Source organism: Heliomarina baculiformis (genome assembly GCF_019966545.1).
Lineage (GTDB): Bacteria > Pseudomonadota > Alphaproteobacteria > Rhodobacterales > Rhodobacteraceae > Heliomarina > Heliomarina baculiformis.
This window is the reverse complement of the sequence record NZ_JAIMIC010000017.1, coordinates 1-57,236: the sequence shown is the minus strand read 5'-3', so window position 1 is coordinate 57,236 and position 57,236 is coordinate 1. Positions and strand designations below refer to the sequence as shown.

Sequence of the window (57,236 nt, the reverse complement as noted above, 5' to 3'; positions counted from 1 at the left end):
GCGCCCCCTCTTCTTGACACCGCAGCTCCGGCTCAGTCCGACCGCGCGATACTGCGCATCATCATGCGGTGCATCAGTCCCGGGGCCGCGCGGTTGAGCTTCCATGCCAGCCACGCAACCCGCCCGACCGGAATCGTCGTGCGCCCGCGGCCCAGGCCACGCATGATTTGGGCGGCGGCCGCGTCGGGTGACATGTAGTCGACCCCGTCGGTGGCCGAACCCGGGCGCGCGATGCCGTCGGCAGTGGCTTCGTCACGACCGGGGTTGGTGGCGACGAAGGAGGGGGCCGCGATTTGTACCGACACACCGTATTGTTCTTCCTCGGCGCGCAGGCATTTGAAGAAGCCTTCCATCGCGTGTTTTGACCCTGCATAGGCCGCGCGGCGGTAGAGTGGCGCAAAGCCTGCGACCGATGAAATCGCAAGATGCGTGCCCCGGCTTTGCCGCAGCGCGGGCTGGAAGGCCTGCGCCATCGCGCAGGCGGCGAAGTAATTCACCTCGAAGACGTGACGATGGGTTGCTTCGCTCAGTGTCTCGACCGGTCCGATCTGGGTAATACCCGCATTGTAGATGACGAGATCAATCCGGGGTGCGCTTTTCAGAACCTGCGCGAAACAGGTCTCGCGCGCGGAGGGATCGGTCAGGTCGCATTGATGGATTTGCATATCCGCTTGTTCTTCCATCCCCTCGAAACGCCGGTCGATCAGGTGCAGCGCCCATCCCTTTGCGCGGAGCGCGGCTGCCAGCGCCTGGCCCAGCCCGCCGCCGCCGCCCGAGATCACGGCGACCGGGGTGGTTTCGCTTGCGCCGCTCATGACTGTGCTTCGCTGCGCCAGAACTCGAAGACCTCGGCGCTGGTCTTCTCGGGGATATAGCCGAAATCGCTTTTGAGCGCGCTGTTGTCGAGCACCGGGCGGTATTGCAGGAAACGCACCTGCTCGGGTCCGTAGCGGCTCAGCTGCAGGGGATGTGCTACGGCCAGCGCGCCCTGCAACAGCCATGCCGGCAGGCGCAACACCGGCCTGCCGAGACGGGCCGCCAGATCGGGAATACTCAGCGCGCCGTCGCCCGCCACGTTATAGATCCCGGCCGGACCGTCGGTGGCCGCCCGGATCAGGATGCGCGCCAGATCCCTGGTCCAGATGAAGACAAAGGGGCTGTCGCTGCCCGTAACCGCCAGAAGGCGCTTTTTGCGGAACAGCGCGGTGATCTGGTTGTCTGTCCCGCGTCCCAGCACCGTGCCGACGCGCAGGATCACCTGTTCGAGGGCCGGATGGCTGAGGCGGGCCTCTGCCATCATCTCCTCGACCTGGCGCTTGTGATCGGCATAGGGAAACTCCGGATTGCCGCGCAGCGGGTCGCTTTCGCGCAGGGGAATGGGATTGTCCGCGTGATAGCCATAGGCCGCGCCCGAGGAGGTGACGACAAGCCGCCGCACGCCGGTGTCCTGTGCCGCGCGCAGGATATTGCGGCTGCCCAGCACATCGACGCGATAGGCCAGATCGCGCCCCATGCCGGGGGCGGGCGTCACGATCGAGGCCAAGTGCACGACCACCTCGGGGCGGGTCTCGGCCAGAACCCGTGCCGGGTCTTCTCCCGTCACGTCGAGGCGATAAAAGGCGACCCCGGCGGGCAGATCGTCAGCGGGCGCCAGATCGGTGGCGATGACCTCATGTGCGCCGTCTGCGGCGAGGTCGGCGACCAGGGCCCGGCCGATCATGCCGCTTGCGCCTGTAATCAGGATCCGGCTCATCTTGCAGCCTCCGTTCGTGACATGACATAGGCCATCGCCGCCCCTGAAATCGCGTGCCAGATCCCCCAGAAGGCCGCGACGATGGCGGTGCCGCCCAAGCCGCCGAAAAAGGCAAAGATCAGCACCAGCCCAAGCCCGGAATTCTGGATGCCCGTCTCGATGGTGACGGCGCGCCGGTCATAGGCCGAGAGCCGGGCAAGCCATGCCACGCTCCAGCCGCCGGAGAAGGCCAGCGCGTTATGCAGCACGACAAGCCCGAGAATGGTGCCCGCGAAGCTTAGGAAATAGCCCCAGTTCGCGGCCAGCGCGAGCAGGATGAACGCGACGAAAATCGCCATCGATACCCATTGCAGCGGCCGACGGATACGCCGGGTGATCCCGGGGTGGCGCAGGTTCAGCGTCACCCCCGCCACCAGCGGCAGCAAAAGCATCAACCCGACGGTCACCGCCACCATGACCGGATCGACATGGGTTTCGCGCAGGATTTCCCGGGTGGGAGGGTAGAGCCCGCCCCAGAAGGCGATATTGACCGGTGTCAGAAAGACCGCCGCTACGGTCGCCACCGCCGTCATCGACACGGAAAGTGCCGTGTTACCGCCCGCGCGATGGGTGATGAAATTCGAGATATTTCCCCCGGGGCAGGCCGCGACAAGGATCAGCCCGAGCGCGATCGAGGGCTGCGGCTCTAGCGCCCAGACCAGCGCGAAGGTCAGCACCGGCAGCACTACGAATTGCGCGCCCAGCCCCGCCAGCAGGGGTTTCGGGTTCAGCCGCAGCGCCGCGAAATCCGAAGGCTTCAGGTCGATCGCGATGGAAAACATCACGATCGCCAGAACCGCGTTCAGAAGGTGGAGCGTGGCCGGGCTGAAATTCAGAACGACCGCGTCGATGCCGGTCATAAGGCAACCTTGCGCGCGGCCTTGGGCACAGGCTCTTTGGCTGTCGGATCGCTTTTCTTCAGCCGCTTGATCCAGCCGGTGACGGCCCGCCGATAGGTTGCCTTGTCCACGTAATAGGCCATGCGCGCGAGCTTGAGATAGGCCGTGCCCCCGGTCGCCCGTGTAAAGCCGCCCGCCTTTTCAGACCGAAGCGCCTGCGCCTCGGGCGTGCCCGCCCGCAGCCCGGCGATATAGCGCGCCACCATCTCGGCCTGCTCATGGCGCCCCTGCCAGCCCAGTCCCGAGGCTTCGACCATGCCCAGAACAAAGAGATCGTCGCGCTCGGGATGCATCGCGTTGAGATAAAGATGCGGCGCATCGCCCTGCCAATTCAGCAGCGCAGGATCGATGAAGGGGTAGTGCAGCTTGTAGCCGGTGGCGGCGAGGATCATGTCATAGTCGGCATGGGTGCCGTCCTTGAAATGCACCGTCTTGCCGCAGAGCCGCGCGATATCGGGGCGGACCGTCAGATCGCCGTGCCCGGCATGGAACAGCACCTGCGAATTCACCACCGGATGGCTTTCGTAGAGTTTGTAATCCGGTTTCGGGAAACCGTATTTCTGCGCATCGCCCACGAACCATCTCAGCAGGGTGCCATCGACGATCCGCTTCAGCGCCATCGGCAGCCGGACCGCGCCGCCAAGCGTGTCGGCGGGCTTGCCGAATATGTATTTCGGCACAAAGTAATAGCCCCGCCGCATCGAGAGATCGCAGCTCTGGCCGTGATGGATCGCATCCACCGCGATGTCGCAGCCCGAATTGCCCGCCCCGACCACCAGCACCCGCTTGTCCCGGAACTGTTTGGCCGAGCGGTATTGCGAGGAATGGATCAGCTCGCCCGAGAAGTTGCCCGAAAAGGCGGGCATATTGGGTTCGGACAGCGTGCCATTCGCGATCAGGACCCCGTCGAAAACCGTCTCATGCGTGCCATCGGCGTCGCGCCAGGCAACCCGCCAGCCCTCACCGGAATCGCCAAGCGGGGTGGTCGCGGTCACCTCGGCGTCAAAGATATAGTCGCGGCGCAGATCGTAGTGATCGGCGAAATCACGGAAATAGCGCGCCATTTCGCGATGGCTGGGGTATTCGGCGACCTCGTCGCGCATCGGGAAATCGGTAAATTCGGTCATCGTCTTGGACGAGATCAGATGCGCGCTTTCATACATCGTCGAGCGCGGCGCGGTGATGTCCCACAACCCGCCGACATCCGAATGCAATTCGAACCCCTGAAAGGCGATCCCCTGCTCCCGCAGCACCTTGGCCGCGGCCAGCCCCATCGGGCCGGCACCGATAAGGGCTAATTTGCCCCGCGTGTCCTGCATGATATTCCTCCTCGGCATCCCTGAAAGGATGCGTCTCGCTATATTGAACAAACGTACAAACTAAGGCAAGATGATTTTATGAACACCGAAGAACCCCAGCGAAAACAACGCCAGAGGGCCCCGTCCAAGCGGGCGCTGGCCAGCCGCGCGCGGATTCTGGATTCGGCGGAGCGGGTGTTTGCGCGGGGGGGATTCGACGGGGCCACGATGCGCGATATCGCCGCCGAGGCGGCTGTGCCCGTGGGTCTGGTTAGCCATCACGGCGGCACCAAGGAAGAGCTTTTTGCCGAGGTCGTGGCCCGGCGCGCCGGTGAGCTGAGCGCCGCGCGTCTTGAGGCGCTGGCCGAGGCCCGGGCCGTCGCGGCGCCGGATACGGCGGCCCTGCTGCGGGCTTTCATCGGCCCCTATGTCGCCCGCGCCGAGGCCGGGGAAACACAATGGCTTGCCTATGCGCGGCTGGTGGCGCTGGTCTCGTCCGAGCCGCGCTGGCAGGCGCTGGCGCAGGAATATTTCGACCCGACCGCGCGCCGGTTCGTCGCCGAGCTGGGGCAGCTTTACCCGCAGGCGGAAACGGCGGCGGTGGCGGAATGCTTTATCTATGCCATCTCGGCGATGCTTGCGCTTTTGACCTCGCGCTGGCGGATCGCCGCGTTGAGCGACGGTCAGGAAGGCGGAGATATCGACGGGCTGATCGCCTTCTGCGCCGCCGGTGTGGCGGCGCGGCTCTCTTTGTAGCGCCCCATATTCACCGACTGTTCGGGAGGCGAGGTCAGGAGCCTCCGGCGGGGATATTTTAAGAACCCAAAGAAGCAGGGAACTCCCAATCCTCTTCTTTGGGTTAAAAATATCCCGGGGGAGTCGCCCGTCAGGGCGGCGGGGGCAGCGCCCCCTTCAACGCTTCAATTCCGCGCATAAACATCTTCATAACGGATGATATCGTCTTCGCCGAGATAGCTGCCGGTCTGGACCTCGATCAGGACCATCGGCACCTTGCCGGGGTTTTCCATGCGGTGCACGGCACCCAGCGGAATATAGACGGACTGGTTCTCGGTGACGAGTTTCACCTCTTCGTCGATGGTGACCTTGGCGGTGCCTTCGACCACGATCCAGTGTTCCGAGCGGTGATGGTGGCTTTGCAGGCTCAGCGCCGCGCCGGGGTGGACCACGATGCGTTTGACCTGGAACCGTTTGCCGATCACGAGGCTTTCGAACCAGCCCCACGGGCGGTGATCCTTGGGAAAGCTTTCAGCCTGCTTGGCCTGTTTTTCCTTCAGCGCGGCCACGGCTTTCTTCACGTCCTGCGCGCGGGAGGCATCGGCGACAAGCACCGCGTCGGGCATGGCCACGGTGATGATGTTCTTCAGCCCGATGCCGACGACTTCGAGCCGCTCGTCTTCCGAGCGCAGCAGGGAATTGTCGCAGTCGATCGCCGTCGCGGCCCCGGAGAGCGCCACGCCGCGCGCGTCCTGCTCGGTTTCGCGCCAGACCGCGTCCCAGCCGCCAAGGTCGGACCAGCCGGCGGCAAAGGGCACGACCGAGAGGTTATCGGCCCGTTCCATCACCGCGTAGTCGATCGAGATATCATTGGCCCCGGCCCAGCTGTCCGGGTCGAGCCGCAGAAAACCCAGGTCGTGCTTGCCATGATCCACCGCCGCCTGCACCGGGGCGATCAGTTCGGGCGCATGGTTGCGGAAAGCCTCGATGATGGTCTTGACCGAGAACAGGAAGATTCCGGCGTTCCAGAGATAGATGCCCTCGGCGACCATTTCCTCGGCCCGCGCCGCATCGGGTTTCTCGACAAAACGGTTCAGCTTCAGCGGGCGGGCGGCGAAATCGCCCGGATCCTCGGCCAGTTCCAGATAGCCATAGCCGGTTTCCGCATGGGTCGGCTTGATCCCGAAGGTCACGAGCTGCCCCGCCCGGGCCGCTTCGGCCCCGGCCTCGACCGCCGCGCGGAAGGCCGCCGCATCGGGCACCACGTGATCCGAAGGCGCGACCAGCATCAACCCGTCGGGGTCGCTCTTGTCGAGCCAGAGCGCCGCGGCCAGCACGGCGGGGGCGGTATTGCGCCCCTCGGGTTCGATCAGGATCGCGCCGGGATCGATCCCCGCCTCGGCCAGCTGTTCGGTCACGATGAAGCGGAAATCGGCATTGGTCAGCACCAGCGGCGCGGCAAAGCCCGCACCCGAGAGCCGTTCGGCCGAGGCCTGGAACAGGGTGGTTTCCCCCACCAGCGGTACGAATTGCTTGGGGTAGGATTTACGCGACAGCGGCCAGAGCCGTGTTCCCGAGCCACCGCAGAGAAGAATGGGCGTGATCATCTGGTCTGTCTCCTGCCTCGGAACCCTGATGCCTATGTCTTCCCCGGAAATACCTGCAAGATCAACAGTTGCAAGCCCGCCGACCGGGCCCGGCAGAGATTGACGCCCCCCGGTGTTCCGGGGTCACAGGCGCAAGGGCCGTGATGGAGATGACGCGCTTTCTGCCGCCGGGACGAGAGAGTTGCCGTCAAAATTGTTGGTAAATGTTAGTATTCGAAAAATAGTTGTGAAGCACCGTGTTACGGGAAGCTCCATAACCTCAGACGATTGTGAAACTTTCACTCGTATAAAAAAGCAGAGGAAGAGGAGCCCTGACAAGAGCAGGAGGCTCTATGTGCACAGAGCCTCCTGCCGAGATAGAGAACACCTCTGAAACTCCAATAAGATACTGAATTAATGAAAAAATGTTGCGTTTTGCAACAAGTTGCCGCTTGCACGTTATTACGCTACCGATTGATGAAAGCGGGATTTTTCGCAACATGTGAGAGGCTGACAACAACATGATCGAGGCTGAGGAAACATCGACAGAATGGCTTGGCGCGTTCGGCCTCAATCCACGGCAACGTCAATTCGTGCTGACCTACCTCAAAAAGCCCAACGCAACCCGGGCTGCTTTGGAAATAGGCTACAAACATCCGAATGTTCAGGGACCTCGCTTGTTAAAGCATGACAAGGTGGCCAGAGCCCTTACCGCCGGACGCAAGAAGCTCGAAAGCGTAACGATGCTCGATGCCCAAAAAATCGTAAAGCAGTGGTCGGCCTTGGCGATGGCAGATGTGACTGAGCTGGTTCAACATGTTCACCGGGCCTGCCGCTATTGTCATGGAACCAATCACCAGTTCCAATGGCGCAGCGCACGTGAATATGACGCCGAATTGACGCGCGTTGCCTGCGAGCTGTTTCCTGATGACAAAGCACTGGAAAACCGCGATCTGGTTCTTGCTGGCAATCATGTTGACCCGCGTCTTCCATCAAAAACTGGTGGCTTTGGCTTTCGCGCGAACCTTGATCCGCACCCCAATTGCCCCGAATGCGGAGGATACGGTGTCGAGAAGGTAGAAATAGCTGATACGCGCCTGCTCAGCCCTGCGGCACGGCTTTTACTCGACGGTATTCAGGAAACCCCACAGGGGAAAAAGCTTCGTATACGCAGCCGGGACAAAGCCTTGATGAATCTGGCCAGACATTTAGGCCTGTTCGACCATAAAAAGCCCGCCGACCGGGAAAGGGAAATCCTGCAGGAAACGGCAGAACGGATCATGGCGAATGCCACTACGGTTCCGGTCGTTCGCCATTAGATGCATCGCGCAATAAACGCGCCAGCCCCTACTTCGCCCGCAGCGTCTTTTCGTCCTGCTTGAGGAACCAGGCGTAGGTTTCTCGGATACCGTCCTCGAGGGAGATCCCCGCCTCCCAGCCCAGCCGGGCGAGGCGCGAGACGTCCATCAGCTTGCGCGGGGCGCCGTCGGGTTTGGTCGCGTCGAACACCAGCTCGCCCTTGAACCCGGTGACCCGGGCCACGGTTTCAGCCAATTCGCGGATGGTGACATCCACGCCCGAGCCGACGTTGATATGGGAGAGCATCAGTTCGGTCTCGCGCTGGTAGGTGCCGACATCGAGCCCCATCACGAAGAGCGAGGCCTCGGCCATGTCGTCCACATGCAGGAATTCGCGCATCGGTTTGCCCGAGCCCCAGACCGTGACCTGCGCGGTCCCGTCCTGCGCGGCCGCATGAAAGCGGCGGATCAGCGCGGGCAGCACATGGGAATTCTCGGGGTGGAAATTGTCGCCGGGGCCATAGAGGTTCGTCGGCATGACCGAGCGGTAATCGGTGCCATATTGCCGGTTATAGCTTTCGCAGAGCTTGATCCCGGCGATCTTGGCAATCGCATAGGGTTCGTTGGTGGGCTCGAGCGGCCCGGTCAGCAGGGCGCTCTCGGCCATCGGCTGCTCGGCGTCGCGCGGATAGATGCAGGAGGACCCGAGCTGCAAAAGCCGCGTGACCCCGGCCTCGAAGGCCTGATGGATCACGTTGCATTCCATCATCAGGTTTTCATAGATGAACTGGGCCGGGTAGGTGTTGTTGGCCACGATCCCGCCCACCTTGGCCGCCGCCAGGATCACCTGGTCGGGCTGCTCGGTCATCATGAATTCGCGCACCGCGTTCTGATCGGTCAGATCCAGCTCGGCACTGGTACGGGTCAGGAGCTCGATATCCTCCCCGCTGGCCTGACGCGCCTGCAACCGGCGCAGGATCGCCCCGCCCACCATGCCGCGATGTCCGGCGATATAGATTTTCATCGTCTTACCCTTCATGTGAAACCGGCAGCTCCAGCCCGTGCTCTTTCAGCAGCGCATGGCGTTTTGCCGTCCTCAGGTCTTCGGCGACCATTTCGGCGCACATTTCCTGCGCGGTGATCCGGGGCGTCCAGCCCAACAGCTTTTTCGCCTTGGCCGGATCGCCCAGCAGGGTCTCGACCTCGGCAGGGCGGAAGTAACGCGGGTCGATCCGCATCACCACATCGCCGACTTTCAGCGCCGGGGCCATGTCACCTGTGATCCCGGCGACGGTGGCGACCTCGTCCACACCCTCGCCGGAGAAGTCGAGCGATATGCCCAGTTCCGCAGCGGTCCAGGTGATGAACGCGCGCACCGAATATTGCACACCGGTGGCGATGACGAAATCCTCGGGCTGGTCCTGTTGCAGCATCATCCACTGCATCCGCACGTAGTCCTTTGCATGGCCCCAGTCGCGCAAGCTGTCGATATTGCCCATGTAGAGACAGGGCTCTAACCCTTGCGCGATATTCGCAAGGCCGCGGGTGATCTTGCGGGTGACGAATGTCTCGCCGCGGCGCGGGCTCTCGTGATTGAACAGGATGCCGTTGCAGGCATACATGTCATAGGCCTCGCGGTAGTTCACCGTGATCCAGTAGGCATACATCTTGGCCACCGCGTAAGGCGAGCGCGGGTGGAACGGCGTGGTCTCGGTCTGCGGGATTTCCTGCACCTTGCCGTAAAGCTCGGAGGTCGAGGCCTGGTAGAACCGGGTCTTTTTATCCAGCCCGAGGAAACGGATTGCCTCGAGCAGGCGCAGCGTGCCGGTGGCATCCACGTCGGCGGTATATTCCGGCGCCTCGAAACTGACCGCCACATGGGATTGCGCGCCAAGGTTATAGACCTCGTCCGGGGACACTTCGGAGAGGATCCGGGTCAGGTTCGAAGTATCGGTCAGATCGCCGTAATGCAGCTTGAGCTGGGCGTGGTTCGAATGCGGATCCTCGTAGATATGATCGATCCGCTGGGTGTTGAACGACGAGGCCCGGCGCTTGATCCCGTGCACCTCGTAGCCCTTTTCGAGCAGGAATTCGGCAAGGTAGGATCCGTCCTGCCCGGTGATGCCGGTGATAAGCGCCTTTTTGGTCATGGCTGCGTCGCTCCGATTGCGGAAGTTCCCCCGTGCGGGGAGCCTCAGGTGAATGTCACCGATACCTGATCTCCGAGGGCGGCAAAACCAACTTGATCGCCGGGCGTTACCGCAACGGCGGGGTTCAGCCCGCCCGTCGCGATCCACTGGCCCGGCAAAACGGGCAGACCATAGCGTCGGGCAAGCATCAGGAACTCCCGCGCGGCTCCCAGCGGGCCGCCTTTGACATCCGTGCTGCGCCCTGTGACGGGCGCGCCGCCATTATGGGTGAATGTCGAGGTGAATGGGGTCTCGAGCGCCGAGGCGTCAAACTCCCGGACCGCCCCGATCCACAAGGCCCCGGCCCCGGCACGATCGCAGATCTGCCCGGCCAGCCGGGTCTTGACCGCCTCTGGCAGCACGCTCGCCGGGATTTCGAACCCCAGCCCCATGCGGGCGAAACCATCGCCGTCGGGATCCGCGATCTCAAGCATGATCTCGGGCTCGGCGAGGGGGGCGCAGAGACCGTTCAGCGACAGCTCCGCCGTATCGACATAAACCTCCCCGGGGGCGAGCGGCCCGAAGAACACCTCGGCATTGCCGAACACCTTTTGCGACCAGGGGTTGGCGCCCCCGATCTTCCAGGCCGCCACCTCTTGCAGCTGGGACGCGGCAATTTCGTAGGCCGTCTCAAGCGCCTCGGGCAGATCTTCTGTTTGCAGCTCCGCAACCTGACCTTTTGCCCGTGCTGCCTGAAGTGCTGATATTATGCCGCTCACCTCGTTCACCCCTGTCTCTTCCTGCGCTGACGCCTGCTCCAAGTTGCGTCTTTAGTCGGGCAAGTACCGGGTAATTACAACCGCTCTCCGGCTTTTTCCCACGCCCGGTTTTACTGCCACAACGAGCGCTTATGGCAATCCGGCAACCCAAGGGGGATCTCAACTTGCGTGGCAGCGACGCAGGTGTATAACGGCGGCGCTACGCCGTCCGCTGCCAGCATCCCCGGCAGCAAAGGCACAGCAGACGAGCAAGAAAATCACCGACGGGGCCCTCTTCGGAAAGGTGCCGCGCAACAGGAAAGACAATGCCATGTCCCTCAGGGCCGCAATCATCGGGTATGGCAAGATGGGTCAGATCCGGCATCGCGCCATGGAACGTCATGGCGGTTTCGAGGTGGTCGCCGCCTGTGACACCCATACGGATTTCGATGCGGGCATCCCGCTGATGACCGACCCGGCAAAGGTCTATGATTACGACCCGGACGTGATCTTTTGCTGTGTCCCGAACATGATGATCCCGGACACGGTGTGTGAAGCCCTGTCACGCGGCAAGCATGTGTTTTCGGAAAAGCCGCCGGGGCGCAATTCGGCCGATGTGCGCCGGATGCAGGAGGCCGAAGCCACCCATCCCGAGCTGGTCTTGAAATTCGGCTTCAACCATCGTTTCCATGACGCCATCGAAAGCGCGCTGCAACTGATCGAAGGCGGCACGATGGGCGATCTCTATTTCATGCGCGGCGTCTATGGCAAAGCCGGCGGCGCGGATTACGCCAAGAACTGGCGCAACGATCCCGAGCAATCGGGCGGCGGTATCCTGATCGATCAGGGCATCCACATGCTGGACCTGTTTTTGATGTTCGCCGACCGGTTCACCGATGTGCAATCCTTTGTGCAGCGCAAGTTCTGGACCGATGTGCCGGTCGAGGACAATGCCTTTGCGCTGATGAAGAACCCCAAGGGCGTGGTGGCGTCGCTGCATTCCTCGGCCACCCAGTGGCAGCACCGCTTCACGCTGGAACTCTATACCCATGGCGGGTTCATCTCGGTCAACGGGATCCTGTCGGCCTCGGGCACCTACGGCACCGAGGTGCTGAACGTGGCGCTGAACCGGCTCGACAAGGATGGCAACCCGATCCCCAACCCGGAATCCCAGGAAATCCGGTTCACCGAGGATCGCTCCTGGGACAAGGAAATCGCCGAATTCCACGCCGCGGTGACCAAGGGCACCCCGATCCGCTGCGGCACCTCGCAACAGGCGCTCGACGTGATGTCGCTGGTCGAGCAGATCTATGCCGCCGATGCGGACTGGTCTTCGGGGCTGGCCGCCCGCTCTGTCAAAGCCGTCTGAGGGGGCGATTATGTATACACCGGTTTTCATCGACGACCTGCCCGATGTGTCGTCGATCTCCAATCGCAAATCCGAACTCTACCGGCTGACCCGGGCGCGGGCGCTGGCCGATCTGCTTTTGGACGAGACCGCGAACTGGCAGGAACGCGCCTGCCCCGGCTGCGGTCAGGACCGTTCGCAAAGCGGCAATTTCAGCCAGGCGATGGTGCCCTTTCACCGCTGCAGCCACTGCAATACGATCTATGCCGCCCGGGTGCCCGATCAGGCCCGGCTCGAGGCGCTGCGCACCCGATTGCTGGCTGAAGCCGGCAATACCGAAACGAGCGCCGCCGCCGGTTCCCGGCGCGAATTCGAATTCGTCTCGATCCTGAACTGGATCCGGCTGACCGAGGCGCGCACCGCCACCAGCGCCGGGGGGCTGCTGCCCCATGTGCTCGATTACCGCTTTTGTTCCGAAAGCCCGGCCTGGCCCGGGGCCGTCGAGCGGCTGGGCAAGAACCGCGACTGGCGTTTCATGCCGCTGGACGCCAAGGCTGCGGCTGGCAATTTTGCCGATCTGCGCGACCAATTGCAGGCCAACCCGCCCGAGGCCGTGCTGCTGAACACGGAAATGGACCGTGTCGCCGATCCGGCCGGGCTGTTGCGGGTGATCCGCGCCAATGCGCCGCGCGGCACGCTGGTCTTTGTTGCCACCTCCTGCGCCGACGGGCTGGAATATGAAATTCTGGGCGCTGACTCTCCCAGCTTCGTGCCGCTCGACCGGCTCAACATCTTTTCGGTTAAAGGCTTTGAGACTCTGGCCCGTGAACTGGGCTATGAACCACTTGAAATCTCGACTCCCGGGCGGCTCGATGCGGTCATTCTGCAGCGCTATTTCACCGAGATCGAAAACGCCGACGTGCCGTTCTGGTCCGGTTTCTTCCGCGAGGCCGACAAGGACCGGTTGCGGGACCTGCAAATTCTTCTTCAGCGCAGCCTTCGCTCTGGCGTCATGCGCTTTGTTCTCAAAACCTAACGGACAGGCATTCCAATGGCTTCTCTTTTCCCGGTCACCCCTTTCGACAGCTGCGGCGATTTTGCATCCGCCTATTTCGAGCAGCTGACCGCCGCCGCCAAGGGCTGCGACATGAGCGCATTGGACCGGATCGCCGAAATGGTGCGCGAAACCATCGCCTCGGACAATTTCATCTATATCTGCGGCAATGGCGGCTCGGCCGGGATCGCCAACCACTCGCTCTGCGATTTCCTGAAATGCGTGCGCACCGATACGGAATTGATGCCGCGGGTGATGTCGCTGGCTGCCCATACCGAGATGAACTCGGCGCTGGCCAATGACATCTCTTACGACGAGGTCTTCGCCTATCAGCTCGCCTCGATGGGCCGCCCCGGCGATCTGGTCTGGACGGTGAGCTCTTCGGGCAATTCGCCCAATGTGGTGCGCGCCCTCGAAGTGGCAAAGGAAAAGGGAATGCGCTCGGTCTCCTTTACCGGCTTCACCGGCGGCCGGTCGCGCGAGCTGGCCGATGTGAACGCCCATGTGGACGCCCATAACTATGGTGTGATCGAAGACATCCACATGAGCTTTATCCATATCATCACCCAGTATCTGCGTCTCAGCCACATGGATCACGGGCTTCTGGGCGACCGGAAGTTCTGATCTTGCCAGCCGCAAGCGACACTCTTCATCGCGGGCTTGTTGCCCTGCTGGAGCGGATCGCCGCCGAGGTGTTTTCAGAGTCTTTCGACGTCGAGGCCAAAGGCGAAAGCGGGCTCGATTTCGTCACCACGATCGATCTGGCGGTACAGGCGCGTCTGGAAACCGAACTGGCGGCGCTGCTGCCCGGATCGGACGTGGTGGGCGAGGAAGGCTTTGCCAGTCTGGGCACAACTGATCGCCCGGTCTGGCTGGTCGATCCGCTGGACGGGACGGTGAATTTCGTGGCCGGCCTGCCCTGTTATGCCATCGCCGTGGTCCTGTTAGAGGCGGGTAAACCGGTGCTCGCCGCGGTCCATGACATCGCCCAGGGCGACAGCTACTCCGCCATCGCCGGGGGCGGCGCCTTTCTGAACGGCGCCCCGCTGGTGCCGCGCCCCCATGCGGCCCGGCTGGCGGTGCTGAGTTCGGGCCTGCTGAGCGATCTCGCCGCGCAAAGCCCCGATACGCTGGTGCGGTTCATGGGCGATTTCAAACTGCGCAACCTCGGCAGCCAGGCCCTGCATCTCTGCCACGCGGCGGCGGGCCACGTCAGCCTTGTCGCCAGCCGCGAGGCCAAGGGCTGGGACGATCTGGCCGGGGCGCTGATTGCCCGCGAAGCCGGGCTGACATATGGCCATTATGGCACGGATGCCCCCGAAATTGGCGCCGATCAGCACTCACTCTGTGCGCCCGCCGCGCTATTCGACACTTACGCCACAGAATTCTCCCGCTCGATCGCGCCGTAAGGCATGATCGTAGCAGGGCCTAGAAAGGACCGTAGACAATGAAAACCGTCGCCATGATCCCGGCCCGCATGGGCAGCCAGCGTCTCAAGAAAAAGAACCTCGCCCCCCTGGCCGGGCAACCGCTGATCACCCATGCCATCGACAAATGCCGCGCCGCCGGCTGTTTCGATGCGATTTATATAAACTCGGAAAACGCCGAATTCGGGCAATTCGCCGACGGCGAGAGCGTGAAATTCTACCAGCGCCCCGAAGAGCTCGGCAATTCCGTCGCCACCTCTGAGCAGTTCGTCTACGACTTTCTCAAGAACGTCGAATGCGACCTGCTGGTGCAGGTCCATTCCATCGCCCCCCTGCTCAGCGCCGAAGAGGTCAAATCCTTTTCCGAAGCCTTTATCGCCTCGGACGCGGATGTGATGCTGTCCTGTATCGAGGACCAGATCGAGGTTGCCTATCAGGATCAGCCGGTGAACTTCACCTTTGCCGAAAAGACCAATTCGCAGGACCTGAAACCGGTGCAGCGCGTGACATGGTCAATCACCGGCTGGCGCGCGAAACCCTATATCGACGCGGTCGAATCCGGCAGCATCGGAACCTATAACGGCAAGATCGCCTTTTACCCGGTGGATGCGATTTCAGGCCATGTGATCAAGACGCAGACCGATCTCGACATCGCCGAGGCGCTGCTCTCGGTTCTGGGCAAGGGAGCCCCCACATGAGCACGGTTCTTGTCTCGAACATCATGATGATCAACGAGCGCGACCGCTTTGACGCGCTGCTGCGCGAAAAAGGCGTCACGCCGATCTGGCCCGAGGTCAACCAGTTCATGGATGCGGACCAGTGCCTGTCTTACGCGGGCGAGGTCGATGGCTGGCTGGCCGGTGACGACAAGATCACCCGCGACGTGCTGAAGGCTTTTCTGCCCCGGCTCAAGGTGATTTCGAAATGGGGCACGGGTATCGACTCCATCGATCTGGAGGCGGCGAAAGAGCTGGGCGTGCCGATCTGCAATTCGCCCGGCGCCTTCCGCGACGCGGTCAGCGAATATGCCATCGGCTTGTTGCTCGCAGCTACCCGCCGTCTCGCCCGTACCGACCGCACGATCCGCGCCGGCGGCTGGCCCAAGGGGCGGTTCCCGGGCATGGCCGGGCGCACGATGGGCGTAATCGGCTATGGGGCCATCGGTCAGGGGGTCGGACAGCGCGCCCGCGGTCTTGGCATGGAGGTCATCGCCCATGACCCCTATATGCAGACAGCCCCGGACGGCATCGAGATGGTCTCTTTTGAAACCCTGCTGGAACGGGCCGATGTGATTACGCTCTGCTGCAACCAGACGCCTGAGAATTTCCACTTGCTGAACGCCGAAACGCTGGGCCGCGCCCGCGACGGGGTGATCCTGTGCAACGTGGCGCGCGGCGGGCTGATCGACGAGGCGGCGCTGATCGCGGCGCTCGAGTCGGGCAAGGTCGGCGCGGCAGCACTGGATGTGTTCGAAACAGAGCCGCTGCCGCAAGACCATCCGCTGATGGGGTTCGAAAATGTCGCCCTGTCGAGCCATAACGCCAACAGCACGATCGAGGCGATCGAATACGTGCATGCCAATACGCTCGACAACCTGTTCAGGCATCTTGATGGGTGATCACATGCAGGGTCATGGCATCAGGTTTCGTTTGCAGGGGTATGTACCGGATTTCGGCGCCTCTGTCCTCAATGCCTTCGATCTGCCGGTCTGGAAACAGGCCACTTCCCTTGTCGCTTTTGGTGTCGAGCTTTTCGTGCGTGAGGGCGCTGTCAATGTCAGCCTGCGCCACGTTTCTCCCGACGGGGCGGAACAGGAGATTGCGCGGCTCACCTGTTTCGACCCCGGTTCGGCCTTCAGCCCACCGATTTTCCTGGCCGATCAGCCTGAGGGCGTCATCCTGCCCGTCGTGGAAAGCGCGTCGGAAGGCGCCGAATACGATATCTATTTTGGCACGAACGAGCCACCTCTGACCCCCTATAGTGCCACCGCGTTCATACTGGATGCAGAAGGCCAAGGCATCGCCGGGGCCTTACAGGCCTTTCGTGATTATCGGCAAGAACACAGAGCGCAGAGCACGGCCCGAAGTGCCCACCTGATCGTGGTAGACCAGAATAATCAGGCGGACCCGGCGATGATCCAGGACGCCGTTTCAGAGCCTGAAACAGACTCTGAAACGGGTGAATACAAGCCGGTTACGCTGTTACCCAATGATCGTACCGGTGCCAAAGGACCGGGGCGGGGACTTTACGAAATCGGCTATGGAAAACTGGCGGAGCGCGGCTTTACCCATTTCTGCCTGCTTCATGATGCACAGGCTCTCCACCCGGAAATGTTGGCCCGAACAGCGGCGCTGCACGCTTTTCTGCGACCGGGCTTCTACCTGGGCGCACCGGTTTACTCTTCCGCCGCCACCCCGACAGAGGCTCAATGTCATTACATTGGCCAGCCTCTGCCTGACGGCGAAAACCTCGCTCCAACCGATCTGACAGCTTTCCTGCGCGCCGAGCGTATCCGGCACCGGGCAGGACCGCATTGGCTGGGCATCGATACCCGCGACATGCATCGCTACGGTCTCCCCTACCCTCTGTCCGGGCGCGATGCGGCCCGTGAATATGATGACAGGCTGAACGCGAACGGGCTACGTGCGATCCTCCCCCTGTCACTCTGGAGCATGCCCTCCGGCCCCGTGGATCGTACCGCAAAGATACAGCGGCCAAACCGGCCCGAGCAGACCACCATCGCCTATTGGGGGCAGTTGGCAGTAGACCAGCCATCACGGCTCTGGCCGGGCCGGGCTCAAAATGCGCTTCGTCAGCAGTACGAGACCGCGGCGCTGCATCTCAAGGCTGAGAACGGGCTGCGTTCCCAGGGATACGAACTGGCAAAGCAGATTCACCGGCTTGAATCCCAACTTGCCCATAATAACCTGCTGGATCCGGCCCGGGTGCAGGCGGATCAGGATCGCGCCAACCGGGTGATGCTGAGCCTGCTTCGGAACCGCCATGCGGGGCAGCGCGCGGTCATCATCGGGAATGGCCCGAGCCTGAAGATCCCTGATCTCGACCGCCTGCGCGGCGAAATCACCTTTGCCTCCAACAAGATCTATCTCGCCTATGGCGATACCGACTGGCGACCGACCTACTACTCTGTCGAAGACCATCTGGTGTTGCTCAACAACCGCGACGCGATCGCGGCATTGAAGGACAGCTTCAAGATATTCCCCGCCAGTATGCGCGATTTCGGCTATCACGAAGCGGATACGGTATTTGCCCCCTTCCTGCCGCCAAAATCCTTTGAAGAGCCCTTGTCAGACCCTGATTTCCCTGAGTTCAGCACGGATCTCAGCCATGGCATCTGTTGGGGGTCCACCATCGTCTACAGCCAGATCCAGATGGCTGTACATATGGGCTGCACTGAAATCGTGCTGATCGGCATAGATCACAGCTATGCGCTGCCCAGCGTCAAGCAGGGGAACTACTACCTGCACGAAGGCGAAGAAAACCATTTTCACCCGGAATATCGCAGCCCCGGAGAAAAATGGCACCAACCCAATCTGGAGGTGCTCGAGGTGTCATATGCCCGTGCCCGTGACATTTGCGCAGCGCGTGGCATAAACGTGGTGAACGCGTCGCGAAAGACCGCGCTCGACGTCTTTGAACGCGCTGATTTTGACAAGCTCTTTCCATCGGAGACCCCATAATGACAGTCTCTACCTACGATAATCGTCCCTGTTTTCTTGGCGAAGGCCCGCTCTGGCATCCCGAGCGGGAACAATTGTTCTGGTTTGACATCATCGGCTGCAAGCTGTTGTCGCGCGACGGCGACACGCCTTTAGAGTGGGCGTTCGACCGCCATGTCAGCGCCGCAGGCTGGATTGATGCAAACCAGCTGCTGATCGCCGACGAATACGGGCTGTTCCGCTTCGATCTGGAGAGTGGAACGGAAACCCGGGTCTGCGAGATCGAAGCGGATCGAAGCGAGACCCGCTCGAACGATGGCCGTGCCGATCCCTGGGGCGGGTTCTGGACCAGTACCATGGGCAAGGCAGGCGAAACTGGACTGGGCGGCATCTATCGCTGGTATCGCGGCGCGTTGCGCCAGCTTGCCACTGGCATGACCACCCCGAATGCCATCTGTTTCGACCAGTCGCGCAATTGCGCCTATTACGCCGACACGAGAACCCGGCAGATCCTGCGCCAGCCGCTTGATCCCGCGACCGGCTGGCCGGACGGCGAAACGTCGGTCTTTGTCGACCTTCGCGCCACCGACACAGCCCCCGAATATCGCCCGGACGGTGCGGTGATCGATAGCGAGGGTTGCCTGTGGAATGCGCAATGGGGCGCGGCAAGGGTGGCGCGCTACAGCCCTGACGGAGAATTCCTGACGGCAATCGACCTCCCTACGGGGCACACGTCCTGCCCTGCCTTCGGCGGTGCAGCCTATAAAAGTCTCTACGTCACCACGGCACAACAGAACCTACCGAAAGACATGCCCCAATGGCAGGCGATGGCGGGGCAGACTTTTGTTATGGAAAATGCAGACCCCGGAAAGCCGGAACCTGCGGTCTTCACGGCCTTTGCCTGAGACAAAATCAGCACCCTCCGATTTCCTCCCGGCTCTCTGCAAAAGCCGCTTGCGATCCGCCATAAGACCCCCGACAATTGGCTGACGCGCCAGCCGCCACAGAATTCCGGAGTACTAATATGAACGAGATCAGCAACCACTATAAACATTGGTCACGCGGGTTGGATGACAAGTTCAAAGAAGAAGGTCATGCGCCGCAGGATGCGGCAACCCGACTAAGCACCGACGAATATATCGATATCGCTTTCACACCCAAATTTCAGTTTCCCAAAAGTTCGAAGTACTTTGCAATCGGGTCGTGCTTCGCCCGGAATATTGAGATTTCCCTGCGCGATAACGGCGCGGATGTACTTTCAATGAACCTCGACCTGCCCGAGGCAGCCAAAGCAAAAACCATATATCTGCAAAACGAGGTACTGACCAAATTCACGCCGCAGTCCATGGAAATCGAACTGCGCGATGCCCTGACGGACACCCCTCTGGAACGCGGCTTAGTCGAGATCAATCCTCCGAAACTCTGGAACCCGCAGCTTCACCGCGTAGGAGAGTTGGAGCCCGAAGAACAACTCGCCACCACCGCAGCGGTCCGCAAGACGATCAAGAACATCACCGATGCCGATGTTGTCTTCATCACTCTCGGTCTGACCGAAACATGGATAGATACCGAAACCGGTACGCCGCTGAATGGAGCTCCCCTAAACTGGAAATTCGCCAAGCGCACGGGTCGGTTCGAGTTCCGGAACTCGACTTATGAAGAATGCAAAACTAGTCTGATCAACATGTTCGACTTGATCCGCGAGCATTCCAACGTCTCTCCCAAGATCATTCTCACAGTATCACCTGTCCCTCTGCTACGTACCTTCTCGGACCAGGATATCATCGTCGCCAATTCCTACTCCAAGTCCGTGCTTCGCGCCGTCGCCGAAGACCTGCACAACAAGTTCGACGACGTTGATTATTTCCCGAGCTACGAGATGGTCATGTACTCGCCCCGCAGTATGGCGTGGCGCCACGATCAGCGTCACGTCGAACCGCCCATGGTCTGGAGCATTACCCGAAGATTCCGGGATGCCTATATAAGCACGAACTGACGCCTTAGGCTCCACTCATACCACTCCCCAAAAGAAAGACCTGTCTTGCACATCAAGCTGCATGTTGGCCTCCATAAGACGGCAACAACCTCAATTCAGAAAAGCCTGGCCCGAAACAGGGATCTTCTCGAAGAAAACGGCTGGTCCTACCCAGTCATTAAGGATGAGGCGGAAAAGGCCTTTCCTAATCATGCTATGCCCTTCTACGCGGCTTTTTTCGAGACCTATGCGAACCGACCACAACTGCTGGCCCGTGGCTATGAACGGTCTTGGGCACGCCCTTTGTTCCGTGACAAGCTCGCTCAGGCTATAGAAGGTAAAGAACGTGTGCTCTTCTCTGGAGAAGGTATCTCTTTCTTATCGATCGAAGAACTGGAAAGTATGCCTTCTTCGCGAACAAGTTCGCCATGCTGGAACCAGTATGCTTCATTCGAAGCCCCTTTGAAATGGCTACCAGCGGGCTTCAGGAAAACATCAAACACGGGCATAAGTTCATGCTCAAACCGGTCCGAAAATTCGAGGCTGTCGAGAAGCTGAAAGCAAGCTTAGGCGAATTGCAAACCTATCCGTTTGAAAAAACCAAACTTCACCCCTTAGGGCCGGTAGGCTTCTTCATCGAAACGCTGGAGTTAGGTGATCCTGCCGCTTTCAAGATCTTTCGGCAAAATGAAACAATGAGTGACCGTGCAACGCGACTGATTGGTTTTGTAAACCGGTTGCAGCCGATTTCAACCGACGGTAAGGTAAACCCGCATCGTTTCTACGACGATGCCAGCCCGCTCTGGGACCTGCCTGGGCGCAAATTCGTCTTTACCGACAGTGAAAAGCAGGTACTATACGACCGCATCATGGACGAGAACGAGAAATACCAGAAGTTTCTCGGCCCGGAATATTGCGACGGCCCTTTCGAGGGCACCCCCACGGCGGATAATTGGTCCGAAGAGGCCAGCGCCTTCGTAGCCAAGGCCCTGCCAACGCTGAACCCTCTGCTCTGGCCCTCAATATGTCTCTATCTTGAGGTGAATCCCCAGATCGATCCCAGCTTCACTGCACCTGTGATCTCAGCTATCCAGCAGCTTCTCCCGAAACATAAGGAAATGGTTCGTAAGGGCCTTGCTTTTCATGAGCAGGCCCTTGAAAAGGTACCTCATTTTTTACGTCTGTCGACGGGTGTACGTATCACCCATCAGGATGTAGCGCGAGCAGTAGAAAGAGTTTCTAGAATCTGTTAGCTTTTAAAATCAGACATTTTCCGTTGTGCCAGCAACTCCCTGACCTCTGATCTCAACGAATGCTCTTGAAGTTCTTCTCTTTGAAACAGAACATCCAAAGTTTCCAACAACTCCCAGCATTGAGAGCTGACATTCTCCTGTTTCAACCCGTTTTTTATAAGATCAATTACAGCCTCACTTACGCGATCTCTAATTCCTGTGAGCGATTTATTTACAGTCCACGCTAAAATTCCACATCTCAGAGCACTGGACCAATTTTCCTGTTTCAGATGCACCTGCGCAGCTCGACTTGCCGCTTCGTACATTACAGGGTTAAGCTCAACGGCTTTCTCTAGGTGTTCCGCAGAAGCATCATAGATTCCCTGTTTTTCCAAAACACGTCCTAGCCAAAAGTGAGCGCCCGCCCAATTCGGCCGCGCTCTAACGAAGTGCTGCAAAACATTTTTTGCTTCGCCTATATGTCTTCCATAGACACCTTCTGCTGCCACACACAAATCAGAAGCCACAGCCGAAAAATTCAAATCAGATCGCTCAACACCAAGGTCTGAGAACTCTCCTGTCGTCGCTAGATTAACCAAAGTACCCTTAAATACGCCAGCATCATGAAGAAATCTGGGTATCATATGTGTACCAGCTCGGACAATTTGAAGGTCGATATGTCTCCAAAAAGGCAGTCTGGCAACACCAAAAAGATCAAATAGTTCGTCTTCGCCAACTATAATTCTGGTTTTAGCCACCGGGGATGCAATATTCCTTGATAAATCAAGGTACTCTCCTTCATGAAGGCTTCTATTGTAGCGGGGATAGGGTGGTGCCAAAAAAGTTTGAGGCGAAAAGGCAAGAATACTTTCCGCTCCAATTTCATTCCCAAACAGAATGGCGGCATAGCCTCCCATTGAAGTCCCTGTGCACCGGACTTCAGTATACCCAAAACTTTCGATTATTCCTTTAAGAGAAATTATTGTAGAACTTAGGTCGCTGCCAACCCCCAAAATTCCTCTATTGTACCACTGATTTGAACGATCTTTAATATAAACGATGTTGGCATCCAAATCGAGAAGAAGATGTCTGAACGAAAATGACCTTGCGCCCCGATTCACCCCTTCAAATGTCGAAAAAACGAAAGTTACCGCACTTGATGATGGATTGTTGCGTTGATGAATTATATCGGTATCTTCTTTAGTCATCCCGGCAATCACTTCTGATTTTCGCTTATTCTTGAGCATGCGGATACTCTGTTTTAGATTATGGTTGACCTGGTCCGATTTCGAAATCCCTGCATCACCTTGACCCGGTCGGGAAAGAAATACTGGATTCCCGGTTCGGTCCCCATGAGGTGCACCTCGATGGCTCTCAAACAGCACTCCAGCGCCTCTCCCCTGTCGGAAAACTCCTGGGCGATACGGATGTTGCGTTCCAGCTGAGGCATCAGGTACTCGCGGAAATTCAGAACGAATTCCAGCGAGTAGGCTTTGCGCGCTGTAAAATACCCGGCCAGGATAATCATCGCCGAGAACAGCCCGTCGATCCGCTTCTCGACCTTGGCGATACTGACATCGTTGACGATCGAGTCGTCACGGTAGCGATAATTCAGGTAGCTTTCCGGCAGGCTGGCAATCCGCTTTGCGCAATGCACAAGACGCGGCGTGGTCGCCACGTCCTCGAACAGGATGGCCGGGTAGAAGATGTCGTTATCGAGGAACAGGCTGGTCTTGTAGAGCTTGTTCCAGGCTGCCCCGACGAATTTCGGTCTTTCCCCGAACATACTGTGCATCGTGAACTTGTTCCGGGCGCCCCCTGAAACCGGATAAGAGCCAATGTTGCGACCATCCGAGATGCGCGCGGCGGAACATTGCACGATGTCGGCCTGCTCACGCTGCATCGTCTCCAGCAGCCGGGCATACATCTCCGGTTCGATCCAGTCATCGCTGTCGACAAAACCGATCAGCGCGCCCGTGGCCGCCCGGATCCCGGTATTCCGGGCGGGTCCCAGCCCTTGGTTTTCCTCGTGCTGAACCAGCGTCACGCGGGGGTCCCGTTCCGCATATTCCCGGATCAGCTCCGCCGAATTGTCCGGAGAGCAATCGTCGACACAGAGGATCTCGAGGTTGCCATGCGTCTGCCCGAGGATCGAATCCAGGCATTCCCGCAGATAGGCTTCGGTGTTGTATACAGGAACGACGACCGAGATCAGGGGCGCGCCCCCGACCTCTTCAGAAGAGGCTGTCATAATCCACCTTCGGAAAGGAATTCAGCTTGCTGCCCGGCGTGGCGTTCAGAATCTCGATCCCGTTTTCCTCAGCCCACTTGGCAGCGGCGTCATAGGCCCGGTTCATCTTGACCACATCGGGCATTTCCCACACCTGGCCCTTCTCATGGTTGGTGTAGGCTGCAGAAAAATGGGTCTCCAGCCCCTTGCCCGACCATTTGCGGTCCGCGTTCACATTTTCTTCGGGGATCGGATAGTTATGATCTGTCCCGACCAGAATGATCTGCTTGCATCCCATGATGGCAGCGATCTGCAAAAGACCGACCGTCACTGTAAAGCCTTCGTGCAAGGCAGAAGGATCGTTCGAAAAGGTACACTGGCGCGTATAATCCAGATGCACCGGCACCATGTTCTGCAGCTTGGAAACATCGAAATGCTTGATGATCGTGTAGGGAAGAAACTTCACCACCTCATCTGGCATCTGCTCGGCGATCTCATCGGCGTTCTGATCCGCCAGCACGCGATCCTGCAGCATCCAGTAATTGTAGACAAAGCCCCATTGCTCAAAGCCAAGGAAGGCCCGGTTGGATCCCATCGTGATCTCGGTCCTGAGCCGGGTCATGTCGATCTTGTTGAGCGACGGTCCGTTTCCGATGACGAAACAGCGCTCCCCCGCGTGGATCCCCACAAAGTCCTGCAGGCTGCGCCCGAACATCGAGCGGAACACGCTCTCCATGGTGCGCGAGACCAGAGTCGCGTTGTACTTCAGCTTGTTTAGCTCATTGGTACGGGCCTGCAGGGTCTTTTCGGCTTTCGTCAGACGCGCTGCCAGATCGTCCATTTCGGCGAGCTTGCTTTCCAACGCTTCCAGCCGCAGCGCCGTGGCCTTGTCCATGACCAGCGGCGCGGAAGGCTGAGAGGTAGCCGGGAAAATCTTTTTCAGCATAGTATCACCTCAAACGGCTTTGGACGTGGCATCTAGATCGCCCTCGGCAGGCGCACCGGACATCAGGGCCCGCTTTCTGGCATATACCACGCCGCTGTAATTTTCCCCGACATGCTGCAGGGGACGGTATTCGGAATGGTCGCCGAACCAGACGGATTTCGCGATCTGGTAATCGAACCCGGTGTCATCGAGCACATCGATGATATCCCTGAGGTTATTTCCGGTATTACCCTTGCCGAAATGGTACTCGCAAAAGATGTTCTGCACGGCATCCAGCTTGTCCCTGACAGAGTTCATCACCTCTGCCTCGCTGCCTTCGATATCGAGCTTGAGAAAATCGACCGGTTTATCGAGATACTCGGCCAGGGCCACAGCATCCACCTCGACAGAATTCTCTTTCATTTCCTCGGTGATGGCACGCGGCGCCAGAGATGACGCCATGCTGTCCTCGGCGCTGGTAAACAGGGTTTGCCGCCCTGTTTCGCTGCTAAGAGCCGCCTTGATCAAGGTTACACCCGTGAGGTTGTTTCGGGTGATATTCTCCATCGCGACATTGTAGCAATCCTCATTCGGTTCGAAACCGATGACCTCCGCATTGGGATAGATCGCTTTGAAGAACAGCAGCGACAGCCCGATATTGGTACCGCCATCAATAATCCGGTGAGGGGCCTCGAAATCCTCGGAAAAGAAGTATTCTTCCCGAAAGATCAGCTCGTTGAGCTGAATCCAGAGAGCCTTGCGGTCAAGATAGCTGATTTCATAGTCCCAGAGCCGGAAGGGGTCGCCCTCCTCAAGCATCATGACATAATCGTTCATCGCTTCTTTAAGCTTGGGAATAGCCTGCAGTTTCCGGGCGGAGCCACTGAAAACCCGGGCATAATCCGCCAGCCGATTGCTTTCCGCCATCAGCTTGGGATGTTCCACGCTCCGCTGCTCTATCTTCTCGATCGATTTTTTCAGGGCGTTCAGCGTCGCATCCGGGCGGTTCTTCTGAATATCCGCTTTCAGTTTTTCCAAATAGGATCGGATCTCGTCCTGAACCTGGCTGTTTTCACGCCGCCCCTTCAGGAACAGTTCATGCAGTTCCTTTTCAAAGCTGACCTGGCGCTGATGCAGAAAATCACCCCGCTCGGCCTCTCTGGCAAGCAGCTTGTCCATCTGCTCTTGGAGGCTCTCGACTTGAGGTGCAATCTGCTTCAGCTGCGTCTCTCTCAAAACACGCAGATCTGACTGAAGTGCCTCGGATTTCAGGTTTTTCGTGATCGTATCCTGAAAGGTTTTCTGCGTCTGGAACATGAAATCATCGCGCTCGATCTGACGCTCGCCAAGTGCAGCGATTCGACGTTCCATTTCTTGGCGCTGCTGGGCCATTTCATGGCGTAGCTCATCCCGGCTTCGGTGGCTCTCTTCCTGAAAGCGCTCCCAATTCCGGTTCATTTCTTCAAGCAGAATAAGCGACTTTCGGGTACGCTGACGAACCCCGAAAATAACCCGATAAATAAACCGGAAGATTCCGAACCGATAAAAAAAGTTTCTCATTTTGCTCTCTTGTCTGACATCGTCAGCCGGAATGGTGAGACGGAGGCCTGAGTGACAGGCTTCGCTTGCAACGCCTCGTACCAGAAGCCTCGCGAGACACTAGCCAGATCAGGTCCAAAGCTTCAAGGCTTGGAGTCACAACAGCGACGGTCACAACATCTTGCGGCTTTGGGGGCACAATTCCGTTCTGCGCCTACAGCGGTGCCTGGTAAAAGGCGAGTGCGGCGCGACCCTCGGCGCGGTCGGAAAGGAAACCGCGCGCCGTATCCAGCGCCTCGCGGATGGTCACGTCCATGTCGAGGTAACGATAGGTCCCGAGCCGGCCCACGAAGGTCACGCCGCTGGTCGCCTCGGCCAGCTTGACGTAATCCGACAAGAGCGCCTTTTCCGCGACCTGCCGGATCGGGTAATAGGGGATGTCCTCGGGCTCTGCCGCGCGGGAAAACTCGCGGTAGCAGACCGAGCCTTCGTGCTCTTCCCAGGGGCTGAAATGCTTGTGCTCGGTGATCCGGGTAAAAGGCACGTCGACCTCGCCGTAATTCATCACCGCGCAGCCCTGGTAGTCGCCGTCATAGGTGAAACGCTCGAAATCCAGCGTCCGGTAGCCCAGCCGGCCCAGTTCGAAATCGAACCAGCCATCCAGCGGCCCGGAGTAGAAGACATGATCGTAATCGCCAGCCTGAGACCGGTCGAAAACAGTCTCTAACTTGACCTCAATACGCTCGTGATCAAGGATTTTCCCGATCATGTCCGTATAGCCGTTTTCCGGCATGCCCTGGTATTTGTGGAAGAAGTAATTGTCGTCGTAGTTGAAGCGCACCGGCAGGCGTTTCAGGATCGACGCGGGCAATTCGCTGGGGTGGCAGCCCCATTGCTTCATCGTGTAGCCTTTGAAGAACGCCTCGTAGAGGTCGCGGCCGACGAACCGCATCGCCTGTTCCTCGAAGGTCTGCGGATCCTCGATGCTGGTATCGGCCTGTTCCTCGGTAATAAAGGTGCGCGCCTCGTCCGGGCGCATGGTCTGGCCAAAGAACTGGTTGATCGTGTGCAGGTTCACCGGCAGCGAGAACACCTGCCCCCGCGAGGTCGTTTTGACCCGGTTCTTGTAGGGCATGAAGGTCTGGAAGGCGTTGACGTAATCCCAGACCTCGGCATCGTCGGTGTGAAAGATATGCGGCCCGTATATATGCACCATCACGCCGGTATCGGCATCGCGCTCGGTATGGCAATTGCCGCCGATATGGGACCGGGCATCGACCACGGTGATATCATAGCCCGCCTCGGCAAGATGACGCCCGATCACCGCTCCAGACAAACCGGCGCCTACCATCAGTAATCTGCCCTGGCCCATGAACTGCATCTCCTGCCTTACGAATCCTGAGCCTCCTTAGAGCAAGTTGAGACGGCAACCTCAACGTCCCAAAGGGCAGGCTCCGGACGGGGCTGGCCTTAATGTCGCAACAAGGGCACGGGGCAGGGAAATTCCACATATTTCGGGGGTACAGCCCCCAAGTTCCGCTACCTGCAGGGGCTCTCTACTTGCTCTGACCGGGTACAGGCCCTAAGCACGGATCACGAAATTTCGGACCCCTCGGACCATAAGGCCCCCATGTTCAGAAAAAAGACCGCAGCGCCCAAGACTCCCGCCGCCCCGTCCTACGCGCCGGCCCCAAACCCGGCCCCGGCCAAGGGACGCAAGACGCTGATCTTTCACATCGGGGATCACAAGACCGGCTCGACCTCGATCCAGCTCGCCTTTGCCAAGGGGCGCGTCTCGCTGAAGGATCGCAGCCTGTTCTACCCGGCCAAGCTTGCCAGCAACGTGCTCGGCGACCAGTGCATGGCCTATCATGCGGCGCAGACCGACGAGGAGCGCGCCAGGGCGGCACAGCCGCTGGAACGGCTGGCGGCCCGGGTCGCGGCCAGCGATGCCGATTTCGTGCTGATCTCGGCCGAGGCGATCGAAACCGTGCCCGCCGCGGTGTTTCGCGACATCACCGACCGTTTCTTTGCCGACAGCGCCGATGAAATCCGCATCATCGGCTATGTCCGCCCCCATGCCGCGCGTATCACCTCAAGCTTTGCCGAACGCACCAAGGTCGGCGTGCCCCGCGCCCTGAAAAGCGATCTCGACCAGTTTGCCGCCAACAAGCAGACCGGTGGCGAATTCATCTACCTGCCGCGCTTCACCGCCTGGCGCGAAGCTTATGGCGATGCCTTCACCCTGCGCCCGATGGTGCGCGATGCGCTCTACCGCAAATCGGTGGTAGACGATTTCATCCATTACGCCTTTGGCGGGCTGGAGTTCGAGATCACCGGCACCGATGCGGCCAATGAATCGCTCTGCGTCGAGGACCTGATGCGGCTCAAGGTGCTGCAACGGCATCTCTCGGCTCCCCGCGACCTGCGGCTCAAGGTGGGCTGGGAAATCGCCCGCATCATCGGCCAGATGCCGCCCCCGCCGCAAAGTACCAAGATCGCCCTGCACAAGACCCTCGCCCGGGCTATCCAGAAAACCTACATGGCCGATGCCCGCGCCATGGACGATACCTTTTTTGACGGTGCCCCGCTGATGCAGCAGGAATTGCAGGCCGCAGTGGACAAGGCCCTGAAAAAGCCGCAATCCGCCAGACCGGCCGATTACCTGCCCCCCTCCGAGATGCGCTCGCTCGACCTGATGTCGCGGATGATCGGCGGCCTGCTGGAAAACGACGAGGTCAACTGGCCTGCCTTCCTGCATGGCAAACGGCTTCGCGATGTGGAGGGAGAACCGGCTGAAAAAGGCCCTAACAAGGGCAGAAAGCAGGGGCGGAAGAAAAACAAGAGGCAAGAGGGCCGGGGCTAGATCCCTGCCGCAACGCCCCATCCGAGACGGGTACGAGTGAGAACGCAATGAAAGTCACGATCTACTTCGGTCACCACAAGGTCGGCTCGACCGCACTGCAAAGCTTCCTGTTCCGGAACCAGATCACCCTGATGCGGGCGGGCATTCTCTATCCCGGCGTCGAAAGCGAAAGCATGTCCTACATGGCCGCGCGCCTGCTGGAACATACCCCCCTGCCCAGCGGGCTGCGCAGCCGGGTCACGAAGGCCAGCAAGGGCGCGCCGCCGATGAACGCGCGCGAGCCGCATAATGCGCTGGCTTTCAAAATGCTGGCGCAGGCCAATAACGGCACCCCCCCGCCCTGGCACGAAGGTCTGCCCGGCGTCGGCCAGATGGTGCGGGCAATGCAGATGCAGGCGCATTTCCTGCAACCGGAAACCGTCGTCCTCTGCTCCGAGGTCATGGCCAATTTCGGCCCCCGCCACCCCGATATGATCGACAAGGTCCGCGACATCTTTCCCGAGGCAGAACAGTCTCTATATTGCGTATTACGCCGCCCCGATGAATACCTCGTAGCCTGGCATGCCCAGCGGATGCGCTTTGGTGACAAGGTCCGCGCGATCAGCGACGGCGCCGCTGACCATTACACCAAGACGATCCACTTCAACTATAAAAGCGTCATCGCTCCTTGGGTCGACCGTTTCCCCGGTGCGCCGCTCCATATCCGCAACTACGCCGATGTGCTGGCCTCTGGCGGTTCGGTCGAGGATTTCTTCGGCACCACCGGGCTCAGCCTGCCCCAAGGGCTCAAGACCAGCCTGCGCGCCAATGAAAGCCTGCCCCGCGCCGCGATGGAAATCGCCCGCCGCGCCAACCACGACCTGCCCGCACAGGAAGCCGGCGAGATGCGCCACTACCTGCTGACCAGCAAGAAACACATCACCCCCCTGCCCAATCGCGAGATCGAGATGTTCGGCGGCTCACTGCGCGCCGAACTGGCTGAAAAATTCGTCCCGATCCATGCCTACCTGTCCGAACTGACCGGGCAGGACGCGTTTTTCCCCGATATCGACGAGATGACAAAACCGCTCCCCATCCCGGAATCCGAAGCGGTGGCCGATTTTCTCTCCAAGATTCCGCTCAACAGTCTGCCAAACGACAGGTTGCGCGATTTCATTCAAGGCCTAGCCCGGGAATATGCGGCTACAGCATGATGTCCCATATCCGCCGGAACAGGCAAAAATCACTTTTTAGAGACGTAAGATGATCACCCTCCAGACCCTTATCCTCCCCGAACCGTCAATCTGTACCGAACTGTCGCTCTACGTGCAGACAGATGGCGCCACCGGGTTCTCCCAAAGCCGGCAAGAGCTCTGGGCCGGGGCAGGCGGCAAGCTCGGCTTCAACAGCTATTTCAACCTCTTCAGCCTCGACAAATGGATGAAAGGCTGCGGGCTCGACTCCCTGATCGTCGAACTGAACGGCTCGGGCCGTGCCTTTATCCGGGTGGTACAAACCTCCGCCGAACGCTCCTCCAACATGATCTACAGCGAAATCGAGACGCTCGAGGCAGGCGCTCCCTTTCAGCTCGACATCTCCGACCTGATCGATCGCTCGGTACAGGGTCTGGTTTTCGTCGATATCCGCGGTCTCGACGCCGATGGTTTCACCTTTACCAGCGGCCGCTTCGCTACCCGCGACACCCCCGCCGACCTGCCCCGACTGGCCGTATCGATCACGACGTTCAAACGCGAAGAACAGGTCCGCGAAACCGTCGCCCGCTTGAGCGATTTCATCGAAGGCTTTCCTTATGCCAAGCAGATCCACGTGCAGGTGGTCGACAATGGCAACAGCGCCGAAATCCCGGCTTCTCCCCGGGTCACCCCGATCAACAACCCCAATTACGGCGGTGCCGGTGGTTTCGCTCGCGGGCTGATGGAGGCTACCAAAGCCGGGTTCTCCCATTGCCTCTTCATGGATGACGACGCCTCCTTCCACATGGAGAATATCGCCCGCACCTACATGTTCCTCGCCTTCTCAAAAGACCGACGCAACGCGGTCGCCGGGGCGATGATCAACAACACCCATAAATGGGCGATGTGGGAAAACGGCGCATGGTTCGACGGCGCCTGCCGCCCGATTTCCTGCGGCGCCGACCTGCGCGAACCCAAGGAAGTGATCAAGATGGAGCTCACCTCCGGCCACCAGCGCCCGGCCACGCTCTACGGCGGCTGGTGGTTCTTCGCCTTCGCCATCGACCAGGTGAAACATCACCCATTCCCCTTCTTCGTGCGCGGCGACGACATCTCCTTCTCGCTGATGAACGATTTCAACATCCATACCCTGAATGGCGTGGTCTCCTTCCAGGACGACTTCTCCGAAAAGGAAAGTGCACAAACCCTATATCTCGACCTGCGCAATCATATCATCCAGCATCTCGTCACCCCGGAACTCGAACGCAGCGCGCTTGGCACCGCCAAGGTCCCGATCCGCTTCATCATGCGCTCGATGCTGCGCTTCCATTACGAAAGCGCCCAGGCTCAGCTGCTGGCATGGCAGGACGTGATGCGCGGGCCCGATTTCTTCGACGAAAATATCGACATGGCGCAACGTCGTGCCGACATTAAGGACATGATGGACGAAGAGGTCTGGCGCGACATCGACCAGGCCGACCTGAGCGAGAAAAAACGCCTGACAAAAATCTCCCGCCCGATCCGCACCCTGATCGGGACGTATACTCTAAATGGCCATTTAGTCCCGTTTTCCGCGCGGTTCTGGGACAAGATCAACCTGACCATGGCCGATCGCGGCATCGTCTATCCCGCCTACGGAGCCCGCAAGGTCACCTATCTCAGCGCCAACCGCGACAAGGCCTATACGGTCATCCAGTCCAAGCGCCGCTTCTTCGCGACCTGCTGGCAGATGACCAAGATGCTGATCCGCTTCATGCGCGAATATGACGACCTCAAAACCAGCTACCGCAGCGGCTATGACCGCCTCACCGCCCCGGAATATTGGCAAAAGAAACTGGGCTGATCCGCCTTTCTTTGGGTCTGAAAATATCCCGGGGGAGTTCGCAGGACGGGGGCAGCGCCCCCCTGCCCGGTCGGAACCTCAGGCCATCAGCGCCTGATGCACCTCGATGGCCTCTTCGAGATCTTCGAAATACTGCAGCCGCCCTTTTTCCAGCACCAGCCCCGCATTACAGAACTCGCGCACCTGCCCCATCGAATGATTCACCATGATCGAGCTCGAATGATGCATCCGGTCAGCAAAAACCGCCCGGCTCTTGCGTTTAAAAGCCGCATCCCCCACCGCCGTGGTTTCGTCCACCAGATAGGTATCAAAGCGGATCCCCATCGAGGCCCCGAATGCAAGACGCGAGCGCATGCCGCTGGAATAGCTGCGGACCGGCATGTAGAAGAACTTGCCCAGTTCGGCAAAATCCTCGACGAACTTCAAGAGCTCATCCGTATCCACCCCGTAGATCCGTGCGATGAATCGCACGTTCTGCGCCCCGGTCAGTTCCCGGTGAAACGACCCCCCGAAGCCGACAGGCCATGAAATCGAGCCATCGCTGACAATGCGACCCGAATCCGGGCGGATCGTACCGGAAATCATCTCCAGCAGGGTCGACTTTCCCGCCCCGTTCCGCCCCAGCAACGCCAGCGACTTGCCCGTCGGCAGGGTCAGGTTCAGATCGTCGATCACCACCCGGCGCTCGCCCCGGACCCGGAAACTCTTGGTCAGGTTCTCGAAACGGATCACCGCCTCAGCTCCGGTCCCGGATCGAATAGTAGATCAGCGACAGGATCGACCAGAACAGCAGCAGGAACAGGGCCGACAATCCGCCGAGGATGAACCGCTGCGGATATTCGGAATCCTGCGCCAGCGTCGGCTTGATATAGGTCGCGAGATACCGGCTCTGGCGCGCCGCATCGTCCCGCGCCGCCTCCAGCGCGGTCAGCGCCGCCCGATAGGACTGCTCCGCATACTCGGCGTCCACTGCAAGGCTTTCATACTCCGCGATCAGCGTCGGGTAATCCTCGCCCACCGCCCCGGTATCGGTATTGTCGCTGGTAAAGGTCTGGCGCTCGATCTGGATCCGGTCCCGGATCACCTCGATGCGCTGCTCCGCCTTGGTCAGACGCGGATCGCTGCCATTGGTGGTACCGCGCAGCAGGTCATATTCGATCAAGGCCGCCGCCAACTGCTGCTGGAGATTGCCCATCACTCCCATGCGGCTCTGCATATCCGCAGCCGGATCGACGATCCGGGTCCGGGTGCGAAAGCGGGTCAATGCCTCGCGCGCACCTTTCAGCCGTTCCAGCGCCTCTTCGAGATCGGCCCGGGCATAGCCAAGCGCATCCTCGCGCGCCCGCGCGTTCAGGTCGTTGATCCTGTCCTGGCTTTCGCGCACGATTTCAGCGGTGATCTTCTGCGCGGTTTCCGGATCAAAGGCCGAAACCGTCACTTCGGTCAGTCCGGTCCCTGAATCATAGGCAATGCCCACAATCCGGTGCCAGTACCAGACCAGATCCTCCATCGAAGCCTCGGGCCAGAGACCAAAAGCCCAGTCATGCGGCCAGACCTGCGTGTAATGCTCCCGCAGGTCGACATTAGCATTGACCGCCTCGACCATCTCCTGGCTCTGGATGAACTCGTAGAGGATATCGCTGTCCGAAGCCGCAGTGCCGCCGGCAAACTGCGCCAGCCCGCCCAGCAATTCGTTGGCCGCACCGCTTTCTTGCGTGCGCACCGTGAAGCCCGTGGTCGAGAGATACTGATCGGTCGCATGGGTGCCGAGGTAATAGACCACCCCTGCAAAGGGCAGCAGCACCATCAGCACAAAGCTCAGTATAAGCCCCCAATGGCGCTTTTTCATCCGCGCCGGACGGGCAATGGGTTGCACTTTCGCCGGATCGATCACCTCGACCTGTTCCTGTGCCCGCGCAGCCAGCCGTTCCTGCCTGCGTTTTTTCTTCAGCCCGCCGCCCTTGCCGCCACCTTTTTTGCCACCGCCTTTTTGCGCAGGCGGTGTGGCTTCGGGAACTTTACCGGTCTCGCGGGAGGTCACCGTTTCCTGACCGGGCGTCTCGTCCTTCCCGGTTTCCGCTTCCATCCCGGTTCGGCCATCTGCCCCATTATCGAGATTCATTGATCCTGGTTTCCTGCCTGTGCCTGTGCCCCTGCGTCGCGTCCCGCACCCTGTCTCCGCGGACGTGAAGCCATTTGTGTTCTGGCTTTATTTCTTACATAACCAAGGGCGTAAACACCAGCACAGACAGGCGTTCATGACCGCCCTTCCCCCGCCTCTGCCCCCTTCGGTTACACCTGCCAAGAACGGCGGACGCCGCTTTGCAACCCTGCGTACGGTGCTGGCGCTGATCCTGCGCGAGATGTCCACCAGCTACGGGCGCACACCGGGGGGCTATCTCTGGGCCGTGGTGGAACCTCTGGCCGCGATCATCGTGCTCAGCATCGGGTTTTCACTGATCGTGCGCACCCCGTCGCTGGGGACCAGCTTCCTGCTGTTCTATGCCACGGGCTACCTGCCCTTCGATCTCTACCAGAATGTCAGCCGGGCTACGTCCCGCGCCATTAGCTTCTCCAAACCGCTGCTGAAATACCCGGCCGTCACCTGGATGGATGCCATCCTTGCCCGGTTCTTCCTGAACAGCCTGACCTCCGTGCTGATCTCCATCCTGCTCTTAAGCGGCGTGATGCTGGTCACGGACACCCATGCGAGCCTCGACCTGCCCCCCGTGGTCACCGCGATGGTACTTGCAATGATCCTCGGGCTTGGAGTCGGAACAATCAACTGCGCGCTGATCGGGCTGTTCCCGATCTGGGACATCGCCTGGTCGATCATTACCCGGCCACTTTTTCTCGCCTCCGGGGTTCTCTACACTTTTGAATCCCTGCCCCCTCTTGCCCAAAATATCCTCTGGTACAATCCGTTGGTGCATATCATCGGGCTGATGAGGGTCGGATTCTATTCGACCTATACCGCCTCTTACGTGAATGAAATTTACGTGCTTGGCGTTTCGCTGGGGCTGATGGCCATGGGACAGATCCTGCTCGGACGCTACCACCGGGATATCCTCAACCGCTAAGGAAAATCAGACCCTATCTGGGCGTTTTCTCTGTTTCTGCCATTGTCAGGATGCTGCCGTGATCCACCCCGGTCCGGCCCCGCAGCCCGTCCCCTATCGCCCGTGTCAACAGACGCAAAAAGACCCCCCGCTCGCCCGAGTGATGCCGGACCTTCGACAGCCACTTGGGCAGGATCGCCAGCAGAACCGGCCAGAACATCCACCCCGCCGCCATCCGGTACAGCAGCAGCAGGTTGCGGTGATAATAATATACCTTCCAGAGCGGCCTAAACCGCCCGCGCTGCCCCTCGAAGGTGGAACAATCATGCTCGAAGACCACCTGCGGCGCAAACAGGATCCGCCCGCCCTGTTTCGACAGGCCAAGCGTATAAAGCCCGTCTTCGCCATAGACGAACAGCCGCCCGTCCGGATAGCCGACTCGCTCGATAGCCCCCCGTGACACGAAAAGCCCGACAAAGGAGGCCACGTCGATCTGCCGCCCCTCGCCCCGGTAATCCTCGGGTTCGATGTGAAAGCCGCCACGGCCGCCCCCGAACAGGGTTTGACGAAACTCGCGCGCATGCCAGAAGGGATTGCGCGACGGGCGGTTCATCTCGCAGATCTCGCCACCGGGGTAATAGACCGCTGCCGCAACCGCGTCCCATTCTGATGTATCCATCTCGTGAAACGCCGTCAGCGCCCCCGGTACAGGCCGCGCATCGTCATCCATCACCAGGATCCAGTCCGGATCGAGCGCCGCTACCGCATGACGCATACCCGCTTCGAACCCGCCGGCGCCCCCGACGTTCCGCGCGCTCGGATGCAGAACAAGACGGGGATCGGCAAGCCCGGCAAGCCAGTCCCCAGTGCCGTCCGTCGAGGCGTTGTCCACCACCACGACCGCCGCCAGATCCGCTTCCGGAGCCTCCAGCAACCGTTCCACCGTCTGCTGAAGCTTCTCAAGCCGGTTATAGGTAACCACCACGGCAACCAGTCTCTGCCTGTCGGTTCTGTCTTCGATACGCACTGCGCGGAGGTTCCTTTGTCACCCGGGTTCAGCCTCTCGGCTCCAGATGCGCAAAACCCATAATTTCGCGCCAGTGTCAAACCGTCCGACAAGAGGGGGGCTCTGCCCCCGTCCCCCTGACAGGCGACTCCCCCGGGATGTTTTTTGACCCAAAGAAGAAAAAATCGTGCCTTCTTTGGGTTCCAAATATCCCGGGGTGACGGGCAAAATTCCTGATTTTGACCGGAGGGGCAGAGCCCCTTCTTCAAGATTTGACAGCGGGATCAATCAGGTGGACAAAGACGCATGAAAACAGCTCTTGTAACCGGCTCGGCCGGGTTCATCGGATATTTTGTCTCTGCCCGTCTGCTTGAACTGGGCTGGCGTGTCATCGGTCTGGATGCGTTTTCCGACTATTATGACGTGGGCCTCAAGGAACGCCGGCAATCGATGTTGTCGCAATCGGCTGGTTTCACCCCATTGCGGGCCAAGCTAGAGGACTCGGGTCTCCTGATGGAGCTATTCGAGAAAGAACGGCCGGATCTGGTTATTCATCTTGCCGCGCAGGCCGGTGTCCGGTTTTCCATCGACAGCCCGCGTTCTTATGTCGAGGCGAACCTTATCGGCACTTTCGAGCTACTGGAAGCGGCGCGCGCCTTTCCGCCTGCCCATATGCTGCTGGCCTCGACCTCTTCCGCCTATGGGGCGAATACCGAGATGCCCTATGTCGAGACGCAGAGGGCCGATCACCAGATGTCCTTCTACGCGGCAACGAAAAAGGCGACGGAGTCGATGGCGCATTCCTATGCCCATCTCTACCACCTGCCGATAACCATGTTCCGGTTCTTCACCGTTTACGGCCCCTGGGGGCGACCGGACATGGCGCATTTCAAGTTCACCCGGGCGATCCTCAACGGCGAGCCGATTGATGTTTACAACCACGGCAAAATGCAACGCGATTTCACTTATATCGACGATCTCGTGGATGGTATTACCGGTCTGATCGATGCGGTGCCGGGGGATGAACCGGTCTCGGAAAAAGATTCCCTCAGCCCCGTGGCGCCTTTCCGGGTGGTGAACATCGGGGCGTCTTCGCCAACCCCCCTGATGACCTTCATCGCCGCTATCGAAAAAGCCTGCGGGCGTGAGGCAGAAAAGATCATGCATCCGATGCAGCCGGGTGACGTGCCCGCCACATGGGCGGATACCGGATTGATCGAGGATCTGACCGGATATGTGCCCAAGGTGCCGGTTGAAGCCGGAATTCAGCGTTTCGTCGACTGGTACCGGGACTATTACGAAGTCTGAGCAGGCCAGGCTCTACATTTTCAATAAGTTAGCTCAAACTTGTTTCGCGCGCGAAACATTTACGCTTTTGCCGCCAACCACTTCCTGAGCGCTTCGAAGAGCGCCTCGTCAACGCCTTCACCTGTAATTTCGATCCGCCCTTCGGCCGCATCGAACCGGGCCTCGGGTGCTTTGACAAAGCCTGTTTCAGGCTTTGTTGACGGGCGGACAGAAGCAGGCTCCCGTGGCGCGAGCTGGGCAGGGGGGCGCTGATATTCGGCGATGGCAGCGCTCAGGATGTCCAGTTCGCCCTGCGCCTCGCCCCGGTTAGCGGACGCCAGCCGGTTATGAAGCTTTTCTACAAAGTCCGGGCTCTCCTGCACCGCCTTGGACAATTCCAGCCCGCGCTTTTCGGAAATGGCCGCAGGAAAGGCCAGCACGTCATCCAACTGCTGTACCAGAGGCACAAAGCTGTTAATCTTGGATCTTTTAGAGCGGGAAACAGAGCCAAACAGGCTATTCAGAGCCGCTTTCAGCGTTGGATAGACGCCCCCTTCATGAGCGCGCAGCGCGATCCTTGCCCGCTCGTACAGGCTGAGGTTGGCGCGGATCTCGTTTTCCTCGACCATCGCCACATAGGCGGCCTGCATGTCGTCCGGAGTCACGACGAGAGCTTTCACCTTGGCGAAGCGTCCGTCACCATGCTCGGCCTCGAGCCGCTGCAACGCCAGAAGCCGCCGCCAGCCCGAGATCAACCCGTGAGTGAACCCGTCTTTCGGCGCAGGGTAGGCCACCACCTCGATCGGGCTTTGCTGGCCCCGGGAGGCAAGGCTTGCCGCCAGCGCCTCCATCTCCTCTTCGTCCTGAGCGATCCGGTCCCGGACGATGTAATGCGGATCGATCGCGCCAAGGGGCAGGGTCTCGATAAAGCGGCCCTCGCGACGGGCGCTCTCCAGCGCCGTGCTCAGCTCTTCCAAGGCGGCCGTTGCCGAGGCTTCGCTCGCGACCTGTGCAATCGGCGCGCTGATCATCGGCCCGGGACGGGACAGGGCGGGACCGGTCTCACCCGGGTCGAGATAACCCGGCTGTGCCGGTGTCAGACGCTTGCGTTTGGCCATGTCACTTCCCTCTTAATAGACACTGATACCAGTCTCTGAACAGCGCATTTCTCATGCCTCAGCAAGCTCGTCGCGCCGCCAGATCCCGGTCAGCAGCCGTTTGAAAGCCGCATAGGTTTCATCGAATGTTTCCCGCCCGCGCGCATAGGTCTCGCGATTGAAATCCCTGTAATCCGCCTCGTAGATACCACTGACCTGCTCGCCCGCCTGTCCGATCAGCGCGGTGAAATCCTGTTTGTGCGGCGACAGGGTCCGTCCGAGATAGGCCTGCATTAGGGCTGAAAGCTCTCCTTGCTGGGCCCCGTCATAGCGAGTGATCACCGCGCGTACCGCGTCCCATTCAAAGGCCAGCCCCTCGCGCCCCAGCGCCCTTGCGGCGATGTTCTCGCCCTCTTCGATACTGGCAAAGGTGGAATGCAGCATGTCAAAGAACCGTCCCGTTGAATCGAATTCAAGGAATGAGGCACCCAGCGGCACCAGCAGAATATCCGCCGCCGCCAGCCCGTTGATTGTCAGGTAGCCAAGCGCCGGGGGCGTGTCGATAAAGACGAGGTCATAGCGTTCCAGCACCCCGTCAGCCTCGAGCCGGTCGGTCAGCGCATCCCAAAGCTTCCAGCCCCGCGCCGCCATCCGCCAGACCGGGATCTGGAACTCGGCCCAGTAGAGGTTCAGCTGGGCGCCGATCAGGTCGATATTGGGCCAGTGGGTGGGCTGGATCACATCCGCGGCGGTCATCTCCATCGCGGCCGTCAGAGATTCATCGAGGGGCTGCGGCGCCTCGCCCCGGTCCAGCCGCCGCTGGTTATCGGCCCGCAGGTGCTCTCCGTAATGACGTGCCAGCAGGGGAAAGGCCGTCTGCCATTCATCCTCGACCCGGCCGCCAAAGATCGAAGTCATCGACCCTTGGGAGTCCAGATCCACGACCAGCACCTTGTAGCCATCCAGCGCCGCTGACATGGCCAGATGCGCCGCGGTCGAGGTCTTGCCGACACCCCCTTTGAAATTGGCCACCGCCACCAGCTTGGCGGGCAGGCCTTCGGGGCGGTAGGGGAGGTAATTCTTGGCCTTGGACCCCTGCGATGCGAAATGCGCCCGCAGCCGCAGCACCTCGTCCAGCGTGAACCACTTGGCGCCGCCCTCGGTTTCCGAACTGCCTTGCGGCAGATCCGGGTTTGCCTTGAGTACGCGCCGGAAATGCGCCTGCGCCACGGGGATCAGGTAGCGGGTGATTTCCCATGTGGAAAACAGACGCAGCGATTTGCGCCCCTCTTCGTTCAGCCCCCGGCTGGCCAGATCGCGCCTTCCCTGCGCACAGGCACTGGCGATATCGGCGAACCCTTCTGTCGAGGTCGGGGCATCCAGATCGGCCAGCGCCGCGTCGGGATCAATATTGAAATAGGGCGGAAGCCCGGAGGCGGGGGTATGGGTATCCTTGGCCATGATCCTGCTCGATATGCCGCGTTTTTGGCAGGATAGCACAAAACACCGCACATGGAAGGAAAACGCGCATCTCCCAAGATTTTCTAAGTAAATCCAAGGCGCTTTTTGGAAGTTTAGCGAGGTTGTTGGAGAAAAGGGATAATTTTTTGATTGTTAGAATCTTGTTATTTAAATGTTAAGGTAAATCCGTTCTTCTTTCATCGCTTTTGTTTTAAGGGGTTTGCGCCTCGATTTTTCAGAGGCGGTGACTCTGAACCCCCGATAAAGTGACTCTGCTCCCCCGATGAGATGACTCCGAACCCCCGTTGTCCACGTCTGTGGATAACTCTAGGGTAGGCGTCATCGAAACCACGATAGAACGAGTCGGTAAACGACCGGGACAGGCAGTGATGAGCGGGGCCATGACAGGGCAGGGCGGGCTATTGCCTGATCGCAATCGGCAGGGAGATTTCTTTCTCTGCGATGTCTTCGATGCGATTCCCAAGGACGATATGGCCAGCATGGAACATCCGCTGTTCTCGCTTGCCACTCGCCCCGACCGGCGCATCCTGCGCTATGCCCATAACGGGACCGAGATCGAGGTGACGCCTTCCGTCAAGGGGCTCGCGACGATCCATGACAAGGACATCCTGATCTTTTGCATCTCGCAACTGATGGCTGCGTTGAATGCGGGCCGGCAGGTTAGCCGGACCCTCCAGCTCAAGGCGCATGATCTGCTGGTGGCCACTAATCGTGAAACCAGCGGTGATGCGTACCGGCGGCTGCGCGAGGCATTCGAGCGGCTCGCCGGAACTCGCATCACCACCAATATCGCGACGGGTGAGCACGAAATCACCACCGGTTTCGGCCTCATCGAATCTTGGGAAATCCTGCGCAAGTCCCGCGGCGGACGCATGGTCAGCGTGTCGGTCACCCTGTCGGAATGGCTGTTCCGAGCGGTGCTGGGGCGTTCGGTCCTGACTCTCAGCCGAGACTATTTCCGCCTGCGCAAACCGCTCGAGCGGCGCATCTACGAACTCGCTCGCAAGCATTGCGGACGCCAGGACAGTTGGCGCGTTTCAGTAGATACCTTGCTCAAGAAATCCGGTTCCGCCTCGCCCCGTCGTGTCTTTCGCGCGATGCTGCGCGAGATGATCAAATCCGGTCACCTGCCGGACTACGATATGCAGGAAGACCCCGGTGACCTGATCCGATTTACGCAGAAAACGCCAATTGTGGAAACACCGCCGCCCACCCTCAGCAGCACCGCGCTGGCGCAGGCCCGCCTGCTTATGCCGGGCGCGGATGTTCATGCGCTCGAAGCGGAATGGCGCGGGGTCTGGGCACGTACCGGGGCCCAGCGTCTGCGCAAACCCGATGCCGCTTTCCTGGGCTGGGTCCGCAAGCGGGCAGGGCGTTTGTCATAAGTGAACGGCAGCATTGCGCGTCCACTGTCGGATGCCTCCGGCGGGGATATTTTAAGACCCAAAGAAGCAGGGTGCGGGATATCCTCTTCTTTGGGTTTCAAAATATCCCGGGGTGACGGTCAAAATCTTTGATTTTGACCGGAGGGGCAGAGCCCCTTGCCTGTAAATGATCCATCTGCGCAACGGGCCTCGGTAGAAACGAGCAGGCCCGATGACAAGGGCCGCCTCCCTTGCTAATGGGAGGGAGAATTGAGCCTAGGTAATTGAGTAGTTCAGATGCAGGTCGAAGAAACGGTGCTTCCGGGCGTCAGGATCCTTACCCCCGCCCGGTTCGGGGATGCGCGCGGCTTTTTCAGCGAAAGCTGGAATCGTAAAACCTTGGCGGCGCAGGGAATCGAGATGGATTTCGTGCAGGACAATCATTCCATGTCGGAGCAGGTAGGTACCGTGCGGGGGCTGCATTTCCAGTCGCCGCCCCATGCGCAGGCCAAGCTGGTGCGTTGCGGGCAGGGGGCGCTGTTCGATGTGGCGGTGGATATCCGCAAGGGCAGCCCGACCTATGGCCAATGGGTCGGGGTCGAGCTGACGGCGGAGAATGGCAAACAGCTTCTGGTGCCTGTCGGGTTCCTGCATGGTTTTGTCACCCGGGCTCCGATGACCGAGATCTGCTACAAATGCACCGATTACTATGCACCTGAATGTGACGGGGCGGTGCGTTTCGACGATCCCGATATCGGGATCGATTGGGGGCTCGACGGCGATCCGGTGCTCTCGGGCAAGGATGCGGCGGCGCCGCTGCTGGCGGATTTCGACAGCCCCTTTACCTGGGAGGGCGCGGCATGAAGCTGATCGTCACCGGCGGGGCCGGGTTCATCGGCTCGGCCGTGGTGCGGCAGGCGGTGCGTGCCGGGCATGAGGTCGTCAACCTCGACGCGCTGACCTATGCGGCCTGTCTCGATAATGTGGCCGAGGTGGCGGATGCGCCCAATTATACCTTCGTAGAGGCTGATATCCGGGATCGCGCGGCGATGGACAGGCTCTTTGCCGCCCATGCGCCGGATGCCATCATGCATCTCGCGGCGGAATCCCATGTGGATCGCTCCATCGACGGGCCGGGCACTTTCATCGATACCAATATCACCGGCACCTATACACTGCTCGAAGCCGCGCGCGCCTGGTGGGTCGGGGCAGGGCGGCCCGAGGGGTTTCGCTTTCATCACATCTCGACCGACGAGGTGTTTGGCAGTCTCGGGCAAACCGGGCAGTTTACCGAAGTGACGCCCTATGATCCGCGCAGCCCTTATTCCGCTTCCAAGGCCGCCTCGGACCATCTGGTCCGGGCCTGGCATGAAACCTACGGCCTGCCGGTGGTGCTGACCAATTGCTCGAACAATTACGGCCCCTATCATTTCCCCGAAAAGCTGATCCCGGTGATCATTCTCAACGCGCTCGCGGGCAAGGCGCTACCGATCTACGGGGACGGTTCAAACATCCGCGACTGGCTTTATGTCGAGGATCATGCCGATGCGCTGCTGACCGTGGTGCAGAGGGGGCAGGTCGGGCGTTCCTATAACATCGGAGGCGAGAACGAGCGCAGCAATCTCGAGCTGGTGAAAACCCTCTGCGCCATTCTCGATGAGAAACGCCCGAAAGCCTCCGGCTCCTATGCCGACCAGATCACTTTTGTCACCGACCGGCCCGGCCATGATGCGCGCTATGCCATCGACCCGACCCGCATCCGCGAGGAACTGGGCTGGCGCCCCTCGGTTACGGTCGAGCAGGGGCTGGCGCTGACCGTGGACTGGTATCTGGCGAACGAGCCCTGGTGGCGCGCCCTGCAGGATCGCAAGGGCGTCGGCGAACGGCTGGGGGTCAAGGCGTGAGATATCTTGTCTTTGGCGCGACCGGGCAACTGGCGCGGGAACTGGCCCGCCATGACGGGGTGACCTGCCTTGGCCGCGATCTGGCGGATTTCACCGATCCCGAAAGCGGCGCCCGGCTGGTCGAGGAGACCGAGGCCGATGCGGTGATCATCGCCGCCGCCTATACCGCCGTCGATCGCGCCGAGGAGGAAGAGACGCTGGCCACAACCGTCAATGCTACCGCCCCGGGGGTGATTGCCGGTGCGGCGGCGGCGCGCGGTTTGCCGCTGGTACATGTTTCGACCGATTACGTCTTTGACGGCAGCGGTGATAGCCCGCGTTCCCCAGATGAACCGGTGTCCCCGCTGGGCGCCTATGGCCGGACCAAGCTGGCGGGCGAAGACGCGGTGCGCGCGGCGGGCGGTCCCCATGCGATCATCCGGACCTCATGGGTGGTCTCGGCCCATGGCAGCAATTTCGTCAAGACCATGCGGCGTCTCGGGGCCGAGCGCGACCGGCTGACCATCGTGGCCGACCAGATCGGCGGGCCGACCCCAGCGGCGGATCTGGCGCAGGCCTGTCTTGCGGCGGCTGACGGGCTGGTCAAGGATCCGGCACGCGGCGGCACCTATCATTTTGCCGGGGCGCCGGATGTCAGCTGGGCGGATTTCGCGCGCGAGATATTTGCCCGCTCGGGCATCAGCTGCGAGGTGGTGGATATCCCGTCATCCGAGTACCCGACCCCGGCGAAACGGCCGCTGAACTCAAGGCTCGATTGCTCTGCGTTAGAGACTGATTTCGGAATCAAACGTCCCGATTGGCGGGACGGGTTGCAGGACATAATCGAAGAACTGGAGGCGCAGGGCGCATGAGCACACGCAAGGGCATCATTCTCGCGGGCGGGTCCGGCACGCGGCTTTACCCGATCACCATGGGCGTCTCCAAGCAGCTGCTGCCGATCTATGACAAGCCGATGATCTATTACCCGCTCTCGGTGCTGATGCTGGCAGGGATCCGCGAGATCTGCGTGATCACCACGCCGCAGGATCAGGACCAGTTTCAGCGCACTCTGGGCGATGGCAGCCAGTGGGGGGTTTCGCTGACCTACGTGGTGCAGCCCAGCCCCGACGGGCTGGCGCAGGCCTATATCCTCGCCGAGGAGTTTCTCGACGGGGCGCCCTCGGCCATGGTGCTGGGCGATAATATCTTCTTTGGCCATGGCTTGCCGAAACTGATGGCGCGGGCCGATGAGCTGGGGCAGGGCGGCACCGTTTTCGGCTATCACGTGGCCGACCCCGAACGTTATGGCGTGGTGGCCTTCAACACGGATGGCGCGGTGCGCGAGATCATCGAGAAACCCGCCGTGCCGCCGTCGAACTATGCGGTGACCGGGTTGTATTTCCTCGACGGCAGCGCGCCGGAACGGGCGCGGCAAGTGCAGCCCTCGGACCGGGGCGAGCTCGAGATCACCTCGCTGCTGGGACTCTACCTGAATGAGGGTCTGTTGCAGGTCGAAACCATGGGCCGGGGCTATGCCTGGCTTGATACCGGGACCCATGCCAGCCTGCTCGATGCGGGCAATTTCGTGCGCACGCTCGAGGAGCGTCAGGGGTTGCAGGCGGGCTGCCCGGAAGAGATCGCCTTTGATTTTGGGTGGATCACCCCAGAAGAGCTGCAGGCGCGCGCCGATATGTTCGCCAAGAACAGCTATGGCGCCTATCTGGCCGGTTTGCTGAAGTAACGGCCCTCTCCGGTCGCCGGGGGCGACCGGAACTGTCAGCCCCTCAGATCAGAACGAGGCCGCCCGGCTGAATACGCCGAACAGGTTGCCGATCACGTTGGACACGGTGAGCGCGTCGTTGATCGGCGATTCGGTGGCGACGATCAGATCATTGGGGTGGATCGCGAAATTACGGGCGGAAAACAGCCCGTCGGCGCTGGTCAGGTCGACCGAGAAGACCACCCGCGTATTGCGCGGCCCCCGGGATCCGGCGCTGACCGCGCTGGACGGGTATTCGCGCAAAATCAGCAGCCCGCGCGGATCGGCGCGGTTGGCATTGACCCCGCCGATGATCGCGACCGCATCCATCGCCGACAGATTGTCCCGGGTGAACGGGTGCAGGTCCTGCGTGCCGGTGGCTCCGAAGGACAGGAAATAACGCGGATCTTCTTCGACAAAGACCCGGTCGCCGCCCACCAGCCGCGTATCCAGCGTCGGCCGGTCGAGCAGGGTTTCAACCGAGGTGCCATAGATCGACGAGCCCCGCACCAGACGGATCTGAGGGTTGTTGATATTCGGGGCGACGCCGCCGCCCGCCGCCAGCAGGCTCATCACGGTGTAATTGCGGTCGGGCATCGGGTAGCTGCCGGGCGCGGCAACGCCGCCGACCAGCTCCACCGAGTTGTAGCGCCCTTCCTGAAGCCCCACCACGACCTGCGCCGAGGGGATGATCGCCTCGAGCGCGCGCTGGATCTCTTCCCGTGCGAGATCTTCGGTCTTGCCGACGACGCTGATGGTGCCGACGTAGGGCAGGTAGATCGTCCCGTTCGAGGCCACTTTCATGGACTCCAGCGCGATATCCTTCTGCTCGGGCGAGGTCAGGAGTGAATTGTCGGAACTGTCCCAGATGCGGATGTTGAGCAGATCGCCCGGCTGGATGACCTGGTTGCGGGGGCCCTGGCTCGCGTTGATCCAGCCCAGCCGTTCCTGCCGTCCGGTGGCGGGCCATTTGGTGATCGTGGGCAGAAAGGCACGGTTGACCGGGTAGACCGCGAAATTCGGCGCGGCATTGTCATATTCGCGCACCACGTCCTCGACGATCGGACCGCTGGCGGGCAGGCGTCCACATCCCGCCGACAGTAAAGCGAGCCCCAGCAGACAGGTGAGGCGGATCAGTTGGCGCATTGGTATGGTCGTCCCCCAGCCTCGGGGAGTCCCGAAAGGCGTTGCAATTTTCCTGCCGCAAGATACTGGCAGGCAAAGGACGGTCAACAGGAACCCGCATCTCCATGACGATTCAACGCATTCTGGTTCTGGGCGCAACAGGTCGGATCGGCACGATCCTGCGTGAAACCTGGGCCCCGGACATGGCGCTCTGGCAGGGACGGCGGGAATTTGCGGTGCCGGGCGGTGCGGCGCCTCTCGTCTTTGATCCGATTTCCCAGCAACAGGGTCTGATACAGGCCGGGCAGGGCTGTTCCACCGTGCTCTGCCTTGCCGGGGCGGTGCCGGGGCGCAATGACGCGATGGAGGACAATATCGCCCTAGCCCGGGCTGCCATCCGCATTGGGGCAGGGCTTGGCGCGCGGGTGTTGCTCAGCTCTTCGGCGGCGGTCTACGGCGCGCAACAGGGCCCGCTCGATGAAACCACACCACCCCGTCCAGTGGCCGATTACGGCCAGGCCAAGCTGGAAATGGAGCGCGAGGGCGCCCGCCTCGGCGCAGAGCTGCGCGTGCCGGTAACTGCCTTGCGTATCGGCAATATTGCCGGAATTGATGCAATATTGGGCAACTGGCGTCCGGGCTTTGCGCTGGACCGCTTCCCCGACGGGCGCACCCCCCGGCGCAGCTATATCGGCCCGGTGACGCTTTCCGGGGTGATACAGTCTCTATGCAGGGCCGAAACCCTTCCCGATCTCCTGAATCTGGCCGCGCCAGAGCCGATCGAAATGGGCGCGCTGCTCGATGCGGCGGGCCTTGAGTGGGTCCCGCGCCCTGCTCCGGATCATGCGATTGCCGAGGTTTCCCTTGCGACCGCACGGCTTGAGGGGTTCCACCCGCTGCCGCCCGAGGCTAGTCTGCCTGAAACAATGATCGCCGAATGGCGCGCGCAGAGCAGATAAGAAGCCAGAATGCCCGTAACAGACCCTGATATTTCCGCATGACCTGGCGCAAGCGGCTGTTCGACCTGTTCTTTGTCACGCTGCTGATCGTGATCCTCGCGCCGGTTCTGCTGGCGCTGCTGCTCTGGCTTTTGCTGCGCGAGGGGCGTCCGGTCTTTTACGTGGCCGAGCGGATGAAAGGGATCGACCAGCCTTTTAACCTCTGGAAACTGCGCACCATGACCGTGGTTGAAAGCGATGCCGGGGTCTCGGGCGGCGACAAGAACACGCGGATCACCCCGACCGGGGCATGGCTGCGCGGCAAGCGGCTCGATGAATTTCCCCAGCTCTGGAACATCCTGCGCGGCGATCTCAGCTTTGTCGGCCCGCGCCCGCCCCTGCGCGAATATGTCGAGCGCTACCCTGAAATTTATCGCGAGGTGCTGAAATCGCGCCCCGGCGTCACCGGGCTGGCCTCGATCTCCTACCATCGCCACGAGGCGGCGCTGCTGGCGCGCTGCACCACGCCCGAGGAAACCGACGCGGTCTATACCCGCATCTGCGTCCCCGCCAAGGCGCGGCTTGACCTGATCTACCAGCGGCACCAGTCGATGTGTTACGATTTCGACCTGGTGTTCCAGACCATCGGCAACCTGTTCCGGCGGAACAAGGGACAGAATCGGGGGTGAATCGATGGGAAAGAAGGGTTTTCAAGCATTATGTTACCGTTCAGCCGGAAATCGCGCAGTGGCCGCGCAACAAATGCAAAAGTATTTTGCACCCCCGGGAAAATGGTTTAGACAACGGTACGTTAAATTGATTACACGGTCTTCTGCATCGTGCCATTCCGCCAAGGGGCCTTCTGGCGTGTCTGACGTCACTATGCGGGTTTTGTTCATCATGAAGTGCCCTTTGACTGTCGTGTGGGGGCGGCGGCCTGAATGTTGAAACTCCTCAGTTCATTGTCCCGCAGGCAGAGAGGCTATGTCTTTCTCGCGATCGATCTGCTCCTGATCCCGATTGCCCTGCTCTTTACCTATACCGTCCAGTCGCTGCCGATCTCGCCGCTTGAGGCGCTCTGGCAGACCCTGCCAAGCCTGCCCTACCTGATGGCCATCGCCATCGCGGTTTCGTGGTGGCTGGGGCTGCCGATGGTTCAGCTCAATGCCTATGAACGCCACGCGGTGGCGCGCACCGCGATCCTGGCCGGTGTGCTGGTTGTCGCCTCGACCGGGCTGTCGCAGATCGGCGCGCAGGAACTGCCGCTTGGCACCCATGTCATGTTCGGCATTTCCTATTTCCTTTTCGTGGTCTGCAGCCGGGTCTTCCTGTTGCAGGTGGTCACGATGATCTATCGCCGGGCGCGGCCGCGCCGCCGGGTGCTGATCTACGGGGCAGGGACCACGGGCACCCAGCTCGCGCAGGCGCTCAGAAACCATGACGGCATCGACCCGGTCGCCTTTGTCGATGACAATACCTCGCTTCAGGGCATGACGCTGCTTGGCCTGCCGGTGTTTCCGCCTGCCCAGATCGCCAAGCTGGTCACTGACCGCAACATCAACCGGGTACTGCTGGCCATGCCCTCGCTCAGCCAGCCGAAACAGGCCCAGATCGCCCGGCGGCTGCAGAAGATGCGGCTCGAGGTGCAGACCCTGCCGTCCTTTGCCCAGCTGATCGGCGAAGAGGCCCTTGTCGACAAGCTGACCCCGGTGGCGCCGCAGAATTTCTTGGGGCGCAAATCGGCGGATGTGACGCTGGGCGACGCGGTCACCAGCTATCAGGGCCGGGTGGTGCTGGTTTCCGGCGCGGGCGGTTCGATCGGCTCGGAACTCTGCCGGCAGGTGCTGGCCTGCCAGCCCGTCAAGATCGTGCTTTACGAACTTTCCGAACTGGCGCTCTACACGGTGCATCAGGAACTGGTGCAGCTGGCCGAGGGCGGGCATATCGATATCGTGCCGGTGCTCGGCTCGGTCACCGATCCGCGGCAGGTGCGCAAGGTGCTCTCGGATCACCGGGTGCAGGTGGTGCTGCATGCGGCGGCCTATAAACACGTGCCGCTGGTCGAGGCGAACCCGCTGCCGGGTCTCGCCAACAATGTCTTCGGCACCCAGACGCTGGCCCGCGAGGCTGCCGAGGTCGGGGTCGAACGCTTTATCCTCGTCTCCTCCGACAAGGCCGTGCGTCCGACCAACGTGATGGGCGCGTCCAAGCGGCTGGCCGAACTGGTGGTGCAGGATCTCGCCACCCGGCACGAAGATACGATCTTTACCATGGTCCGGTTCGGCAATGTGCTGGGCTCTTCCGGTTCCGTCGTGCCGCTGTTTCAGGAACAGATCAGCCGTGGTGGCCCGGTCACCGTCACCGATATACGGGTGCGGCGGTTCTTCATGACGATCAGCGAGGCGGTGCAGCTGGTGCTCAAGGCCGGATCCGAGGCGCGCGGCGGCGAAGTCTTCGTCCTCGACATGGGCAAGCCGGTCTCGATCCTGCAACTGGCGCGGCAGGTGATCGAAAGCGCCGGGTACACAGTGCGCGACGGCGATCATCCCGAGGGCGATATCGATATCGAGATCATCGGTCTGCGCCCCGGCGAAAAGATCGAAGAGGAACTCACCCTCTCCGGCGACCTGATCGGCACCCGCTATCAGAAAATCTTCTGCGCCCGCGAGGAACGGCTTTCGGAAATCGAGGTCGCGGCGGTGCTGCGGGGCCTGCGCCATGCGCTGGCCGCCAGTGACGAAGACGCCGCCCGGATGGTGGTGGCGCGCTGGGTCGAAGGATTCGCGCGGCTCGAGACGGGACGGAAAACTTCCTGAAGCGGGGGCGCGTTGATCCCGCCCTGTGCTTCATGATCTAACAACAAACAGCAGGGTCCGCCCCTCGATTGGCGCGGAGCAAAGCGGTGGACAGGCAAAGGCAAGGTTGAGCGTGACTGAACGAGTATTTCCCCGGCGCCGCACCCGGCGCGCCGCGGCCCTGTTTCCGGCCATGCTGCTGGCTGCGCCGGTCATGGCGCAGGGGGCTGGCCCGCTTGAACCAAGCCTCGATCTGCCCACCCCGCCGACGCTCAATTTCTACGGCTCGCCCGGGCTCATGGACATGCCCACCGCCGAGATGCTGCCCGACGGGCAGTTCACCACGACGATTTCGAATTTCGGCGGCCAGACCCGGCTGACCACCACCTTTCAGGCGCTGCCGTGGCTCTCGGCCTCGTTCCGCTACAACGGTATCCAGGACTGGAATTTCGGCGGTTTCGAAACCTATTACGACCGGGGGTTCGACGTGCGCTTCCGGCTCTTTACCGAAGGCCGCTACCGTCCCGCCCTGACTCTGGGCCTGCAGGATTTTGTCGGCACCGGAATCTACGCGGCGGAATATCTCGTCGCCACCAAGAATTTCGCCACCCCCGGCTGGGGACCCGCAAGCCTGCCGGGACGGCTCAAGCTCACCGCCGGTGTCGGCTGGGGACGGCTGGGCAGCTACAACAGTTTCGGCGCGCCCTTTGGCGCCGACCGCCCGGCCTATGATCCGAACTCGACCGGCGGCAAGGTGGCCTATGACCAGTGGTTCCGGGGCGATGCGGCGTTTTTCGGCGGGATCGAGTGGAATCCCAACGAACGCTGGGGCTTCAAGGTGGAATATTCCTCGGATGCCTATAATTTCGAAACCGGGGTGACCTCGGTCTTCGAGCGCAAGTCGAACTATAACTTCGGCGTCGAATACCAGGCGAGCGAGCGCACCCGGCTGGGCGCCTATTACATGTATGGCTCGGAAATCGGCGTGACCGCCCAGTTCCAGCTCAATCCAGCCGAACCCGCCAACCGGCTTGCCGCCCCGGCGCCGGTCGCGATCGAGAAACGCCCCGCCCGCGCCACCAACCCCGAGGCTTATGACACCGCATGGGCGCAGAGCACCTCGGCCGGGGTCGAATGGCGCGACCGTCTTGCGCCCGAGCTGCGTAAGGAAGGGATCGGGATCGATTACATCACCCTGTCCGGTTCCGCGGTCGAGCTGCGCTATCGCAACCTGCGCTACAATTCCCAGACCATCGCGGCGGGCCGCGCCGCGCGGGTGCTGGCCCGGATGCTGCCGGCCTCGGTCGAGACCTTCCACCTGGTGCCGATGTCCGGCGCGATCGGTCTCTCGACCATCACCATGCGCCGCTCGGATCTCGAGGCGCTGGAATTCGAACCCGATGCCACCGATGCGCTGCTTGCGGTCACCGGCATCACCGAAGCCGGGAAACTGCCGCCGACCGCGGTGCCCGGCGTGGCGCTCTATCCGAATTTCGCCTGGGGGATCGGCCCCTATTTCGATCCGGCCTATTTCGACCCGGACGTGCCGATCCGGATGGATTTCGGTCTCCAGATCCACGCCACCTATGAATTCTCCCCGACTTGGAAGATCTCGGGCGAAATCCGCCACCGGCTCTTCGGCAACAATGCCGACGGGCGGGGCTCGAACTCGGTGCTGCCGCCTGTGCGCACCAACCAGGTGCTCTATGCGCAGGAAGATACCACGCTTCACGATCTCTATATCGAGCATCGCCGCAAGGTCGCCCGCAACGTCTATGGCCGCGCCACCCTCGGCTATCTCGAACCGATGTTCGCCGGTGTCTCGACCGAACTGCTCTGGAAACCGGTGCAAAGCCCGCTCGGGCTCGGGGTCGAGGCGAACTATGTCCGCCAGCGCGAATTCGACCAGCGATTCGGGCTGCAGGATTACTCGGTCCTGACCGGCCATGCCTCGGCCTATCTTGAAATGGGGAACGGGTTCGTGGGGCAGCTCGACGTGGGTCGCTACCTTGCGGGCGACGTGGGCGCGACCGTCAGCCTTGACCGGACCTTTGCCAATGGCTGGTCGGTGGGCGGCTGGTTTACCCTGACCGATGTCTCCTCCGAGGATTTCGGCGAAGGCTCGTTCGACAAGGGCATCCGCTTCTCGATCCCGGTCAACTGGTTCTTTGGCAAGCCCACGCGGCAGAGCATCGGCACCGGCATCCGCCCGATTCAGCGCGATGGCGGCCAGCGGCTCAATGTGCCCGGACGTCTTTACGGGCAGGTGCGTGACGCCCATGCCAAGGCGTTGCGCGGTGAATGGGCGCGGGTTTGGGAGTGATCGACATGCGTAATACCAGACCCCTCCGCGCGGTTTCTCTCTGTGTCGGCCTTGCGCTGTTTCTGTCGGGCTGTACCGGCGGGGCAGGGACGCAATCGCTCTACGGGCAGATCCTGAACACCTCCATCGCCAGCATCTCAGCGAAACGGGCCGACAAGGTGGAACAGCCGGTGGTGACCCGGGCCGTCCTGAACGAGGTCGAGGAACCCTATATCCAGGTCACCCGCGAGCGGGCGGATATTTCCGCCTATCTCTTTGCCAGCGCCATCCGGCAGGACGATCTGCCCGGCAATATCGTGCAATGGCGGGCCGAGGACGATGTCACCGTGACCATGCGCAACGGCGTGCTGATCGCCACGCGGGGGCTGGGCGGCGATCTCATGTCGGCAAAGGTTCCGGTCGCCCCAGGACAGGCGGGACCGGCGGCCAGCGGTGAACGGATTTACTATGTCCGCACCGGGGATCTCGAGGAACGCGCCATTTTCATGGCCTGTGACCTTGTCGATCTTGGTCCCGAGACCATCGAGATCGTCGAGCTGCGCTATGCCACGCGGCATCTTCAGGAACGCTGTGTCACCCCCGATGGTGACAGGCCGCCCGAGGCGCTGCGGCGCGGTGAAGGCCGGATCGTCAATGACTACTGGATCGATCAGCGGGCGGGAATCGTCTGGAAGTCGCGGCAATGGGCGGGGCCCCATATCGGGTATCTGGGCATTTCGCAGCTGACAGAATAGGCAGTTTACAGAACCGTCATCAGAAGCGTTGTAAAAAGTGCCCACAATGCAACCAATTAGATAGGTGCCAGATTGAAATGGGGAACTTTCTGCGGTACAACCTGTTCAACTTCGACATGAAAGGAAGTCACGATATGAAAAAGCTTATTGCCACCCTCGCGATCGCTTCGATGGGTTTTGCCCCGGTTGCATACGCACAGTCGACCGCAACCACGACCGCAACCAGCACCGGTACTTCGACAACCACCACGACCACGGCCGGTGGCCTCGCTGGCGGTCTGGGTGCCGCAGGCATCGCAGCAGGCGTGATCGCTGCAGCAGTTGTTATCGGTGTTGTTGCAGGCGACGACGATGACGCAGTGGCAACAACCACGTCGTCCACGTCCAGCCGCTAATACGGCCACACTTCGTGACATCCGAATTCAGGCTCTCCGGGGCCTGAATTCTTGCGTTCTGACCGGGGGCCATGTCTTCCCGGCCGGAACAGGCATATGCTGATTCTCCCAAGCGTTGAATTTTCGCCGCTGGCCCAACGACAGGGCAGGGAGATTTCCGCCGATCCGGCAAAAGATTGCCACGCTCCCGCATTTGAAGCCCCACCTCTCCGGTTCGACGGCACCGGATTTTAGGCTCAAGAAATTTACTTGGCTTTCGCCATCAGGAAAAAGGGTGCTGCCCGGCGCGCAATATCAGGCAACCGCATCGTCGTCCTCTAATATCTCATAATCAATGTTATGTAATCCTGCACCCGGAATCCGCCTCTGAACGGTGAGAATTAGGCTCTCTGATGCACAGGAGGTGTACAGGTGGTGCACAGCTATCACCGGGTCAGAGCATCACGTCATCTTCCCCGATGTCCTTCACCTTGACCCCCTCCAGGGTGATTGATCCATCGCCGATGTCGATACGCGCGCCATCCTCTGTCTTGATGATCTCGAGCGCTTTGAGATCCTTCTTTTTCATGTGCAACACCAGCAGGTCGTCGCCCAGTTTGAAATCGCTGATCCGATCATGGCCGTGCCCCTTGGCAAAGTGGAATTCATCCGCCCCGGCACCGCCCTTGAGAAGGTCATCCCCCTTGCCGCCCTCCAGCGTGTCGCGCCCCTTGCCCGCCACCAGCAGGTCACTCCCGTCCCCGCCGAGCAGGCTATCCTTGCCCCCTTTTCCGACCAGCTTGTCGCTGCCGGTGCCGCCGTCCAGCGTATCCTTTCCGCCGTGACCAAGCAGCCGATCTTCCCCCTCGCCGCCGGTCAGCCTGTCGGCACCGCCAAACCCTTTTATCAAGTCGTTGCCCTTGCTGCCTTCGAGATGGTCTATGGCGCGGGTGCCGGTCAGCAGGGTCTTGAGCGGCCCGGTGGGAAGAGGAATGCGGTCGGGCGTGGTAAAGCCTTCGGGCCAGATATCCGCGAGGGTCAGGGGCGTGCCGTCGGCACTCCGGACCTCGATCGTGGTGCCGCCATATTCAAGTATAATACCCTTTTTAGTCTCTGATTCTTCCAGCTGGGCGGGGCTGCGCAGCAGGCGAAAGGCGCTCAGATCAAGACTGTCCTCGCCGGGGGTGAAATCGGTGACGACCAGCTCTTGCTGCGATGGTTTCAGCACAAAGACATCCGCCCCCGCCCCGCCGGTCAGCTCTCCGCCTGCCGCGTCGCTGACCAGAACATCGTCGCCATCTCCCCCCCGCAACGCCCCGCGGGCGCCTTCTTCCCGGTGGATCAGCGCACCTAGCCGGTCGGCAGGCAGGCTGAACTGGGAAATCCCCGCCGCGCTGCCCGAGGTGACAAAGATCTCGACGGCGTCGCCTGCGACCACCGCCTTGATCGCGCTCACATTTTCCAGCCCCCGCCCGATGTCATGTTCCAGCGTCTCGAGATGGGCCAGGCGCCCGTCCGGCAGCAGTTCAAGCAGGCTCAGCCCGTCATCGGCGCCTCCGGCGATCACCACCACATGCCCGGCGAACCGGATCACCTCCATTGCAGCGACCCCGCCGAACCGGGTCGCGAGCGTATCGAGCACATGGTCGACCGGGCTCAAATCCCCCTTGCGGGAAAGCTGCATCACCGAAAGCGACTGGCTCCCCGCCCCGGCCACCAGTACCCATGTGCCGCCAAAGGCCGACACCGTCTCAACGGCCACCGGCCGGGCGATCCCCAGCCCGTCCCCGGCACCCAGTGAATCCGTCTCGCGGATCGCGCCGGTGACCTTGTTGACCTTGTAGGCACGCAGCTCGCCCAAATCCGCGCCCAGCACAAAGGCAGCCTTGCGGACTTTGGCCGTCTCAAGCACCGCATCCACACCAAGCTCGAAATTCTCCGTCTTGCCCCGAGTCTTGAGCGCGGCAATGATCTTGCCGGTGTCATCGGTGCGCCAGCCGCCGAGCATGCCGCTCTCTGCATCCACCGTGTAAAGCGCATCGCGCCCCTGTTTCAGCCCTTGCGAGACCAGCGCCATATGGTTCTCTGCCCCGCGCCCGGGCAAGTCGAAACTGCCGGGCCGCCCGAGGTTGCCCGCCTCGTTCAACGCATAGCGCAGCATCTGCCCCGACCCGGCCCCGTCGAGGATCAGCTGCATCCGGTCTTTCATCTCGACCGCGCTGAAGCTCCCCACCCCGATGCCGGAAACGGAGAAATAGGCGCTGTCCTGCAGGGCGGCTAGACGTCCATTTTCCACATGATAGACACTGATTCCGCCATTTTGACCGGTCGCGGCGCAAAGATAGCGCCCCCCCGGCCCCGTAATGATCTCAAGGTCGCGCAGATCCGTATCGAGCAGCGGATCATCCGCCGCGATCCGCCCCCTCAGCACCAGCTTCCCAGCCATCCAAACACATCCTCAGCGCCCCCCGGCCCCGGTTGAAACCTACTGCCATCCCGGCCCGGCGGGGCCACGGCTGAATTCGGGCAATACCGGGGAAGATAGCTAAAATGCCCCCTTCCCGAAGAGTGAGGTAACCTTTCGGCAACCCTGCCCGCACGGTCGGGTAACGCAGGATCAAGCCCCGAACGCGCAGGCTGCGCCCGATCCCGTTCCGCCCAGCAAGGAGCCTGTCCCGATGCCGGACATCTCAGCAATTCTCGGCCTGCCCTACCTGCTGCCCTCCCAGGCGCAAAAGCATGTCACCCATAACGAGGCGCTGCGCCTGCTCGATATCCTAGTGCAGCTGCGGCTGGTCGGGATCGGGGCGGAAACCCCGCCGGAAACCCCGGTCGAGGGCGAAATCCACGCGCTCGGGGAGACGCCCACCGGGGACTGGGCGGGCCAGGCCCATATGCTCGCCGTCTGGCTCGATGCGGGGTGGAGCTTTCTTGCGCCGCAACCGGGCTGGCATGGCTGGGACATGGCAAAGGAAGAACTGCGGATCTGGGACGGCAGCACCTGGGTGCTCCCGGCCTCGAACCCCGACCGGCTGAACAAGCTCGGGATCCGGACCGATGCGGATGCGGTGAACCGGCTGGCGATCTCCGCCGAGGCCAGCCTGTTCAGCCATGACGGGGCCGGTCACCAGCTCAAGATCAACAAGGCGGATACGGGCGATACCGCCTCGCTGCTGTTCCAGTCCAATTACACGGGCCATGCGGAAATGGGGCTGGCGGGCAATACCGGGTTCTCGATCAAGACTTCGCCGGACGGGGCCGCCTGGAGCGATGCGCTGGTGGTCGATCCGGCCAGCGGCAATATCGGGATCTGGACGAATTCTCCCGACACGGCCCTCGACGTGGCCGGGGCCACCCGTGTCGAGACCGGCGGTTCCGCCCGCTCGGTCTTTCATGCCGAAGCCGGTAACGCCAGCTATGACAAGGCGATCATTACGGCCAATGCCCATCGCGCCGCCCATGCGGATTTCGCCTTTTTCGAAGGCCATTCCGGTGACATGGGCGATCTGGCATTCCGCCTTGGCGGCGACGGCAACGCCGCCTGTGACGGTGCATGGAGCGGTGGCGGCGCGGATTACGCGGAATGGTTCGAATGGGCGGATGGCAACCCCGCGAGTGAAGACCGCCGTGGCCTCTCGGTGGTTCTGGAGGGCGGCAAGATCCGCCCCGCCCTGCCGGGCGAAGACCCGATCGGCGTGATTTCCGGCAACCCTTCCGTCGTGGGCGATGGCGATATCGGTCGGTGGAAGGGCAAGTATCAGCGCGATGTTTTCGGCAGCTATCTCCAGGATGCGGCCGGACAGCGGCAGCTTGCGCCTGAATACGATGCCCAAGCGTCTTACCTGCCCCGTGCCGCCCGCCCCGAATGGGCGATGGTCGGCCTGCTGGGAAAACTGCGCCTGAAAAACGGCCAGCCGACCGGTCAGCGCTGGATCCACATGGAAACCATAACGGAGGATGTCAGCGAATGGCTGGTCAGATAGGGCTGAACCTCCCTGTCAGAGCCTGATAATCACCCGTACCGACTGATGCGGCTTCGGGAGCCTCCGGCGGGGATATTTTAAAACCCAAAGAAGCAGGAAAATCCCACGCCCTTCTTTGGGTCAAAAATATCCCGGGGGAGTCGCCCGTCAGGGCGGCGGGGGCAGCGCCCCCTCTTCTTGACACCGCAGCTCCGGCTCAGTCCGACCGCGCGATACTGCGCATCATCATGCGGTGCATCAG

General features: G+C 60.9%; 49 protein-coding genes. 29 read left to right on the top strand and 20 right to left on the bottom strand.

Going from position 1 to position 57,236, the window contains the following annotated elements:
- Positions 1 to 32: 32 nt before the first annotated feature.
- Genes MF268_RS23455 through MF268_RS23440 form a run of 4 tightly spaced genes read right to left on the bottom strand, consistent with a single transcriptional unit; the run spans position 33 to position 4,010 of the window.
- Complete coding sequence (locus MF268_RS23455) at positions 33 to 815, bottom strand: SDR family NAD(P)-dependent oxidoreductase (protein WP_238373153.1); 783 nt, start codon at positions 813 to 815, stop codon at positions 33 to 35.
- Positions 812 to 1,753, bottom strand: a complete 942-nt coding sequence (locus MF268_RS23450) for an SDR family oxidoreductase (protein ID WP_238373152.1) — start codon at positions 1,751 to 1,753, stop codon at positions 812 to 814. The genes MF268_RS23455 and MF268_RS23450 overlap by 4 nt, the downstream gene beginning before the upstream one ends.
- Positions 1,750 to 2,652 carry a bile acid:sodium symporter family protein gene (locus MF268_RS23445; RefSeq protein WP_238373151.1) on the bottom strand — a complete coding sequence of 301 codons (903 nt, stop codon included), beginning with the start codon at positions 2,650 to 2,652 and terminating at the stop codon, positions 1,750 to 1,752. Before MF268_RS23445 ends, MF268_RS23450 begins: the two co-directional genes overlap by 4 nt.
- Positions 2,649 to 4,010, bottom strand: coding sequence for a flavin-containing monooxygenase (locus MF268_RS23440; protein WP_238373150.1), 1,362 nt, complete (start codon positions 4,008 to 4,010; stop codon positions 2,649 to 2,651). The genes MF268_RS23445 and MF268_RS23440 overlap by 4 nt, the downstream gene beginning before the upstream one ends.
- A 78-nt stretch (positions 4,011 to 4,088) precedes the next feature.
- On the opposite strand from MF268_RS23440, the gene MF268_RS23435 reads away from it, so the two are divergent.
- On the top strand, positions 4,089 to 4,745 hold the full coding sequence (locus MF268_RS23435; RefSeq protein ID WP_238373149.1) for a TetR/AcrR family transcriptional regulator: 657 nt from the start codon (positions 4,089 to 4,091) through the stop codon (positions 4,743 to 4,745).
- 164 nt (positions 4,746 to 4,909) lie between these two features.
- Here MF268_RS23435 and MF268_RS23430 read toward each other — a convergent pair whose 3' ends face one another.
- On the bottom strand, positions 4,910 to 6,331 hold the full coding sequence (locus MF268_RS23430; protein WP_238373148.1) for a mannose-1-phosphate guanylyltransferase/mannose-6-phosphate isomerase: 1,422 nt from the start codon (positions 6,329 to 6,331) through the stop codon (positions 4,910 to 4,912).
- A 500-nt stretch (positions 6,332 to 6,831) separates the two neighbouring features.
- Between MF268_RS23430 and MF268_RS23425 the strand changes: the two genes are divergently transcribed.
- On the top strand, positions 6,832 to 7,629 hold the full coding sequence (locus MF268_RS23425) for a terminase small subunit (protein WP_238373147.1): 798 nt from the start codon (positions 6,832 to 6,834) through the stop codon (positions 7,627 to 7,629).
- A 28-nt stretch (positions 7,630 to 7,657) separates the two neighbouring features.
- Here the strand turns inward: MF268_RS23425 and fcl are convergent, their stop codons facing one another.
- From fcl to MF268_RS23410, 3 genes are read right to left on the bottom strand one after another with little or no spacing between them, the layout of a single operon-like run.
- On the bottom strand, positions 7,658 to 8,632 hold the full coding sequence (fcl, locus tag MF268_RS23420) for a GDP-L-fucose synthase (protein ID WP_238373146.1): 975 nt from the start codon (positions 8,630 to 8,632) through the stop codon (positions 7,658 to 7,660).
- 4 nt (positions 8,633 to 8,636) lie between these two features.
- Positions 8,637 to 9,758 (bottom strand): GDP-mannose 4,6-dehydratase, encoded by a 1,122-nt coding sequence (gene gmd, locus MF268_RS23415; protein WP_238373145.1) that lies wholly within the window; start codon positions 9,756 to 9,758, stop codon positions 8,637 to 8,639.
- Between the two features lie 44 nt (positions 9,759 to 9,802).
- Positions 9,803 to 10,558, bottom strand: a complete 756-nt coding sequence (locus tag MF268_RS23410) for a hypothetical protein (protein ID WP_238373144.1) — start codon at positions 10,556 to 10,558, stop codon at positions 9,803 to 9,805.
- A gap of 268 nt (positions 10,559 to 10,826) precedes the next feature.
- Here MF268_RS23410 and MF268_RS23405 point away from each other — a divergent pair, with 268 nt between their 5' ends.
- From MF268_RS23405 to MF268_RS23360, 10 genes are all read left to right on the top strand, one after another.
- Positions 10,827 to 11,864: a Gfo/Idh/MocA family protein gene (locus tag MF268_RS23405; protein ID WP_238373143.1), complete on the top strand. Its 1,038-nt coding sequence runs from the start codon at positions 10,827 to 10,829 to the stop codon at positions 11,862 to 11,864.
- A 10-nt stretch (positions 11,865 to 11,874) separates the two neighbouring features.
- Complete coding sequence (locus MF268_RS23400) at positions 11,875 to 12,879, top strand: hypothetical protein (protein ID WP_238373142.1); 1,005 nt, start codon at positions 11,875 to 11,877, stop codon at positions 12,877 to 12,879.
- 15 nt (positions 12,880 to 12,894) lie between these two features.
- Positions 12,895 to 13,521 (top strand): D-sedoheptulose-7-phosphate isomerase, encoded by a 627-nt coding sequence (locus MF268_RS23395; RefSeq protein ID WP_238373141.1) that lies wholly within the window; start codon positions 12,895 to 12,897, stop codon positions 13,519 to 13,521.
- Between the two features lie 2 nt (positions 13,522 to 13,523).
- On the top strand, positions 13,524 to 14,306 hold the full coding sequence (locus tag MF268_RS23390; protein WP_238373140.1) for an inositol monophosphatase family protein: 783 nt from the start codon (positions 13,524 to 13,526) through the stop codon (positions 14,304 to 14,306).
- 38 nt (positions 14,307 to 14,344) lie between these two features.
- The gene (locus MF268_RS23385) at positions 14,345 to 15,022 is read left to right on the top strand and encodes an acylneuraminate cytidylyltransferase family protein (RefSeq protein ID WP_238373139.1); all 678 of its coding nucleotides are present in this window, start codon (positions 14,345 to 14,347) and stop codon (positions 15,020 to 15,022) included.
- Positions 15,019 to 15,942 carry a phosphoglycerate dehydrogenase gene (locus tag MF268_RS23380; RefSeq protein WP_238373138.1) on the top strand — a complete coding sequence of 308 codons (924 nt, stop codon included), beginning with the start codon at positions 15,019 to 15,021 and terminating at the stop codon, positions 15,940 to 15,942. Before MF268_RS23385 ends, MF268_RS23380 begins: the two co-directional genes overlap by 4 nt.
- Positions 15,935 to 18,025 carry a motility associated factor glycosyltransferase family protein gene (locus MF268_RS23375; protein WP_238373137.1) on the top strand — a complete coding sequence of 697 codons (2,091 nt, stop codon included), beginning with the start codon at positions 15,935 to 15,937 and terminating at the stop codon, positions 18,023 to 18,025. The genes MF268_RS23380 and MF268_RS23375 overlap by 8 nt, the downstream gene beginning before the upstream one ends.
- Positions 18,025 to 18,909 carry an SMP-30/gluconolactonase/LRE family protein gene (locus MF268_RS23370; protein WP_238373136.1) on the top strand — a complete coding sequence of 295 codons (885 nt, stop codon included), beginning with the start codon at positions 18,025 to 18,027 and terminating at the stop codon, positions 18,907 to 18,909. The genes MF268_RS23375 and MF268_RS23370 overlap by 1 nt, the downstream gene beginning before the upstream one ends.
- A 119-nt stretch (positions 18,910 to 19,028) precedes the next feature.
- Positions 19,029 to 20,000 (top strand): GSCFA domain-containing protein, encoded by a 972-nt coding sequence (locus MF268_RS23365; protein ID WP_238373135.1) that lies wholly within the window; start codon positions 19,029 to 19,031, stop codon positions 19,998 to 20,000.
- 407 nt (positions 20,001 to 20,407) lie between these two features.
- Complete coding sequence (locus MF268_RS23360; protein WP_238373134.1) at positions 20,408 to 21,232, top strand: hypothetical protein; 825 nt, start codon at positions 20,408 to 20,410, stop codon at positions 21,230 to 21,232.
- On the opposite strand, the gene MF268_RS23355 is transcribed toward MF268_RS23360, so the two are convergent.
- The 5 genes from MF268_RS23355 to glf all read right to left on the bottom strand — a co-directional run bounded on the left by MF268_RS23355 (position 21,229) and on the right by glf (position 27,277).
- Positions 21,229 to 22,458: a tetratricopeptide repeat protein gene (locus MF268_RS23355; RefSeq protein ID WP_238373133.1), complete on the bottom strand. Its 1,230-nt coding sequence runs from the start codon at positions 22,456 to 22,458 to the stop codon at positions 21,229 to 21,231. The two genes, MF268_RS23360 and MF268_RS23355, sit on opposite strands and share 4 nt — an antisense overlap.
- Positions 22,459 to 22,472: 14 nt before the next feature.
- The gene (locus tag MF268_RS23350) at positions 22,473 to 23,462 is read right to left on the bottom strand and encodes a glycosyltransferase family 2 protein (RefSeq protein WP_238373132.1); all 990 of its coding nucleotides are present in this window, start codon (positions 23,460 to 23,462) and stop codon (positions 22,473 to 22,475) included.
- On the bottom strand, positions 23,446 to 24,387 hold the full coding sequence (locus MF268_RS23345; protein ID WP_238373131.1) for a 6-hydroxymethylpterin diphosphokinase MptE-like protein: 942 nt from the start codon (positions 24,385 to 24,387) through the stop codon (positions 23,446 to 23,448). The genes MF268_RS23350 and MF268_RS23345 overlap by 17 nt, the downstream gene beginning before the upstream one ends.
- Before the next feature lie 9 nt (positions 24,388 to 24,396).
- A complete protein-coding gene (locus MF268_RS23340; RefSeq protein WP_238373130.1) occupies positions 24,397 to 25,737 on the bottom strand; it encodes an FkbM family methyltransferase in 1,341 nt (446 codons plus the stop codon).
- A 382-nt stretch (positions 25,738 to 26,119) separates the two neighbouring features.
- Positions 26,120 to 27,277, bottom strand: a complete 1,158-nt coding sequence (glf, locus tag MF268_RS23335) for a UDP-galactopyranose mutase (RefSeq protein WP_238373129.1) — start codon at positions 27,275 to 27,277, stop codon at positions 26,120 to 26,122.
- A 258-nt stretch (positions 27,278 to 27,535) separates the two neighbouring features.
- Between glf and MF268_RS23330 the strand changes: the two genes are divergently transcribed.
- From MF268_RS23330 to MF268_RS23320, 3 genes are read left to right on the top strand one after another with little or no spacing between them, the layout of a single operon-like run.
- Entirely contained in the window at positions 27,536 to 28,771 is a 1,236-nt protein-coding gene (locus tag MF268_RS23330; protein WP_238373128.1) for a hypothetical protein, read from the top strand.
- 47 nt (positions 28,772 to 28,818) lie between these two features.
- A complete protein-coding gene (locus tag MF268_RS23325; RefSeq protein ID WP_238373127.1) occupies positions 28,819 to 29,964 on the top strand; it encodes a hypothetical protein in 1,146 nt (381 codons plus the stop codon).
- Between the two features lie 49 nt (positions 29,965 to 30,013).
- The gene (locus MF268_RS23320) at positions 30,014 to 31,786 is read left to right on the top strand and encodes a glycosyltransferase family protein (RefSeq protein WP_238373126.1); all 1,773 of its coding nucleotides are present in this window, start codon (positions 30,014 to 30,016) and stop codon (positions 31,784 to 31,786) included.
- 78 nt (positions 31,787 to 31,864) lie between these two features.
- On the opposite strand, the gene MF268_RS23315 is transcribed toward MF268_RS23320, so the two are convergent.
- Both MF268_RS23315 and MF268_RS23310 read right to left on the bottom strand, forming a co-directional pair.
- Positions 31,865 to 32,518 (bottom strand): ABC transporter ATP-binding protein, encoded by a 654-nt coding sequence (locus MF268_RS23315; protein WP_238373125.1) that lies wholly within the window; start codon positions 32,516 to 32,518, stop codon positions 31,865 to 31,867.
- 4 nt (positions 32,519 to 32,522) lie between these two features.
- The gene (locus tag MF268_RS23310) at positions 32,523 to 33,908 is read right to left on the bottom strand and encodes a KpsE/RkpR family capsule polysaccharide export protein (protein ID WP_238373124.1); all 1,386 of its coding nucleotides are present in this window, start codon (positions 33,906 to 33,908) and stop codon (positions 32,523 to 32,525) included.
- 136 nt (positions 33,909 to 34,044) lie between these two features.
- Here MF268_RS23310 and MF268_RS23305 point away from each other — a divergent pair, with 136 nt between their 5' ends.
- The gene (locus tag MF268_RS23305) at positions 34,045 to 34,866 is read left to right on the top strand and encodes an ABC transporter permease (protein WP_238373123.1); all 822 of its coding nucleotides are present in this window, start codon (positions 34,045 to 34,047) and stop codon (positions 34,864 to 34,866) included.
- Positions 34,867 to 34,879: 13 nt separating this feature from the next.
- Here MF268_RS23305 and MF268_RS23300 read toward each other — a convergent pair whose 3' ends face one another.
- A complete protein-coding gene (locus tag MF268_RS23300; RefSeq protein ID WP_238373122.1) occupies positions 34,880 to 35,872 on the bottom strand; it encodes a glycosyltransferase in 993 nt (330 codons plus the stop codon).
- 285 nt (positions 35,873 to 36,157) lie between these two features.
- Here MF268_RS23300 and MF268_RS23295 point away from each other — a divergent pair, with 285 nt between their 5' ends.
- The gene (locus tag MF268_RS23295) at positions 36,158 to 37,159 is read left to right on the top strand and encodes an NAD-dependent epimerase/dehydratase family protein (RefSeq protein WP_238373121.1); all 1,002 of its coding nucleotides are present in this window, start codon (positions 36,158 to 36,160) and stop codon (positions 37,157 to 37,159) included.
- Positions 37,160 to 37,218: 59 nt separating this feature from the next.
- On the opposite strand, the gene MF268_RS23290 is transcribed toward MF268_RS23295, so the two are convergent.
- Positions 37,219 to 38,256: a ParB/RepB/Spo0J family partition protein gene (locus tag MF268_RS23290; RefSeq protein ID WP_238373120.1), complete on the bottom strand. Its 1,038-nt coding sequence runs from the start codon at positions 38,254 to 38,256 to the stop codon at positions 37,219 to 37,221.
- Positions 38,257 to 38,307: 51 nt separating this feature from the next.
- Positions 38,308 to 39,696, bottom strand: coding sequence for an AAA family ATPase (locus MF268_RS23285; RefSeq protein WP_238373119.1), 1,389 nt, complete (start codon positions 39,694 to 39,696; stop codon positions 38,308 to 38,310).
- A 389-nt stretch (positions 39,697 to 40,085) separates the two neighbouring features.
- Here MF268_RS23285 and MF268_RS23280 point away from each other — a divergent pair, with 389 nt between their 5' ends.
- From MF268_RS23280 to rfbA, 5 genes are all read left to right on the top strand, one after another.
- Positions 40,086 to 41,102 carry a replication initiator protein A gene (locus tag MF268_RS23280; RefSeq protein ID WP_238373118.1) on the top strand — a complete coding sequence of 339 codons (1,017 nt, stop codon included), beginning with the start codon at positions 40,086 to 40,088 and terminating at the stop codon, positions 41,100 to 41,102.
- Positions 41,103 to 41,378: 276 nt separating this feature from the next.
- On the top strand, positions 41,379 to 41,945 hold the full coding sequence (gene rfbC / locus MF268_RS23275) for a dTDP-4-dehydrorhamnose 3,5-epimerase (protein WP_238373117.1): 567 nt from the start codon (positions 41,379 to 41,381) through the stop codon (positions 41,943 to 41,945).
- Complete coding sequence (rfbB, locus tag MF268_RS23270) at positions 41,942 to 42,985, top strand: dTDP-glucose 4,6-dehydratase (protein WP_238373116.1); 1,044 nt, start codon at positions 41,942 to 41,944, stop codon at positions 42,983 to 42,985. The genes rfbC and rfbB overlap by 4 nt, the downstream gene beginning before the upstream one ends.
- Positions 42,982 to 43,836 carry a dTDP-4-dehydrorhamnose reductase gene (rfbD, locus tag MF268_RS23265; RefSeq protein ID WP_238373115.1) on the top strand — a complete coding sequence of 285 codons (855 nt, stop codon included), beginning with the start codon at positions 42,982 to 42,984 and terminating at the stop codon, positions 43,834 to 43,836. The genes rfbB and rfbD overlap by 4 nt, the downstream gene beginning before the upstream one ends.
- Positions 43,833 to 44,705: a glucose-1-phosphate thymidylyltransferase RfbA gene (gene rfbA, locus MF268_RS23260; RefSeq protein WP_238373114.1), complete on the top strand. Its 873-nt coding sequence runs from the start codon at positions 43,833 to 43,835 to the stop codon at positions 44,703 to 44,705. Before rfbD ends, rfbA begins: the two co-directional genes overlap by 4 nt.
- Positions 44,706 to 44,753: 48 nt before the next feature.
- On the opposite strand, the gene MF268_RS23255 is transcribed toward rfbA, so the two are convergent.
- Positions 44,754 to 45,869 carry a polysaccharide biosynthesis/export family protein gene (locus MF268_RS23255; RefSeq protein ID WP_238373113.1) on the bottom strand — a complete coding sequence of 372 codons (1,116 nt, stop codon included), beginning with the start codon at positions 45,867 to 45,869 and terminating at the stop codon, positions 44,754 to 44,756.
- Positions 45,870 to 45,973: 104 nt separating this feature from the next.
- On the opposite strand from MF268_RS23255, the gene MF268_RS23250 reads away from it, so the two are divergent.
- The 6 genes from MF268_RS23250 to MF268_RS23225 all read left to right on the top strand — a co-directional run bounded on the left by MF268_RS23250 (position 45,974) and on the right by MF268_RS23225 (position 53,033).
- A complete protein-coding gene (locus tag MF268_RS23250; RefSeq protein ID WP_238373112.1) occupies positions 45,974 to 46,807 on the top strand; it encodes an NAD-dependent epimerase/dehydratase family protein in 834 nt (277 codons plus the stop codon).
- A gap of 38 nt (positions 46,808 to 46,845) precedes the next feature.
- A complete protein-coding gene (locus tag MF268_RS23245) occupies positions 46,846 to 47,475 on the top strand; it encodes a sugar transferase (protein ID WP_238373111.1) in 630 nt (209 codons plus the stop codon).
- 252 nt (positions 47,476 to 47,727) lie between these two features.
- Positions 47,728 to 49,602 (top strand): polysaccharide biosynthesis protein, encoded by a 1,875-nt coding sequence (locus MF268_RS23240; RefSeq protein ID WP_238373110.1) that lies wholly within the window; start codon positions 47,728 to 47,730, stop codon positions 49,600 to 49,602.
- 193 nt (positions 49,603 to 49,795) lie between these two features.
- Positions 49,796 to 51,904: a YjbH domain-containing protein gene (locus MF268_RS23235; protein ID WP_420485458.1), complete on the top strand. Its 2,109-nt coding sequence runs from the start codon at positions 49,796 to 49,798 to the stop codon at positions 51,902 to 51,904.
- A 5-nt stretch (positions 51,905 to 51,909) separates the two neighbouring features.
- Complete coding sequence (locus MF268_RS23230) at positions 51,910 to 52,638, top strand: YjbF family lipoprotein (protein WP_238373108.1); 729 nt, start codon at positions 51,910 to 51,912, stop codon at positions 52,636 to 52,638.
- Positions 52,639 to 52,772: 134 nt separating this feature from the next.
- Positions 52,773 to 53,033, top strand: coding sequence for a hypothetical protein (locus tag MF268_RS23225; RefSeq protein WP_238373107.1), 261 nt, complete (start codon positions 52,773 to 52,775; stop codon positions 53,031 to 53,033).
- 433 nt (positions 53,034 to 53,466) lie between these two features.
- Here the strand turns inward: MF268_RS23225 and MF268_RS23220 are convergent, their stop codons facing one another.
- Positions 53,467 to 55,458: a calcium-binding protein gene (locus MF268_RS23220; protein WP_238373106.1), complete on the bottom strand. Its 1,992-nt coding sequence runs from the start codon at positions 55,456 to 55,458 to the stop codon at positions 53,467 to 53,469.
- A gap of 232 nt (positions 55,459 to 55,690) precedes the next feature.
- On the opposite strand from MF268_RS23220, the gene MF268_RS23215 reads away from it, so the two are divergent.
- The gene (locus MF268_RS23215) at positions 55,691 to 56,995 is read left to right on the top strand and encodes a peptidase G2 autoproteolytic cleavage domain-containing protein (protein WP_238373105.1); all 1,305 of its coding nucleotides are present in this window, start codon (positions 55,691 to 55,693) and stop codon (positions 56,993 to 56,995) included.
- The last annotated feature ends 241 nt before the right edge of the window (positions 56,996 to 57,236 follow it).

Excerpts from the sequence above, each read along its gene's own strand:
- MF268_RS23455 (WP_238373153.1), bottom strand. The coding sequence starts at position 815 with ATGAGCGGCGCAAGCGAAACCACCCCGGTCGCCGTGATCTCGGGCGGC.
- MF268_RS23450 (WP_238373152.1), bottom strand. The coding sequence starts at position 1,753 with ATGAGCCGGATCCTGATTACAGGCGCAAGCGGCATGATCGGCCGGGCC.
- MF268_RS23445 (WP_238373151.1), bottom strand. The coding sequence starts at position 2,652 with ATGACCGGCATCGACGCGGTCGTTCTGAATTTCAGCCCGGCCACGCTC.
- MF268_RS23440 (WP_238373150.1), bottom strand. The coding sequence starts at position 4,010 with ATGCAGGACACGCGGGGCAAATTAGCCCTTATCGGTGCCGGCCCGATG.
- MF268_RS23435 (WP_238373149.1), top strand. The coding sequence starts at position 4,089 with ATGAACACCGAAGAACCCCAGCGAAAACAACGCCAGAGGGCCCCGTCC.
- MF268_RS23430 (WP_238373148.1), bottom strand. The coding sequence starts at position 6,331 with ATGATCACGCCCATTCTTCTCTGCGGTGGCTCGGGAACACGGCTCTGG.
- MF268_RS23425 (WP_238373147.1), top strand. The coding sequence starts at position 6,832 with ATGATCGAGGCTGAGGAAACATCGACAGAATGGCTTGGCGCGTTCGGC.
- fcl (WP_238373146.1), bottom strand. The coding sequence starts at position 8,632 with ATGAAAATCTATATCGCCGGACATCGCGGCATGGTGGGCGGGGCGATC.
- gmd (WP_238373145.1), bottom strand. The coding sequence starts at position 9,758 with ATGACCAAAAAGGCGCTTATCACCGGCATCACCGGGCAGGACGGATCC.
- MF268_RS23405 (WP_238373143.1), top strand. The coding sequence starts at position 10,827 with ATGTCCCTCAGGGCCGCAATCATCGGGTATGGCAAGATGGGTCAGATC.
- MF268_RS23400 (WP_238373142.1), top strand. The coding sequence starts at position 11,875 with ATGTATACACCGGTTTTCATCGACGACCTGCCCGATGTGTCGTCGATC.
- MF268_RS23395 (WP_238373141.1), top strand. The coding sequence starts at position 12,895 with ATGGCTTCTCTTTTCCCGGTCACCCCTTTCGACAGCTGCGGCGATTTT.
- MF268_RS23385 (WP_238373139.1), top strand. The coding sequence starts at position 14,345 with ATGAAAACCGTCGCCATGATCCCGGCCCGCATGGGCAGCCAGCGTCTC.
- MF268_RS23380 (WP_238373138.1), top strand. The coding sequence starts at position 15,019 with ATGAGCACGGTTCTTGTCTCGAACATCATGATGATCAACGAGCGCGAC.
- MF268_RS23375 (WP_238373137.1), top strand. The coding sequence starts at position 15,935 with ATGGGTGATCACATGCAGGGTCATGGCATCAGGTTTCGTTTGCAGGGG.
- MF268_RS23370 (WP_238373136.1), top strand. The coding sequence starts at position 18,025 with ATGACAGTCTCTACCTACGATAATCGTCCCTGTTTTCTTGGCGAAGGC.
- MF268_RS23365 (WP_238373135.1), top strand. The coding sequence starts at position 19,029 with ATGAACGAGATCAGCAACCACTATAAACATTGGTCACGCGGGTTGGAT.
- MF268_RS23360 (WP_238373134.1), top strand. The coding sequence starts at position 20,408 with ATGCTGGAACCAGTATGCTTCATTCGAAGCCCCTTTGAAATGGCTACC.
- MF268_RS23355 (WP_238373133.1), bottom strand. The coding sequence starts at position 22,458 with ATGCTCAAGAATAAGCGAAAATCAGAAGTGATTGCCGGGATGACTAAA.
- MF268_RS23350 (WP_238373132.1), bottom strand. The coding sequence starts at position 23,462 with ATGACAGCCTCTTCTGAAGAGGTCGGGGGCGCGCCCCTGATCTCGGTC.
- MF268_RS23345 (WP_238373131.1), bottom strand. The coding sequence starts at position 24,387 with ATGCTGAAAAAGATTTTCCCGGCTACCTCTCAGCCTTCCGCGCCGCTG.
- MF268_RS23340 (WP_238373130.1), bottom strand. The coding sequence starts at position 25,737 with ATGGAACGTCGAATCGCTGCACTTGGCGAGCGTCAGATCGAGCGCGAT.
- glf (WP_238373129.1), bottom strand. The coding sequence starts at position 27,277 with ATGGGCCAGGGCAGATTACTGATGGTAGGCGCCGGTTTGTCTGGAGCG.
- MF268_RS23330 (WP_238373128.1), top strand. The coding sequence starts at position 27,536 with ATGTTCAGAAAAAAGACCGCAGCGCCCAAGACTCCCGCCGCCCCGTCC.
- MF268_RS23325 (WP_238373127.1), top strand. The coding sequence starts at position 28,819 with ATGAAAGTCACGATCTACTTCGGTCACCACAAGGTCGGCTCGACCGCA.
- MF268_RS23320 (WP_238373126.1), top strand. The coding sequence starts at position 30,014 with ATGATCACCCTCCAGACCCTTATCCTCCCCGAACCGTCAATCTGTACC.
- MF268_RS23310 (WP_238373124.1), bottom strand. The coding sequence starts at position 33,908 with ATGAATCTCGATAATGGGGCAGATGGCCGAACCGGGATGGAAGCGGAA.
- MF268_RS23305 (WP_238373123.1), top strand. The coding sequence starts at position 34,045 with ATGACCGCCCTTCCCCCGCCTCTGCCCCCTTCGGTTACACCTGCCAAG.
- MF268_RS23295 (WP_238373121.1), top strand. The coding sequence starts at position 36,158 with ATGAAAACAGCTCTTGTAACCGGCTCGGCCGGGTTCATCGGATATTTT.
- MF268_RS23290 (WP_238373120.1), bottom strand. The coding sequence starts at position 38,256 with ATGGCCAAACGCAAGCGTCTGACACCGGCACAGCCGGGTTATCTCGAC.
- MF268_RS23285 (WP_238373119.1), bottom strand. The coding sequence starts at position 39,696 with ATGGCCAAGGATACCCATACCCCCGCCTCCGGGCTTCCGCCCTATTTC.
- MF268_RS23280 (WP_238373118.1), top strand. The coding sequence starts at position 40,086 with ATGAGCGGGGCCATGACAGGGCAGGGCGGGCTATTGCCTGATCGCAAT.
- rfbC (WP_238373117.1), top strand. The coding sequence starts at position 41,379 with ATGCAGGTCGAAGAAACGGTGCTTCCGGGCGTCAGGATCCTTACCCCC.
- rfbB (WP_238373116.1), top strand. The coding sequence starts at position 41,942 with ATGAAGCTGATCGTCACCGGCGGGGCCGGGTTCATCGGCTCGGCCGTG.
- rfbA (WP_238373114.1), top strand. The coding sequence starts at position 43,833 with ATGAGCACACGCAAGGGCATCATTCTCGCGGGCGGGTCCGGCACGCGG.
- MF268_RS23255 (WP_238373113.1), bottom strand. The coding sequence starts at position 45,869 with ATGCGCCAACTGATCCGCCTCACCTGTCTGCTGGGGCTCGCTTTACTG.
- MF268_RS23250 (WP_238373112.1), top strand. The coding sequence starts at position 45,974 with ATGACGATTCAACGCATTCTGGTTCTGGGCGCAACAGGTCGGATCGGC.
- MF268_RS23245 (WP_238373111.1), top strand. The coding sequence starts at position 46,846 with ATGACCTGGCGCAAGCGGCTGTTCGACCTGTTCTTTGTCACGCTGCTG.
- MF268_RS23240 (WP_238373110.1), top strand. The coding sequence starts at position 47,728 with ATGTTGAAACTCCTCAGTTCATTGTCCCGCAGGCAGAGAGGCTATGTC.
- MF268_RS23235 (WP_420485458.1), top strand. The coding sequence starts at position 49,796 with ATGGCGCAGGGGGCTGGCCCGCTTGAACCAAGCCTCGATCTGCCCACC.
- MF268_RS23230 (WP_238373108.1), top strand. The coding sequence starts at position 51,910 with ATGCGTAATACCAGACCCCTCCGCGCGGTTTCTCTCTGTGTCGGCCTT.
- MF268_RS23225 (WP_238373107.1), top strand. The coding sequence starts at position 52,773 with ATGAAAAAGCTTATTGCCACCCTCGCGATCGCTTCGATGGGTTTTGCC.
- MF268_RS23220 (WP_238373106.1), bottom strand. The coding sequence starts at position 55,458 with ATGGCTGGGAAGCTGGTGCTGAGGGGGCGGATCGCGGCGGATGATCCG.
- MF268_RS23215 (WP_238373105.1), top strand. The coding sequence starts at position 55,691 with ATGCCGGACATCTCAGCAATTCTCGGCCTGCCCTACCTGCTGCCCTCC.